Raw genomic sequence first — 57,671 nt, 5'->3', positions numbered from 1 at the left:
GATTATTCTAGAGCAATAAATGACAATATGGTATCGCCGGAAATATTTACAGCAGAAGTTTTCAACTCAGAAGTAATACAAACAAATTTTACGGAATCTGCCGCGATCGCGAGTGAGATTGCACCTCCAGAAACTATATTTCAACAATACAGTCCAGAAACAAACTCGGCAGATTTTTCACCTCAGAAACAAACCAAATCTAACTTAGCTCAAAATCAAAAGAATATCAATGCAGAAAATATAGAAATTGCCAATAAAAGTTATGGGTATTATCCTCGCCCCTACTATAGTCGCACGAAAATACCAGAAAATCTCAAGATTTCTCCCTTTAATTTAGTTTACCGCGCTTATAATGGCGGCTTTCAAGATTCCGGAATCCCCGGTTTTAAAAGTTTAATGACTTCTACTAAATCAGGAAAAATAGATGCAACAGATTTGATTCGTGCAGGTATTATTCAAGGACGATTAACAACTCAGGATTTATACGATCCAGGTTACGTGAATGCGGTTCGTGCTTATCTGAAAGATTTGCGGGGTTAACTTGCAGATAGGACTGCGATCGCGCCTCTGTTGGCAATCTTGCATTGGCAGGGTTATAATAGAACTATTCAGATTATCTCAGGCAGATTATGCTGTTAGAAGAACGGAAAAATACCCTTGGGGAACAAAAGAACGAAAGTTCGCTAAAGTCGTTTTCGATTTACGGCTTATTTGGCTATAAAAATATTAAAATTCCCCTTGACAAAAAAACTCTAATTATTATTGGCGAAAATGGTTCTGGCAAAACAACTATTCTAAGTATAATCTATTATTTTTTGCTTGGAAAATTTGATAAATTGTCAAATTTCGATTTTGAACGCATCATTTTTGAGTTCCAATCTGGAGAAAGTAGTGAAATCAAGAAAAAGGATTTAGCTAATTTATTAAGCCAGAATAAAGTAAGTTTGCGAATTAGTGCATTATTATCGGCATTATCGGCCTTATCAAAAAGAGATGGAATTAAAGAAGACGTTAAAGAAATTACTCATAAAAAAAACGACCTTGATCTTAAGGATATCTTCAATAATGATCCTGATGAACTAACACAAATAGAACAAACAAAAAAAATAATTGAAAAAAATATCAATAATGTACTTCTGTATTTTCCAACCTATCGAAGAATCGAAGAAGACCTAAAAAATTTAGGAAGTAACTCCTTAGATAATAAAGATTTTGATGTTAGTTTAATTCAATTTGGAATGGAAGATGTACAGGAAATATTTAACAAAATAAAATTAGAAATTACGAACTTTGCTCTAGGACTATATTCTAAGTTGACAGGTGATATATTAACACAAATTATTAAAAGCGATACAATTACACAAGATATGAGAGCTAAAATCAAACCTGATATTCTAGAAATTATTTTAAGTCGTGTAGGAGAGCAAAACATTTCAAAAGAAAGACAAGAAGAAATCAAATTGTTAATAAAATCAGGTGAAATTTACGAAAATAAAGAAAATAAATACGATCAACTTATTTATTTTTTATCCAAATTGGTCGATCTATATGAACCACAGAAAGTAAGAGATGAATCAATCAAGAACTTTGTTTCTATTTGTAACAAATATTTTGAATACTTTGGTTATTCAGATAGAAAACGATTGGTTTATGACGAAACTATTGCAGATATTTATATGCTACATATAGCAAAAAATAAAAAAATAGATCTGAAAGATTTATCCTCTGGAGAGAAACAAATTTTATCTTTATTTACCAAAGTTTATTTAGAATTAAATGATGACTTTATTTTTATCATTGACGAACCTGAATTATCTCTTTCTCTTGAATGGCAAAGATTGCTACTTCCTGATATTCTGAGATCGGGAAAATGTAAACTTCTCATCGCTGCAACTCACTCTCCATTCATTTTTGATAATGAACTAGATGCGTATGCAGATGATTTAGATACTTTTACAACACTAAAATAAACAATGGTAGAACAAGAATCGAGAACAAGAACACTCAGACAAGAACGTTGTAATCCTACAGTATTATTTACAGAATTTTCAAGATCATATCGTGATAATACATCGAAAATATTTTGCTTTTTTGAAGGTTACGATAGTCAGTATTATGGAATTCGAGTAAAAAATTTTACTCGAAAAGAGTCAAATTATTTTTATTGTGATGGAAAACAAGGTGTTCTTAAGATTCACAAAATGATTTCTCTGCGAGAGAAATATAATGATGCTATGGTTGCTTATTTTATCGATCGCGATTTCGATCCCTCCATACATACAGAAAATAATGTAGAAAAATACGCAAATATTTACGAAACTCCTTGTTATTCAATCGAGAATTTCTATACTTCTCTTGATTGTTTTCAAGAGATACTAAGATGCGAATTTAACCTATCCGATCTAGACGATGATTTTTCAAAATGCAGCCAACTTTACCAAAACCGACAGCAAGAATTTCATAATATTGCTGGAATACTCAATGCGTGGGTTGCTTTACAGAGAGCGAAAAAAGCAGAAGTAAATTTAAGTGATTTTAAATTGGATAAGTTTATACAAGTTAGTTTAGAAAGTATTGGAAGCACCTATAATGTAGAGATTCTAGCTGGCAAGTTTTCTGAATCTGCAACTTTAACAGAAGATGAAATCAATAATAAATTAAACGAATTATGTTCTCAAAACTGCCAGAAAAGTTTTCGAGGAAAATTTGAACTTTATTTTCTCTATAAATTCTTAGATGCTCTTGTTTCAGATGCCAATCAAAAATCACCAAAATATTTTTCTGAAAAGCTCAAGGTTTCCTTTCAATTTAGCCCTAAAACAATGATTTCTGACCTCTCTCAATATGCAGATACTCCAAATTGTCTTATTTACTATTTGGAAAGATATAAAAAACCAATATTTATTTGATTTTGTCAAGTATTTTTGTAAATCTTAATGATCTGCGATCGCCTCGGCCTCAACTTCCACCAACAGATAGCGATCGCCAAGATAAACACAAAATTAAAAGCGATCTTTCCAAATTGTTTCTAAACGTTGATCTCCTACTGTAATGCCATCACAATCAACGCTTTTTCTTCCCAATTGGGTTGGAAGACCTTGCCAAGTTGGATTTTTTCCTGTTGTTGTTTTTGATTGGCAAGAAGCTGCGATCGGAACAAGCTCACCATCAACTAAAGTTACACTAACAATCATAAGATAAGCAATTTTTCGCTTTACTCGTGGTGTGGCCAAAATATTAATAATAGTAGGTCTATCTTCTGGCGTTCCAATAATTTCATACTTGTAGCTTTCAGTTTGTGAGGGAATATCTGTATCTAATTGGACAAGATTAGTAGTAAAGTATTTGTTCTTTTTATAAAAATTTTGTTGGGCTTGATTAATAACTCCCGTACTCCATTGACCTTCAGGATAAACCCATTTATTAATAAAATTCAAAGGCTGATCTCCTATTGTAATACCATCACAGTTAAGAGTTTTTTCATCGATTTCAGTGGGAAGATTGCCCCAAGTTAGATTTTGATCCATTAGTTGTTGTGATTCACAAACAATACTAATAAAAACAATATCCCCATCTATTGCAGTCTTACCAACAATTCCTAGATTGGCTTTTAGTCCACGGTGTAATGGTGTAGCTAAATTATTAATAATTATCGGTCGATCTTCTGGTTTTCCAGCAATTTCATACTTGTAGTTCACAGTTTTTGGTAAAAGTCCTAAACCGATTAAACCTAGCTGAGTTATATCTGTGGCATAGTACTGATTCTCTAGATAAAAAGCCTGTTGAGCGCGATTCATTGCTCCTACATTATTACGAGATTCAGATATACGAGTACGAGAATGTCCCCTCCTTCCTAAAAATTGAGGAAGTATTAATACAATAAACAACCCACAAACGATCGCAATGACTAACAAAATAAACCAAACAGAACCATTTTCGCGATCGCACCGACTTTTGAGATATTGTAGAAATTTAATTGGAAACTCTGATTTCATCAAATTTTCTCCTCTTGCTCTCATTTATCTATTTTCAGCGAGAGAAAAACAAGACATTAAAAATATATTCCTAGGGAAAAGAAAGTTGCTCCTTTATTAAGTTTGTTTGTCTCTTGTGCTTAAAATTAACTTACCCAGATTTTCAATTTTCCTGTCATTTCTGCCAAAATTTATTGTATAATCTCTCTTAAAAGCAAAAAATTAAGACTCGATCGCGATCGCCTCGGCCTCAATTTCCACCAACATATTAGGATCAACCAAGCGACTCACCTCAACCATTGTAGAAGCGGGACGAATCTCTGCGAAAAACTCCCCATGCGCCCTTCCGATCGCCTCCCAGTTGTCAATATTTGTAACATATATTCGCGTTCTCACGACCTCCTGAAGACTAACTCCTGCTTGTTGCAAAGCTGTTTTGATATTGTTCAGCGTTTGCACGGTTTGCGCGTAGGGATCGCCAATACCTACGATAGTGCTATCTTCATCCGTCGCCGTTGTTCCAGAAACATACACCATATTTCCTACGCGAACCACCCGAGAATAACCCACAATTGATTCCCAAGGTCGTCCGCTACTAATATTTTGTCTTTTCATGTTCTTTGTTGTTGGTTTATCCGCTACCGATCATCCATTCCACTGTACCAATTGTACGAGTTTTTGGCGTAAAGTTTCCAAACCAATGCGATCGCTGGCGGCAATAAATAGGGCTTGAGGATGTTCTTCTTTTGCTCTTTCTAAAGCATGACTTTCAACCCGATCCAACTTATTAAAAACTAAGAGAATTGGACCCGGTGTTGAAGGCATTTCCGATAGAATTTTCATTACCGATCGAATCTGATTTTCCCATGCTGGATGAGAAAGATCGACTAAATGTAAGAGTGCATCTGCTTCCGTTACTTCCTCCAATGTCGCCCGAAACGCATTCACTAAAGCGGGAGGAAGTTCGTGAATAAATCCTACTGTATCAGTTAGCAATAAGTTAAACGGTTTTCCTGTTTCGGGATGGTTAACCGCTAAACGTCGTGTAGTAGGATCGAGGGTGGCAAATAAGCGATCTTCTGCATAGACCTCTGCATTAGTCATGGCATTCAATAAGGTCGATTTTCCTGCATTAGTGTAGCCGACGATCGCCACACTAGGAACGTCTTTATCTTGGCGTTTTTGGCGCAGGCGCGATCGGTGTGCTTGTAACTCATTTACCTCTTTTTGCAGGCGTGTCAAGCGTTGTTGAATGGTACGGCGTTCGGTTTCTAACTTAGTTTCACCGGGTCCTCTCGTACCTATTCCTCCTCCTAAACGAGACATGGCTAAACCTCGACCTGTTAAACGAGGTAACATATACTCTAACTGTGCTAACTCGACTTGCAATTTTCCGGCGCGAGATTGGGCGCGTTGAGCGAAAATATCTAAGATCACTTCTGTGCGATCGACGACCCTAACGCCGATTTGTCGTTCTAGGTTGCGGGTTTGGGCGGGGGAAAGATCGCGATCGAAGACGACTAAATTAGCCCCCATTGTCTGCGCGGCTAGGGCAATATCCTCAACTTTTCCCGCCCCGACAACGGTTTGGGGATGGGGTTGAGTGCGTTTTTGTGAGAGAACTTGCAGCACTTCTCCTCCTGCGGTATCCACTAAGCGCTCTAATTCTGCGATACCATCGGCAAAGGCGCGATCGCTCATTTTTTGCGTTTGTAGCCCGATAATGGCGACGCGATCGCGATCTGCGTCAACATCTAGGGCAATATACTCTCGGCGAAATTCTTCTTCAAGTCCCTCAACTAAATCGAGAAAATTTTGCTGGGTTAAAACATCAAGACTTAAAGGAGGAGAAAGCTGCCAGTAAATCGGCTCGCTGTCATTGCGATCGGGGCGATCGCTTTGAGGGATAAGATGGGCGTAATAGGTTTCTTTCACATACCCTGTAGCCCCGCCACCCCGTCGTTCAAACCCCGATCCTGTCAAGTTTATGACCACCAAAGCATCTAAACGCTGCATGGCCATGGCTGTCAAACTGGCAGTATGGGGAGATTCGGACTTTAAGTTAGTGGCAATACAGCGAATACCGCACAAACGTTCCGCACCATAACGAGGAAGTTCGAGTAGGGGAATTTGGGTTTCGCGGGGGGTTCCCACTCCCACTCGCATCACTTGTCCTCGACGGTTAACATAGGCACAGATATTTTCTTGAATTTCTGTACTAATTGCCGCGAGACGTTGGGCAAATTCGGGAGTTGTCAAGCAGTCTTGGGGTAAGCGTTGTTGATAAAGACGCTTAAGCTGCTTGGTTTGACTGGTTTTGAGTCCTTTTAGATTGCCGTAGATGGTTTCGATAAGCGCATTCTCCAATTGGTTTCTACTCTTTTAATTTTAACCAATTTCTGGAGAAAATTTCTGGATTGAATTTCTGCTATAGTTTAAGATAAAATTCTGCTCGATCTTCAGGTTATATCATGCCAGTTGCGATCGCCTCTCGCTTTGTTCGTTATATTGTTGTCGTCAGCACGATCGCTTTACCTTTCCATATTATGCTTAATCTTACGGTTAAAAAGGTAATGGCTGTAACTATTGTGCCAAAGAAAGAAATAGAATCATCTTGGCGATCGCGATCTTTCAATCTCCAAGAAGATAGAGAAAAAATAGCAGCGTTTTCTTCTATTTTTAATCGCGAAAATGTTTTACAATCTCAAATTATTTCTCCAGATGAACCCCCTTCTACAAACCCTTTACCCGAGCCAAAAATCCCTCGCCTTCCTCCTCCTTCAGAACTTCTTACTCCTCTAGAACCAACTTTAGAAAACCCCGAACTTACTCCAGAGGAAAATATTCCTGGAACGATCGAAGTTCAAAGTTTTGAAGTAATTGGCAGCACTATATTTAGCCAGGAAGAATTAGCGGAAATTACCAGAGAATACACTAATCGTCCTATTTCTTTTGCGGAACTATTACAAGTTCGTTCTAAGATTACTCAGTATTATCACGATCGCGCTTATATTACAACTGGTGCTTTTATTCCACCGCAAAATAGTCAGGATGGTGTTATTCAAATTCAAGTCATTGAAGGAGAAATTGAAGAAATCAACATTCAAGGAACAACACGACTCCATCCTAACTATATTCGCAGTCGTTTGGGAATTGCCGTCCAACCACCTCTCAATGTGAAACGCTTGCAAGAAGCCCTCCAACTCTTACAACTCGATCCTTTAATTGAGAACCTTTCTTCTGAGTTATCAACGGGGACAAAAATAGGCTCAAATATCTTAGAAGTTGAGGTTAGAGAAGCAGATAGTTTTAGCGTACAATTGCCTTTTAGTAACTCTCGTTCTCCAAGTGTGGGTAGCGATCGCCGAGGAATTAATATTATCGAAGGAAATGTATTGGGTTTGGGAGATAGTCTTGCTCTGGGGTATAGTAATACGACGGGCAGTAATGGGTTTGATTTTAGCTATACATTGCCTTTAAATCCTTATAATGGAACTGTGCGTCTTGCTTTGGGAAATACATCGAGTACCGTCATTGAAGAACCTTTTGATATTCTGAATATTCGCTCCAAATCTAGTTATTATGAAGTAACATTGAGGCAGCCGATTCGACAAACACCGTCAGAAGAGTTTGTTATGGGTTTGACATTTTCTCATCAAACTAGCGCGACAACACTATTAGATATTCCCTTTCCTTTATCTAATGGTGCGGACGATGATGGGGTAACAAAATTATCGGTTTTGCGGTTTTTTCAAGAGTGGACAAAACGCAGTGAACGAGAAGTTTTAGCTGCTCGTTCTCAGTTTAATTTAGGGGTTAATTGGTTTGATTCTACCCAAAATAATGAGGCTCCAGATAGTAATTTTTTCTCTTGGCAAGGACAATTTCAATGGGTAAGATTGTTGGCAGAAGATACTTTATTTGTCCTGCGAGCAGATTCGCAAATTAGCGATCGCCCTATGTTATCATTAGAACAATTTGCGATGGGGGGACAAGAAACTGTTCGAGGTTATCGTCAGGATGTTTTATTGGCAGATAATGGAGTGGTAGCAACAGCAGAACTAAGAATTCCCCTGGTGCGAGTTCCCGAAATTCAAGGCTTATTACAAATTGCTCCATTCATTGATTTTGGTCTGGGTTGGAACAATACAGAAGATAATACTCTTGACACCAATGTTATTAGTTCTGTTGGGTTAGGATTACGATGGCAGCAATGGGAGCGTTTACATATCCGTCTTGATTGGGGTATTCCTTTAACCAATCTCAATTCCACTCCAAATACTTTGCAGGAAAATGGGCTGTATTTTTCAATTAATTATCTATTCTAATTAACTCTCAACTAACCACTAACCACTAACCACTATACACTAACCATGAAACGACTATTTAAAAACTCAATTTGGAAGCAGATAAAATGGGGACTTTTAGCGATCGCCGTTCTAATTCTTTCCTTACTCCTCACCCCTCCTTCGATTGTAGCGAATCCTTTTCCCAGTAGCGCGATCGCCCTCGAACAGCAAGGAAAGACACTTTATCAAGCTGGACGTTATGCTGAAGCTGCTGCTATCCTGCAACAGTCCCTACAAGTCTATCAAAGCCAAGGAGATGAACTCGAGGAGGCCGCGATCTCGAGCAATCTGGCTTTAACTTATCGCCAAATGGGAGAGATCGCCACAGCAGAAGAAGCGATCGCCGACAGTTTAGAAATTCTGCAACGCATAGATGCAAAAGGACGCGATCGCATTTTGGCGCAAACATTAAATATTCAAGCCAGTTTAGAATTAAGCAAAGGACAGCCGGAAAAGGCGATCGCCTTATGGAAACAGGTTGCAGAGATATACCAAGTTTTAGGAGACAAGGAAGGGAAAATTCGCACCCAAATTCATCAAGCCACCGCGATGCAATCAGCCGGATTATTTCGCTTGGCTTTAAAAACTCTCGAAACCGTTAAAACTCAGTTAGAGACACAACCCGACTCTATTACCAAAGCCCTAGGATTGCGATCTTTAGGAGATACCCTGCGTTTAGTGGGAGATTTGGGCAAATCCCAAGACAGTTTAAATGAGAGTCTCTCCGTCGCCAAAAACCTGCAATCTCCCCAAGTTCTCAGCAATATTCTCCTGAGTTTGGGCAATCTTGCACGAGTACAAAGAAACACCGATGAAGCCCTCAATTTCTATCAACAAGTTGCCGATCTTTCCCCTTCACCCCTAACCAAAACCCAAGCACAACTCAATCAATTCAGTTTATTAATTGAACAAGAAAATACCCAAGCCGCCAGAAATTTACTCCCCCAGATCAATGCAGAGATAGAACAATTACCCCTCAGTCGCGCCGCCATTTATGCCAGAATCAATTTGTCCCATAGCTTAATGCAGCTTTCCCCCTCAGAATTCGCACCAACCAGCGCCCGAGAACTGGCGATCGCCACTCAACAGGCTCAAACATTGGGAGACGATCGCGCCCGCGCCTATGCTTTAGGATATCTCGGCCAAGTCTACGAACAAACCCAACAACTGGATGCAGCCCTAGACCTCACTCAACAAGCCTTAATCGTCGCTCAATCCATCGATGCACCCGATATTACCTATCGTTGGCAATGGCAGCTAGGAAGGCTTTTAAAAGCCACTGGAGGCGATCGCGCGGGGGCGATTTCTGCCTATCGCGAAGCCGTCAATACCCTGCAAACCCTACGAAGCGAACTAGCCGCGATTCAATCGGAAGTCACCCACTCAGATTTACAATTCTCCTTCCGAGAAAGCGTCGAACCCGTTTATCGGGAATTAGTGAGTTTATTATTAGAACCTAAAGAAGGAACAGCCAGTCCCGCAGACATCGAACAGGCACGTAAAACCATTGAATCCCTGCAATTGGCGGAACTTGATAACTTCTTCCGATCGGCGTGTTTGAATGCAAAACCCGTCAATGTCGATCGCATAGATCGCAAAGCCGCTATTTTCTATCCCATTATTCTCAGCGATCGCCTAGAAGTCATCCTCAGCTTACCGGGGCAATCTTTAACCCATTATGCCACCCAACTCCCCAAAAAAACAGTCAATCGCACCGTACAGAGCCTTCGCATTTCCCTCACTCAAGCGAATAGACTTTCCTTTCGGCACAATGCAAAAGAAGTCTATGAATGGTTAATTCGACCCATTGAGGAGCAATTGGCGCAAAGTCAAGTCGAAACCCTTGTTTTCATACCCGATGGCGTATTGCGAGGGATTCCGATGGGGGCGCTTTATGATGGCGAACAGTTTTTAATTGAAAAATACGCGATCGCCGTGGCTCCAGGGTTAGAATTGACCGACTCGGGGGCATTACAACGGGAAGAAATTCGCGTACTCAAAGCCGGAGTTTCCCTTGCCCGCCAAGGGTTTAACGCCCTGCCTGGGGTTGAAGTCGAACTAGCAGAAATTAGCGATCGTGTTGCGGGACAAGTGCTACTCAACGAGAATTTCACAGAAGCCACCGTTCAAAAGGCGATCGACTCTGCTCCCTTTCCTATTATCCATTTTGCCACTCACGGAAATTTTAGTTCTAGCGCAGCAGATACTTATATTCTCACATGGGACGATCGAATTAATGTTAACGAATTGAGCGAACTGTTACGCACGGCTGGATTGGGGGGATCGAAGGCGATCGAGCTTTTAGTGTTTAGTGCCTGCGAAACCGCAAGCGGCGATCGGCGTGCAGCCTTGGGAATTGCTGGGGTTGCAGTGAGGGCGGGCGCTCGCAGTACAATGGCAAGTTTATGGTTAGTGAATGATGAAGCAACTTCGGAATTAATGCAGCAGTTTTATTCAGAGTTACTGAAAGAAAAAGTGACTAAAGCAGAAGCATTGCGCCGCGCCCAAATCACGATTTTAAAGAATCCCAAATATAACGGACATCCCTATTTTTGGGCTCCATTTATTTTGGTGGGTAATTGGTTATAAAGATTTAAAACCAATGTTTAAACCCAATACAATTCTATCCCATCAATTGATTAATTTGCTCTATCCATCGCTGTCTTTCCGCGTGTTCTAATTGTAGAATATCCTCTAACGGCCAGTGAAAATTGAGAGCAATATAGGCTATCTCTTGGTATAAGCGATCCAAGGGATAGCCTATGACTCCCCCACTGCTAACATTTCCCCTCCCCAGCCGTTAATTTGATTATAAAAACTTTGTAAATAATCAGAATCTATTAAAAATAAATCTTCAAGAATCGCGATCGAAATAGTGGATAATTCCTCCAATTGAACGATCGTGCGGGACAAGACAACCAACATTCGATAAGCGGGATTTTCCAACACGAGAGGATGTTTCTGAATAATAATTTCATCGGCTCCCGTTGCCAAGCGCATACTCCCAGTACGATATAAGTTGCCCTCTTTGTCGATTAAACCCTTCGGGAGGGTAAAATTGTATTTTGTAGAAATCATAATTGGCGATCGGTGGTTTTCCTCGTTGTTGTAACACTTCTTATCGATCTTAGTCTTCATTATCCTGTTCTTCTGCCGATTTTTGTGGTTCTTCCTCCTCCTCTTCCAATTCGTTGATTTTCCGATAAAACTTTTGTAAATAATTCAAATCTGCTACAAAAAGTCCCTCAATAGTTGCAGGGGAAATATTATCTAAAGCACCAAGACGAGTAATCACGCGAGATAAAATAATTGCTGTTGCATAAGCAGGATTAGTTTTCACCCGAGGATCTCGCATGGGGACAATTTCATCGATCGCCCTTGCCAAACGCATGACCCCCGTGCGATGAAGATTACCCTCTGTATCTATGTATCCTTTAGGAAGGGAAAATTCAAACTCGGTTTGTATCATTAACTAAGATAATGGGATGAATTAAAATAAGGCGCGATCGCCCTTCTTGAGATTAGATTGAAATTACCTTTACAAACTAAAAAGTTGAGCCGATTTATAGTTCAGATCGCTTGCTTCTGCGGAGGATTTACTCGACAGTTCAGTGCGATAAAATTCATCAACCGCTAATTCAAGTTCCTCAATAATAAAATCATTACTATTGGCACTTAAAGAGCCAATAGTATAACTAATCGGCCAAGCACCCGTGAAACTATAACGAGCCATTTCAATCCCCCATTGATTATAAATGACAATATCACCATCGCGGTATTGTTCGCTCCATTGTCCTTCCTCTATGGTCTTAAACCAATCCCATAATGTTGTCGTTAATGTCAAACCTCGCTTGAGAGTAATGTTATCACTCTTAGTATTTCCAGGAATTTTGGTTCTCACGACTCGACCATAATTTGTTCCATTCGCTCCCCATTTTTGCGCGGTAACTTCGGCAATTTCAACAACATCATAACTGCGTTTAAATCCCGAACATTCCGTGAAAAAAGCATCCACAAGTCCTGAAGCATCTACAAGGAGATCGACGTAAAAACGATTGCTAGTTAGGACTTCTGGTAAAGCATAGAGTCCTGTTAGTAAAGAGCTTTCTTGAGAATTACTGAGTGTCATAATTGTATGATTTGTTATTTGTTGTTGCCTGTTGCTTGTTGCCTAGCGCTACGCGCTATATTTATGATTTTACGAAATTCGTTTCATTGTTTCATAAGAAAATTCTAGCGTTTCTTCATAGAGACTGGCACTATCAACGGAAAATTGAGAGCATTTGTAACTAATCGGAAAAAGCCCATTCAAATCCCAACGCGCACCTTCACCTCCTCCTTGATCGTAGACGATAATACTTGCAGTTTTCTTTGTTCCACCCAATAATGTTGCTCCTCCGATAAAGTTAGACGAATGCGAATTTTTGTACCAATTGTAGAGACTGCTATCCTCTGCCGATCCGACAAAGGCGATCGTAATATTGGTTGTATTGACACCCGTAACTGTAGCCTGCATAAAACTCATAGCATATTTACCTGCTCCATGAGCATTACTGTCCTCCGTTGCTTCTAAAGAAGAACCAAGACCGCTTACACTTTTAATATATAAATCTGAATAAATGCCATCAATATCGACATAAAATCGAGAATTGGCTAAAATTTCTCCCATTGTATCTTGCCTCGCATGAAAAATTTTTCAAGTAAAAATCCTCTGAAAATCATAGAAATTAAAAGAAAGAAGCAGGATTGACTCTTTCGATATCTTCACACACAATGTCATAAGTTTCTTTAACGAACTCATTACCATCTGCGGCAAGATCGGAGACAGAATAACTTTGCGGCCAAGCATTCTTAATATTCCATTGTAAAACCGCTTTATCAGAACTGTTATAAGCCGTTAATGAGCCGCTTTTGCGATACAGTCCCCAATAGCCAGAACCCCCTTCACTGATTGGCATACACCTTTTATACCATGTATACCAATCCATATCTCCTTTAACCAGATATACCTCAATTGAGATATTGGGGTTATTTTGACGGCCTGCTGTTGATTGCCAGTAATTCATCGTATACTTTGAGACAGAGAAAGGTTTATCTTGTCCCGATATTTCTCCTTCAAATGCAATTTCTCCCACGCTTGCCACCATTTTTTCCGTTAGTCCATCAAATTCAATATAGAATCGACTGGTGGGAATAGGTTTTAGTTCTGCCATATTTTCCTCCAAATGAGTATTGGCTACTCTTGCAATTTTAATGAATAGCCAATAATCCATAACCCGTTATGCTGTGCGAGACAAGTTTTCGTAGGCAAAATCCAATGTTTCTTCGTAAAGAGCCGCATCTTCTGCTGACAGTGAAGAACCTTTGTAACTCACGGGAAAAACTCCTGTAAGAACCCAAGTAGCAGCTTCCTCTCCCCCTTGATTATAGAGAGAAATTGTACCTGTTTTGCGTTCCCCTTTACTCTCACTTCCTCCCCCCACATATTCAGTAGAGTGAGAGGAATAGTACCAATCGTAAACGCGCTTATCTTCAGCAGTGCCGACAAAAGTAATGGTTAGGTTGGAATTACTAACGCCAGTTACTGTTGATTGTACGGCACTTTTACCGCCCTTGGTGACACCATAGGAAGCATCAGAGCCAGCTAACTCGATGGTGGCGCTAATGCCGCTAATGCTCTTAATAATTAGATCGTCGAGTCCGTCAATGCTAATGTAAAACTTGGAACACGCGAGAATCTCTCCGGCTGCCATTGTTTTGCTCCTTGTTAAAAGTGGAAAAAAAAGTAGAAAAATGCGATCGCCAACACGCAACAAGTTTCATCTGTGGGGGGATCTTAGGGAAAATCCCTCCCTATATAAATAGCGTTTAAGTTGTTCTTTTGACATCTTCACAAACGAGTTCAAAAGTTTCTTTTGCTAAGTCGCTGCCATCAGCAGAAAGGTCGGATAAGCTATAACTTTTCGGCCAAGCATTAGTAATCGTCCATTCTAGAACAACTTCATCGCTGGCATTGAAAGCGGTTAAAGTACCACCTTGGCGGCCTTTCAGTCCAACGCCATCACCTCCTTCACTTTTGGGAACTATAGATTTAAACCAGTTGTACCAGTCCATATCACCTTCAACCAAGTAGACTTCGATGGAGAAATCAGGGTTATCAGCAAATCCCGTAGAGGTACTTTGCCACAGGGTTTTTCCGTCTTTACCAGAGGCGATCGGTTTTTCGTGGCCTGCAGTTTTGCCCTCAAAGGACATTTCGCCAACACTGGCGACCATTTTTTCACTTAAGTTGTCAAAAGCGACATAGAATCGACTGGTGGGAATTGGAACTACTTCTGTCATTTCTGATGCTTCCTAGTCTTTTAATGAGTAATAAGTAATGGGCAAAGAGTGCGAAAAGAGAAAGGAGAGAAACTTATTATTAATCATCCTTCCTCTTTCCCACTATCAACTATCAACTATCAACTATCAACCTAGCCTCCAGGTGCCCACTGACTGATGCGGAAGATGACAAATTCAGCCGGACGGACGGGACATACACCCACTTCAACGTAAAGACGACCCATCATCATAGTTTCATTGGTGTTGAGTTCGCCATCACACTTAACATAGAAGGATTCTCCAGGGGAACCGCCTTGTAGGGCTCCCGCACGCCATAATCCTTCCAGGAAGTTATTAACCGTGCGTGTAACTCGCGCCCAAAGATCGCGATCGTTGGGTTCAAAGACGACCCACTGGGTACCGATTTCGATGGACTTCTCAATGTAGCTCATCAAGCGACGAACAGAGATATAACGCCATTGAATATCGGTGGGATCGACTAAGGTACGCGCACCCCAAATCAAATAACCACGATTGTAACTGGCGAAGTTACGGATGCAGTTAATCCCTTTGGGGTTGAGCAGTTCTTGCTCGCGCATATTGGTTTCGTAAGCCAAGCCTAAAACGCCTCTAGGGGTTTCATTTGCAGGGGCTTTGAAGATACCTCGGCTTTGGTCGGTGCGACACCAAACCCCCATCATGTGACCGCAGGGAGGGACGAAAATGGGGCGGCCTGCGTTGGCAGGGTTGGCGACTTTAATCCAAGGATAGTACAGTGCGCCAAACATAGAGCGGCGGTTGAAAGCTGTCAGCCAAGCGTCAATATCTTGGGGCTTCTGGTTTTCGGGGGGAACGGGATCGCTGCTTTTTCCTGGTTTAACTGGTGGTGGATCAAGGACGGCCATGCGATAGGGAGGTCCTGGGAAGGAGTTCTCGCACATACTGACCATCATTTCCATAACCCCGTGTACTTGGTCGAGGTCAAGAATTCCGGTTTGATAAAGGAGCATCAGGTCGGGGAAGGCAACCATCGCGACTTCATCGACTTCAAATAAGCCTTGCATCCCTTTGCGCTCGTTGCGACTGCCGGCAATATCGCGTGCGGCGTTGTCAACGGGAGAGATGTAAGGTGGAGGGGCGATTTCGTAGACACCATTACCGGGTCGTCGCGAGAGGGCTTGTCCGCTTACGGAGATATCGGCAAAGGTCAAATATTCTGATTCTGCTACGGCTGTAACGGCGTAATCGGCTACGGCTGTTTCGACTTCGGGGTTCATGGACAGGTTATCGTATTCCTCGAGAACCTCTTCGCCGAGAACAACTTTCAGATTAAAGTATTGTCCGTCATCAATGGCAGGCTCGGAGTCGTCTTCCGGTGCTTTGGGGGTACTTTCGGAAATAACTACGAGGATTCGTCCCGAATCACCTGGAGGAAGTGCGGGTGCATCATCACCTTCGGAAGGTTTAATGTTCGCACTCAAAGAAGGTTTGCCCCCTGCGGTGAGCAGTTTTGTCGCGACTTCCTCTGCTGGTGGGGGTTCGGAGCCAGGAAGTTTGGTGCCGATGCTAGTGACCCAACAGCGTCCGCCACCGTTAACAAACCAGCCTTGAACGGCAAAGGGGAGGTAAGGATAATAAGTTTGTTCGCTGCCGTCTTCGGCGACTTTTTTATATTCGGTAAATCCATCGGAGTTGGGTTTGCCGAAATATTCAAGATACTGTTCAAAGTTGGTAATCATGATGGGTTTGAACAGTTCGGCATCACCGCGCACGTCTTCGGTGAAGCCGATAAACCCGGCAATACTTAAGCTAATGCCCTCAATTGGGCGACTCCCTCGGTCTACTTCTTCGACGTAGACACCTGGAGCAAAATAATCTAAGGCCATAAGCGGCTGTCCTCCATTAGGATGTTTGAATTCTGAGTTAGATAATATAAGGTCTAGACCGTCTGCGCTCTAGCTTATCCTGGGACGGGCTTCGAGGTTATTAGACTTAAGTCTAAATTCAGTTTGGGGAACAGGGATAGAGCGCGATCGCATTTCTTAATCTACTGTCTGGGCGGGACTAGCCCACAATCTAAGGGAACAAAAGTTACATTTCTTCACTGTATAAAATTGGAACCCGAAAAATATCGAGCAAGTGCGAAAACCGATACGGACTTCGATCGCATTCGCGGCGAATTCCGTTAAACTAATTCCCCTGTTTCTTGCAATGCGTGAAGTCGCCGATAAATTCCTTTTTGATGTAACAATTCTGCATGACTTCCTACCTCTACAATTTTACCAGAATCGAGAACGACAATTTTATCTGCTTCTCTTACTGTACTCAATCGGTGAGCAATAATAATTGTGGTACGGGTGCCAAAAATCGATCGCATTGCTAATTGAATCAAGCGCTCTGACTCATAATCTAAGCTCGAAGTCGCTTCGTCAAAGATTAGCACATCTGGGTTCATAATTAACGCCCGTGCAATGCCAATTCGCTGCCTTTGTCCTCCCGACAAACGCACCCCGCGCTCCCCTACAATTGTATAATAACCATTGGCAAGGTCCCCCAGAAAATCATCGACGCGGGCAATTTTACACGCTTCCTCCACTTGAGAGAAAGAAGCAAGAGGATTGCCATAAACCAAATTATCCAAGAGGGTGCCGTTGAAAATATCGACCTCCTGATGCACGATCGCCAACCGCTTGCGATAGCGAGTAATATCCAAACTGCGAATATCGTCTCCATCCATGAGAATTGAGCCGCGATCGGGTTCAAAATAGCGAAAAAGTAGTTTCACCAAGGTCGATTTTCCTGACCCCGATCGCCCCACTAAGGCCACAGTTTGATAGGGTTCGACCAATAAACTAATATCCTGCAAAATTGGGCGATCGCGATCGTAACCAAAAGTTAACCCAGAAAGTTCAATTTTCCCTGTAAAATGATAAGAATTCTCCGCCGCAACTTCTGGTAATAAATTCGCGGCATCGCTTCCTTCCGGCTCTTGTAAAAACTCGTGAAAGCGAATCATCGAAGCATAACGACGGGAAAACATTTCGGCTAAATCGCTCAAGGGATCGAGTTCTGAATAAGCCATACTTGCCACGGTTAAACAAGTTATAAAATAGCCTAAAGAAATGCGTCCTTGTAGGGTTTCCCAAAGGGTAAAACTGAGAATCAAAAACTCGCAAGTGCGAATAAATATTTGCTGTTGGCTATATAGATAAGTATACCCTTTATGAATGCGATCGAGAATAAATCTAAGTTCGCGATCGAATCGCCTTTTTTGTCGATAAAACTCTCGGGATTCATTAGCAAACGCCTTCACCGTTTTAATATTGGTAATGATTTCCGAGGTACGACTGTCGGTATTTTCCATATATCGATCCAAAATTGCCTCTTTGCGAACCAACTTTCGCAATTTCCGCAAAGAAAAAGCAAGAATGAAGATAAAGGAGAAGAGAAAGGCGATCGCAATCCGGCGCTCAATAACTAAAATTACCCCAAAAATCCCCAAAATTCGTATCAATCTGGGAATTAATTGTCCGGCAATTTCCGGGTAGGTCCAGAGATGATTAGATATTCCTCGGGCTACCTTTCCAGCAACGCGACCGGGGTTATTTTCATCATAAAATCCTAACGGTAGGGTGAGAATTTTTTTTACTGTCTGATGGGAAGAATCTCGACGCACCTTCAATGCGATCGCCCAGTGATACCAAATCGCTGCCCACGCTTGGATTGGCGCTCTTACTACCATTACGATAAACATTAGTCCCAATAACGTCCCCAATGCTAAAAATTGACCTTCGGGTAGATTCGTTATTTTGGCAGTATTTGTTACAAGGAAGCTGGCGGTATTATCCAGGGGATGACCAGATAAAACATTCAAAATTTGTCCGATCGCATAAGGCACTGCTAAATCGACAATCTGAAAAAAACTCGATGCTGCAATACTGAAAATCGCGATCGTTCGGTACTCTCGGTAATGATTCAATAAATCTCGAAAAGATGCCACTGTCTTTAAAGTTGGTCGCGATTTCTGGATGATATTTTTGTAGTATTACACATAATACTACAAAATATAATACAGCACTCTTTTTTTTTGTGGCAGTCTTGCAAGCGCCAAAATTACGAGGATTAGGTTTTTAGGGCGTTGGCGCATCTTAGGAAAGCGATCGCGGTTTAATTCTCCATTCCCTGGAGAATCTTTTGGAAGGCATCAAGAGAGGGAATCGCGATCGCTTGTCGGAGTAAATTCGCGAGGATGGCATCATCTTGAATGCCATTGACGGTTTCAATCAGGACTTCGGGGACTATTTCAAAGCGCACTTGCAGCACGGCAATGATATCTTCTTGGCGACCTTGTTGCAGTCCTTGTTGCAGTCCTTTCTCAATGCCCAAACGCTCTACACTGGTAATGTACGGCATTTTGTTTTCCTCCTCATAATGATAGATTTCGCGGGTAAAATTTTCTTCTAGGGAACGAGGCAGAGTCATCATCCAGTCAATCAATCGGAATAGTTCTAGGATATCTCGTCTTTGATAACCCCGTCGATAAAGACTTTTGGCAATGGTGAGTTTCTCTTGATAGCGACTATCTGGGTTTTGGCGGGTTTTCTGGGTTTCTCGATGTGCCGCAACGATGACCGCAAAGGGATTATTGCTTTCGGCTAAAGTTTGGGCAGTGTAGTCGAGGAGTTTCACTGTGGGAAACTTTAAGAGAACTGCGCCTCCTAAAATCTTATAGCCGTATTTTCTGGGTCGCCAAGATTTTGTCTCGTCAGCTAAGACCGCTAAACTGAGGACTTTCTGACGATAGCGATCGTAGATGCGGCAATTATAAACATACATCCGTTCGGCAAATTCGGCTTCGGGTTGGCTTTGGACTTCAATGTGAATCAAAATCCAAGTTTCTTGCCCGTTTTTGAGCCAAACTTTAACCAATTTATCAGTGGTTTTGCGCCCAGTTTCTCCTTCTCTGACAATTTTCTGGAACTCTTTATCCAAGAACTCATAACCCCGAGTCCAATCAATGGCATCATGGACGCGAGGAAAGAAAAAAGCGAGAAAAGGTTGGAAATAGAAGGAAATGGCTTCTTTCCAAGGAGAGTCGTATTCGGCGCGGGTTTCGTTGTTGGTCATAGAACAATCGCATCAATTCTTCCCAACTTTAGACCTAAATTGAATATTTTATTATTTTAGTGTGGCCTACAATTTTTAACCTGCTGAAGTTAAAATAGCAAAGCATTTAACGCCAACGCGCACGAGTTGAATATGGGCAGCACCTTCGGACATTTATTTCGCATTACCACCTTTGGAGAATCCCACGGAGGGGGTGTTGGCGTGGTTATTGATGGCTGTCCACCTCAACTGGAAATTACCCCCGCAGAAATCCAATTTGAACTCGATCGCCGCCGTCCAGGACAGAGTAAAATCACAACACCCCGTAAAGAAGCCGATCGCTGCGAAATTCTCTCTGGAGTCTTTAACGGCAAAACATTAGGAACCCCCATCGCCATCCTCGTGCGGAACAAAGACCCCCGCCCCCAAGACTATCAAGAGATGGAACAAAAATACCGTCCCTCCCACGCCGATGCCACCTACGACGCAAAATATGGCATCCGTAACTGGCAGGGAGGAGGGCGATCCTCCGCTAGAGAAACCATTGGACGAGTCGCGGCCGGGGCGATCGCCAAAAAAATCCTTCGACAGGTGGCAGGAGTGGAAATTGTCGGTTATGTTAAACGAATTAAAGACCTAGAGGCGATCGTCAATGCCGATACCGTCACCCTCGAACAAGTGGAAAGTAATATTGTGCGCTGTCCTAACTCCGAATGCGCCGAACAAATGATAGAACTGATCGATCGCGTCAGACGCGAGAAAAATTCTTTGGGGGGTGTCGTCGAATGTGTCGCCAGAAATGTCCCGAAAGGACTCGGCGAGCCTGTATTTGATAAATTAGAAGCAGATTTAGCCAAAGCAATTATGTCCCTTCCTGCCAGTAAAGGCTTTGAAATTGGCTCCGGTTTTGCCGGCACCCTGCTGACAGGGAAAGAACATAACGACGAATTTTATACTGATGAAAGCGGCGAAATTCGTACCGCTACCAACCGTTCTGGTGGCGTACAAGGCGGCATCAGCAACGGCGAAAATATTATTTTGCGTGCAGCCTTTAAGCCAACTGCTACCATAGGCCAAGAGCAAAAAACGGTGACTCGCAGTGGCGAAGCAACCGTTTTAGCCGCCAAGGGGCGACATGACCCTTGCGTTTTGCCGAGAGCCGTGCCTATGGTAGAAGCAATGGTTGCCTTAGTTTTATGCGATCACCTGCTGCGCGATCGGGGTCAATGTACTGTGTTAACGCCTTAAGTGTCCCATGCAAACCATCTCTTCTTCTGAATTTCTAATCCGATTTTGGGGAGTCCGAGGCAGTGTTCCCTCTCCCGGTCCTCAAACTATCCGCTATGGCGGTAATACCTCTTGCGTTGAAATGGAAGTAGGAGGGAAAAGACTTATTTTTGATGGTGGAACGGGACTGCGAGGTTTGGGGAAATACTTGCTCAAATACTCTCCCGTAGAAGCCTTTGTCTTTTTTACCCACTATCATTGGGATCATATCCAAGGGGTGCCTTTCTTTTTCCCCGCCTTTAACGAAGAAGATTGTTTTCACATTCACGGACAGGTTCCCCCGGAAGGGGAGGAAATGAAGATGGAGACGCATTTTCACCATCGCGTTCTTCATGTTGACTCTCCTGTTCCCGTGTCCGATATTAAGGCAAAATTAAAATTTCACGATATTGTCTGCGGCGAAGTCTTTCACTTAGATGATATTGAAATTGAAACCACCCCCCTCAATCATCCTAATGGTGCAATGGGATATCGCATCAGTTGGGGCGGTTATACGGCGGTTTATTGTACCGATACGGAACATTTCCCCGATCGCCTTGACGAAAATGTTTTACATCTGGCCAGAGATGCGGATATTTTGATTTATGATGCCATGTACACTGATGAGGAATATCACAATCCTAAATCTCCGAAGGTAGGTTGGGGACATTCTACTTGGCAAGAAGGAGCAAAAGTTTGTGATGCAGCCGGAGTTAAACGCTTTGTTGTTTTCCATCACGAACCCAATCATAGCGACGATCAACTCGATAAAATCGGTGAAGAGGTGGAAGTTCTCAGACCAGGCAGTATTTTGGCAAAGGAAGGACTAGAGGTAATTATTAGTAGGGGTTTGGTCTCCAAACCCCCAGTGTAGGGGTTTGGTCTCCAAACCCCCTTTCTCCAAACCCCTCCAAACCCCCTTTCTCCAAACCCCTCCAAACCCCCAATATAGGAAAAATATCAAAAATGCGATCGCCGTGAAGAGAATGCTTTTCTGCGGCGATCGCACCACAATTATTTGATAATACAACCCCTCATCTATCCGAAGGATGATCAGAGGGCGCGTTCACTTAAATTGCAAGATGCAACAAACGACACCCCCAAAGTCAACTCCCTCAGATCTGAATTTCTGGCAAATTTGGAATATCACATTCGGTTTTTTCGGCACCCAATTCGGTTGGGCGTTACAAATGGGCAATACCAGCGCCATTTACGAATATTTGGGGGCAAACCCCGAACAAATCCCCCTTCTTTGGCTGGCGGGTCCCATTACTGGATTAATCATTCAACCTCTCATCGGCTATTGGAGCGATCGCGGTACTCCTTTGGGTCGCCGCAAGCCCTTTTTTCTCGCGGGAGCAATTCTCAGTTCCTTTGCTCTCATTATGATGCCCAATTCCGGAAATTTGTGGATGGCGGCGGGAATGCTATGGATTCTCGATACATCTTTTAATAGCACGGTTGAACCTTTGCGAGCTTTTACAGGCGATCGCATCTCTGGGGAACAGCGCACCCTCGGATTTACCATGCAGGCCTTTTTTATTGGCTTGGGGGCGGTGTTGGGGTCATTATGTCCCTGGATTTTCAGCCATCTGGGATTTATCAACGATGTTGGCACAAAAACAGCCATTCCCCTCAGCGTCAAGCTCTCGTTTTATTTTGGGGCGTTGGTTTATTTAAGTTGTGTATTGTGGACGGCATTAAGTACGGGAAAATCGCCTTTGGACTATAATCCCCCCTCAGAGGAAGAACAAGAACCCGCCGGAGCAGGGGATTTTTTCCGCAATATTTGGCAAATGCCAAAAACCATGCGCCAATTAGCCGTGGTGCAGTTTTTCACTTGGGTGGGGATGTTTTGCGTCTTTTTATATTTACCCCCCGCGATCGCCCGACAAGTTTTCGGCGCAACGGATCAAACTTCTCCACTCTATACCCAAGGGATTGAATGGGCGGGAATTTTTATCGCCGTTTACAATGGGGTTTGTTTTATTGTTTCTTTATTTCTGGCGCGTTTTGCTAAATTAACCAGTCGTAAATTCGTTCACGGTTTTTGTTTATTATGTGGCGGAATTGGTTTAATTTCTCTATTTTGGATTCGCGATCGCTATTTCATTTTCTTCTCTGCAATGGCCTTGGGAATGGCTTGGGCGAGCATTCTTTCCATGCCTTATTCTATCCTTGCTGATGCCCTACCAGAGGAAAAAATGGGGAGTTATATTGGCATCTTTAATATTTTCACTGTCGTACCGCAAATTTGCGTTGCTTTGGGGTTGGGTTGGGTGATGTCTGCTTTCTTAGATTCGAGTCATTTACTGGCGGTGGTTTTGGGGGGTTTCTTTTTAATTATTGCGGCTTTATTCGTGCCGAGGGTGACAGATGTTGTGGAAGATAGCTCTATCTCCTCTTCCGAATTAAGAGAGGAAGAAATAAGGCAATTGGCTGGCGATCGCGGTTAATGCAGTGCTTCTTTCTTTGGCGAAGTCAGTAACAAATACAAACAACGAAAGATCCTTGGGAATCCATTACGGTGCATCTATCTAGTTTTTTCTGTTAAAGTGAAGAATCAGATCGTTTTGATGCGTTAAGGAGTTGGATATGACAAATGAAACCAATGAAAATAATGTTGTTATCGAGGATATGATTGTGGCGATCGCGCAAATTCCTCAAGAACATTGGGGGAATTTACTGCAAATAATTAAATTGTTTCAGGATAGCGTAAATCCAAAGCCAGAAAAGGCGATCGATCCCCTAGAAGCGAGTCTGAATATGTCCAAAGAGGAACGTCATCGGAAAAATCAAGCAACACTTGCACTATTGCGACACTGGGAGGAACATGGAGACGAACAAGAACACACGGAAACATGGGAATATCTCCAGAAAGCACTAGAAGAAAACCCTGTTTCCATTTAATTTTATCTTGTTCGATATGAGTAGAGCCATTCTTTTAGATACTGGACCTCTGGGAATGATTGTTAATCCTAAAGCATCTTCTGCGATTGTTAGAGCTTGCAAACTCTGGTTTAATTCTCTGTTAGCACAAGATGAAAAGGTGATACTTCCAGAAATCTCTGATTATGAAGTTAGGCGCGAATTAATTCGCGCCAATAAAGTCGCCAGTTTGAGACGATTAGATACTTTTAAGAGAGCTTTGGAATATCATCCTCTGACTACAGAAATAATGCTAAAAGCAGCAGAACTTTGGGCAGATGTACGACGTAGAGGAAGACCCACCGCAGACCCGCAAGCGCTTGATGGTGATGTTATTTTAGCGGCTCAGGCTATGATGGTTAAGGAGATGGGATACGATGCGATCGTGGCAACTACAAATGTGAAACATTTATCTTTGTTTGTCGATGCTCGTGATTGGCAAGAAATTTAATCGGAGTGCAAAATGGATTGGCAAACTGTTCGAGGAACTTTTCAGAAGATTTGGGGTTATGACGATTTTAGACCCCCTCAAGGAGAAATCGTTCGCTGTTTGCTGTCGGGACAAGATGCGCTAATTGTATTACCAACGGGGGGAGGAAAGTCGATTTGCTTTCAACTTCCGGCTTTGTTACAAACGGGATTAACTTTGGTGGTTTCCCCTTTGGTTGCATTGATGGAAAATCAAGTACAGGAGTTGCGCGATCGCAATCTTCCGGCTGCTTCTCTCCACAGTCAAATCCCTGCTTCCCAACGCAAACAAATATTTAAAAAACTGGAACGACAAACCCTACGTTTGCTTTATCTTTCTCCAGAAACTTTATTAAGTTCTCCGGTTTGGCAATGTTTAATTCAACCGGATTTAAAGATTAATGGTTTAATTCTTGATGAGGCTCACTGCTTGGTACAATGGGGAGAGGTATTTCGTCCGGCTTATCGGCGTTTGGGGGCAGTTCGTCTGGCTTTACTTCAGTCTAAACCTTCTGGGTCGAAAATGGCGATCGCCGCTTTTACGGCTACAGCAGATCCTCATGCAAGAGAAACAATTACTCGCTGTTTGCAATTAAAACAGCCTCAACCTTTTCTCCTCAGTCCCTATCGCAAAAATCTTAAGTTAACCGTGCAAATTGTTTGGACTCCGCGAGGGCGCAAACAAAAGATGTTAAAGTTTATTGAAAGCAAGAGAAAACAAGCAGGATTGGTTTATGTGCGATCGCGCTCTGAAGGGGAAGAGTTGGCGCAATGGTTTGCCAGTTTAAAATACAATGTTGAGGCATATCATGCGGGGTTAAGTGCGGAACAGAGACGAGAAATTGAGGATAATTGGTTACGAGGAAAGACGCAATTTGTTGTCTGTACCAGTGCTTTTGGGATGGGGATTAATAAGCCGAATGTGCGTTGGGTGGTACACTTTCAAGCACCACAATTAATATCGGAATATATCCAAGAAGTTGGACGAGGAGGGCGAGATGGAAAGATAGCTGAGGCGTTAACTTTAATGAGCGAACCGACGGGGTTATTAAATCCAGAAGATAAACAGCGTAACACATTTTTTGCCCAAAAGCAAGAAAAACAGTACAGAAAAGCACAAAAACTCGCTCAAAGTCTTCCCGATCGCGGACAAATCGAAGCAATAAGCAAACAATTTCCTGGGGGTGCGATCGCCTTATCTCTACTCCATAGCGCAGAACAATTAGAATGGCAAGACCCTTTTAATTATCGTCTTGTAGGGAAGTTAAATGCAACGTCTCTACAACGATCTTTGCAGCATTTAAGTGCAAAACAAACACAAATTCTCAAACAAATGCAGCAATATTTAATAACTCGCGGCTGTCGCTGGCAATTTTTATTAAACGCTTTTGGTTTTGCAGAAGAGGCGATCGCCTTTCGCTGCGGTCATTGTGATAATTGTCAAAAGTGATAAACAAATAATTCCCCCTTAAACAAGGGGGAGTTAGAGAGGAGTGAAAATCACAATCAATTTATTCTTTTATCATCCGATGCACGACGGCGATCGCGCCACTCTAATACAGATAAATACAGAATTCCGATACTGATAACCCCAAGAAGTAAAACGGCAACCAGAAACAGAATACTGAGCAAAGGCATACGGGTTGAGATTTCCATGCTTTTGAGACTCCTAAATCTTTAAAATCCGTTACGACCCCAAATTACCATCGCGATCGACCAAGTAAAGAGTGCCAGCAAACCAACCCAACCTAATGTCAAAATATCCATAACGCTTGAATCCTAACCCGTTTTGTTAAAGAACAACATCAACCATAATAGCAGAGGGGGAATTTTTTCGGGAGTGGGGAGTGGGTAATTCACTGGCGAATGTTGTTCTCTGTTTCGGGATCGAACAAGTGAATTTTGTCGGTTAGACATGATAAATATAGTGAGTCTTGGAGGCTCACTTTTTCTTCGGGGGAGATACGGACTTGCATTTGAGATTTGGAGTTGCTGGCAAGATGTACTGCTAAATAAGTATCATTTCCTAATGCTTCGACGAGATCGACGCAGACTAATAAATGATAGTTAGTAGCAGAACTTAATTCTAGGTGTTCTGGACGAACTCCTAACCATAACGATCGCCCTTGATAAGGTACAAGATAATCTTCCCATTCTGTTCCCAAGGTTAAGGAAAAGCCATCACCACTTAAACTAAGAGAAGAATCGACTTTAACGGTTAAAAAATTCATGGGAGGGGAACCAATAAACTGTGCGACAAAACGATTAGCAGGATTATTGTACAGTTCGAGGGGTTTGGCAATTTGTTGGAGTTCCCCTTTATTCATCACTGCAATGCGATCGCCCATCGTCATCGCTTCGGTTTGGTCGTGGGTGACGTAAATGGTGGTAATGTCTAATTCTCGCTGTAATTGGACGATTTGACTGCGAGTTTCTGCCCGTAGTTTAGCATCTAAATTGGAGAGGGGTTCATCCATTAAAAATACTTGGGGATTGCGAGAAATCGCCCTTCCTAAAGCAACGCGCTGTTTTTGTCCCCCGGAAAGTTGTCTCGGTAAACGATTTAATAACTCCTCAATTTGCAATAATTCCGCGACTCCTTGTACTCTTTGCAAGATGGCCTTTTCTCGTTGGGAACGATAGCGCCATACTGAGGGTAGCGATCGCGTTATCCCACCCCAAAAGTTTTCTCCCCATTGTCCCAAGCGATCGGGTAATGTTTTCCCTTTCTCTTCTTTACCCATGCGACGCAGGCCAAAGGCGATATTATCGTAAACCGATAGATGGGGATAAAGGGCATAACTTTGAAACACCATCGCAATATCGCGCTGTTTGGGGGGCAAATTATTGACGAGGCGATCGCCTACATAAATATTACCGGCTGTGAGTTCTTCCAATCCGGCGATCGTTCGCAATAAGGTACTTTTACCGCATCCCGATGGTCCCACCAAGACCATAAATTCTCCATCTTCTATGGTTAAATCAATTTCTTGCAGCACATTAACACTGCGATCGCCTGTTTGTTCTTTTGCGACTGAATTAGGCGATCGCGAGGTATTATCGAGGCGATGCTGATGCAAGGAACTGGCAAAACTTTTATAAATCTTTTCTAAAACAACTCGCGCCATGTTAATGATTAGAGATCGACGATCGACGATTCAGTTATAGGACTTCCGCAGCTAGGGAGCGAGACGCTCCCACTCCCGTATTCTATTGTTATGGTAGTGCGGGCATCTTGCTCGCTAGTGGGTAAATGCGTAAATCCTAAGTTATTAATTTGAGTAACTAATTTACCCTTTCTCCAATGGTTAAGCGAGTACCATTGACAAAATCCCAACCCGACTGAGGACGTTTGCCCGATAATTGTACTTCTTGCAGGAGCAATAATCCTGCACCTGTTTGCACGATCGCGCCTAATTTTTTGACAAAACCGACTATTTCCCCTGGTTGTCCTGTCATCGAGGATAAATTGGCGATAGATTGTAATCTTTGTTGAATCTCTGGGGGTAATTGCGATCGCCATTCTTCTCCTACGGGAATTGTGGCCAGAATTTTCAAGGGTTTTTCGCGAAATTGGGCGACGCAATAGGGATAAAATGCCCGAATCTGATTGTGCAACGCGATCGCGGGACGATTCCAATCCAAAATGTAATCGGATTTTTGAATTAAAGGGGCATAAGTTGCCAAATTATTATCTTGGGGAATGGGTTGAATTTCTCCAGTTTTGAGCTTAAATAGAGTTTCAACCAATAAATCGGCACAATTTTCCGAGAGAGTAATTGCCAGTTGTAGGGCATTATCGAGAAGGGCGATCGCCACAGAAGATTGTAATAACATCGCCCCCGTATCCATGCCAATATCCATCAGCATAGTGGTCATTCCTGTTTTAGTTTCCCCATTATACAAGCACCATTGTAGAGGAGCCGCCCCTCGATATTGCGGTAAAAGGGAACCGTGACCATTAATACAACCCAAACGCGGCAGATCGAGGATTTCTTGGGAAAGAATTTGACCATAAGCAACGACAACAAACGCATCTGCACCCGCTTCTCGCAAGAGATTAAGGGTTTTCTTGGCCTTCTTAAGGTTTTTAGGTTGCCAAACCGGAATTTGCTCTTCTAGGGCGACTTTTTTAATCGCAGAAGGCAGCAATTTTTTGCCCCTTCCTCGGGGGCGATCGGGCTGCGTCACCACTCCTAAAACCTCAATCTCCGGCTCTTGTAACAACAGTTGTAAACTGGGAACAGCAAATTGTGGTGTACCAAAAAAAACAATTTTCATGGGCGCATCTCAGTTTTGTAAAAACAGCGAGCAAGATGCTCGCACTACCTCAATCATCAGGTATTGTAGTGATTGGCAGAGTGGGCAAGGTATATGAAGAGAACTTGAAAAATATCGAGAATTACCCCTGCCCACCCTACTGAAACTAATCTACAGCAATTTCAATGCGGCGATTGCGCTGGCGGTTGTTGTCAGTATTATTCGCCACAAGGGGGCGAGATTGACCGTAACCAATAGACACCCAACGATAATTTCCCCGTAGAGAACTGGCGAGATATTGCTCCACTATACGGGCAAGTTGAAAAGATAATTCTCGACTTTCAGAAGGAGAATTACTCGGATCTGTATGTGCTGCAATGCGAATTGTTGCCCCTTTATGCTTGGCCAAATCCGTGACGATCGCATCTAAAAGTACGCTGCCATCGGGGGATAACTCGCTATTATTAGCAAAAAGTAAATCGCTGGGCAATGTCACTTTCAGTTTATCTCCAGGTAGCGACGCTTTGCTAGAAGAAATCGCGTTAGAAGTTGCCGATGTAGCAGAAGGAATAGGAGGGAGTGACTGCACTTTCTCTTGGAGTGCCTGTAAGCGGTCATTTAACGGGTCTTCAGAGACTACAGGTAATTCTAGCTGTTGTTCCAATTGTGTTGTAGTCGTCTGTAGGGTTTGCCATTGTTTTTCTAAATTGGCAATTTCCGCTTGCAGTTGTTCCCTCTGTTGCAGTGCTTGGGTTGCCGTATCGGGAGGAGATTCTGGGGCGATCGCTTCTCTTGTTGCTTCCTTCTGACTTCCCCAAGGCAGTTTTTCCCAGACCCAAACCAAAGGCGGTTTTTGTCCTGTTGCTTGAGGATTGTTAATCGCGACAACAATGCCCAAAATTCCAGCAACACTGCTACCAAAAATTAAGAGAAAGAGACTCCCGACACATCCCCCCAACCCCGATCGCGGTTTAGATGAGGGAGGATCGGGAGGATCGGCGATCGGTTTTTCGAGGAAATCTTCTGAAGGCGATTGCATTAGGTTCCACTTTATTTGATTAGGACTGACGCAATGAGGAAGCGTGACGCTCTTATTCTATCATCATCGTAGTGGGGGAATCTTGCTCGTTATACGTCCGAGAGAGAGCTAATGCGTAAGTCTTAGAGAGAAAAATCGTTCCCCTGATAAGCTAGAGAGACAACAAATTGCGATCGCCGAAGTTATGGAAGCCTTCGATCCCATCTCCCCTCAATGGACGCAAAGTGCCACCCACGCTTTGCAATTTTTCTGTCCTCATTGTGGTGCGTCCTCTCACCAGGCAAACCGCGTTTGGATCAATCGCCGCGCCCCGGTAATTAGTGAAAATTATCAGCGCAAATGGCAAGAATTCTACCAATGCGAGTGCGATCGGGTCTGGTGGGCCTGGAGTAGCGATCGCCCTCCGACGGAATTATCCAAGCGTCACCAAGATAGCCCAGATAATCCCGAATCCGAACCCGAACTATAAATTACGACCCATTTACCCATTACCGATATTTATTACCCATAATGCAGTTTTCAAAGATACTGATTGCCAATCGAGGGGAAATTGCCTTGCGAATCCTCCGCAGTTGTAAAGAATTAGGGATTGCTACCGTTGCCGTTCATTCAACCATCGATCGCAATGCGCTTCACGTCCAATTGGCGGATGAAAGCGTTTGTATTGGTCTTCCTCCCAGTAATAAAAGTTATCTTAATATTCCTAATATTATTTCCGCCGCATTGACTCGCAATGCCACAGCAATTCATCCTGGTTATGGTTTCTTGGCGGAAAATGCCAGGTTTGCGGAAATCTGTGCGGATCACAAAATTGTTTTTATCGGACCGACTCCCGCAGCAATGATGGCCATGGGGGACAAATCCACAGCCAAGAAAACCATGAAAGCGGCAAAAGTCCCCACCTTACCGGGGAGTGAGGGTTTATTGTCCAACGAACAAGAAGCCCTCACTTTGGCGAATAAAATTGGTTATCCCGTCATTCTCAAAGCTACGGCGGGGGGAGGGGGACGAGGGATGCGCTTGGTACGGGATGAAAAAGACCTAGTGCGCCTCTTCCAAGCCGCCCAGGGGGAAGCAGAGGCAGCATTTGGCAATGGGGGGATTTACTTGGAGAAGTTTCTCGATTGTCCTCGTCACATCGAAATTCAAATTCTGGCGGATTCTCATGGTAATGTTGTTCACTTAGGAGAGCGAGACTGTTCGATTCAGCGCCGCCACCAAAAACTCTTGGAAGAGGCTCCAAGTCCCGCACTTACGCCCAAGTTACGCAAAAAGATGGGAGATGCGGCGGTTAATGCGGCAAAATCGATCGATTATGTTGGTGCGGGGACGGTAGAATTTTTGATGGATCGAGGGGGAAATTTCTATTTTATGGAGATGAATACCCGCATCCAAGTAGAACATCCGGTTACAGAAATGATTACGGGATTAGATTTAATTACGGAACAGATTCGCATTGCTCAAGGGGAGAAATTGCAGGTTAAACAAGACGATATTGAACTCAGGGGACACGCGATCGAATGTCGTATTAATGCGGAAGATCCCAAGCATAATTTTCGCCCTCATCCAGGACGAATTAGCGCGTATTTACCCCCTGGTGGTCCCGGTGTCCGGATTGATTCTCATGTTTATACAGATTATGAAATCCCCCCTTATTATGATTCTTTAATCGGCAAGTTAATTGTTTGGGGACCGAATCGAGATATGGCAATTCGTCGCATGAAACGCGCTTTACAGGAATGTGCAATTACGGGAATTCCGACAACGATTGATTTTCATGCCAAAATATTAAATTCTCCTGCTTTTTTAGCGGGGGAAGTGTACACGAATTTCATTGAGAAACATATAGATTTGAGTAATTAGTGATGGAGATTGGCGATCGCCTTAGATAGGAACAGTAATTTGCGATCGCTATCAAATATACAAGGAGTCAGAGAAAGAGTTAACACCCTAAATGCGATCGCAGTATATTTTACTAAAATACAGTTAAACTAGCAAAGAGTTACAACCCTAAACAATAGCGAACAGTCTCCTCAACTACCAACATTTTCTCATGGGATAAGCGACCTGCTGGCTGTTCGGGAAAGCGATCGCGATCGAGGGAACGAATCTGAAAACAGAGAAAAACTGTTTCTAAAGGTAATCCGCTTTCTTCTGAGGAAATTCTGACATTGGTGGGAAAATCACGGTTAATATTCGCAGCTTTTGTCCCGACAACACAAGTTACTACTAGAGGTAATCTATTGATATCATCGACAGAAAGAATTAAAACAGGTCTTGTTCCGGCCTGTTCTTTTCCTTGTATGGGGTTTAAGTTGACAAAATAAATTTCTCCTCTTTGAATAGTCATATATCTGTTAGTCCGTCCATCTCAGCAATTGCAAATTCGCACCCGATCTCCTTGATTTCTTTTTGGATTTGTGGATCGCTGGCCATCTCTTCGAGTTGTTTGCCTAGAGAACTTAAAGCTGTTTTAAATAATATTTCCTCAGCTTCAGGAACTGGGAGGGTTGTTGTCTCTCGTGTTGCAGATTTCAAAATAATGATTTCGACTTCACCGGGAGTTAAATTAATAGGTTCGGAAATAATTAAATGACCAGACTCATCAATTTTTCCTTTGAGTTTTAAGGCTTGCATAGATTGTTTTTGAGTAAACTATAGATAGACAAATTATACCGCGATCGCATTCAAAAAGGGCAGGCATGATTGTTGCTCGATCGCGATCGCCTCATCTTTTATGATTCCTGAACTATAGTGATGCGATCGCAAGTTCGCGATCGCCCTTACATAAACAAGATAATTATGAATTTGAATGTTAGGATCATTTGAGATCGATTTTCCCAACAATTTTTTGCTCTTTTTCCGTAAAAAAAGATCTTGTAAAAGAGAAAAAATTTATTGCATATCTATAAAATGTGTATTATGATGGCAACGTAGTGAATCAAATTTGTGATTACCTTCTTATGAAACTCAAAACTGTCGCGCATCTTCTCACAGCAGGAGTGATGACTCTAGGAGCAGTGAGTATTGCTCAAGCTCCCAGCCACGCTGCTGACGTGAACTTCCAGTGCAAAGTTAATGTGAATACAGGATTACCGACAACTTACGCCGTTTTCCCCGACAATTCACACAAACCCGTTGTTCGTTGGTACTCCGATTACTTTAGCGGTTCAGGCTATACTCCCATGAGGCGCTGTCAAGAAGTATCAGCAAGATTTCAGAACTTTTACAATAGCGGTCGATTAGACTACATCACAACAGGTTATATTAACGGTCAAGCGGTGGTTTGTGTTGCCAGCGCTCATGGTCGTCCCTGTGCTGGAGATACGGTATTATTTACCCTCAAACCTGGCTCTAATGCGACAAGTACAATTCAACGTCTCTTTAATATCTCTACGGGAGCAAGTGATGTTCTCTATGAAAGTGAAGACGATCTCGGTCCTTATATCGACTTTAACCAATTTCTGAGTTCTGTCCAACCTGAAGCAGTCAACTCAGCGAGTGACTCACCATCTTCCTCACCAACTTCTAACACAACAGAACAACCCGCAAATCAATCCGGAGGTTCTGGGGGTTGGCGATAGTTAAATGTGTTTGGTGCATGATATCCTCGAGTTTCTTTCCTTAAAAGAAACTCGAGTCTCCCTGTTTTTTCCTTATTGTCCTTTTAGCTTCAATTGAATTTCACATAATGTGTAAACTATGTATAAACTTTTGCCAACAATAGGTTATTGCAGTGGGCTATTGTTATTGGGTTTGCAAGTTAGTAATTTCAATCAACCCGCTTATTCTCTTCCAGAAACGTACTTAGAGCCTGATTTTTCTCCAGAACGAGAATTTCAGCGACCCACTTTTAATCCATCTGGAATCAAACGAGAATCGTCTTCTCTTCAACTAGGAGGGTCAGAATTTTTCAACCCTCCTAACTCTGGTGAAAATGAATCTTTTGCAGTTCCTCAGTATTCCGTTTCCCCTGCTAACGTTTTTAGTCCTACAGAAAACCAAACAGAAAACCGTATTGTAGAAGCAAAGATTCAATCAATTGCTCGAGATATTACGGTTAAGGTTTTAGCAGGAAGAGTATGGGGTTCGGGAGTTCTCATTAAGAAACAAGGGAATCTCTATACTGTTATTACAAACGATCATGTTCTAGAAGCTGGAAATCGTCAAAATTACCAAATCCAAACCTCTGATGGTCAAATACATTTTGCTACGGTGGGGAATATCCCTGGTAGCAATGGAGACGATTTAGGTGAATTACAATTCCAAAGTTCCCGCAATTATCAGATTGCATTAACACGAAATACAACCAATCTAAATATTGGAGAATCTGTTTTTGCATCAGGATTTCCCCTAGAGACTAATTCACCAAACTCTCAAGACTTTACCATTACCACAGGACACATTACTCTATTAATGGATCGAGCTTTGTTAGGTGGCTATCAACTGGGTTATACCAATAATGTTTATCAGGGAATGAGTGGTGGTCCACTTCTGGATAGTCAAGGTCAACTAATTGGTATTAATGGTCGCAGCAAATATCCGCTTTGGGGAAATCCCTACGTTTTTAAAGATGGTTCTTTTCCAACTGGAGTCACGCGATCGCAGTTAAGAAGTTCGAGTTGGGCGATTCCTATTCAAACCGTAATGCGTTTAACAGGAATCACAACAAATCCAGCACCAACCGAGTTCAATATTCCTAGATTGAGCTTACCCTCTCAGCCATCTTTATTTGAGCCACATCAAACGCGATCGTGGTAGTAAAATTTGTTTGAGAATTTGTTCTATTTCTCCTGTAATTCTAGATCGGAATATGTTGTTTACTAAGCCTATTGCATTACAAGTTTTTGCTGGAATTTGTCTTGGATTTTTACCCGTTTTACCCGTCCAAGCTAACGTTTCTTTAGAGGAAATCAATTCTATTGCCAAGCAGACAACGGTATTAATTGCCCCTAGTTTAACTCAGGAGTTACTCGACGATCTCGAAGAAAATCGCAATAATCCCAATCGTCCAGATGATAGCCTAAAAAATCGTCGAGGAGTTTGGAATCCGGGATCGGGAGTTCTCATTGCAAAAAACGGCAATACTTACTATGTTTTGACGGTCACTCATAACTTTAAACAACGAGATTTGGAAGCGAATATTGCTTATGGGATTCGTACTAGCGATCGCAAGATTCATCTCGTTCAACAAATTAACGATCGTCGAAACTGTCCCTTAAACAAATCTCCTTCAACTCAGCAAACAATCATGCGATTTGGCTGTTACTCAAGTAAACTCGCAAGTCAAAATAATAATCCGATTGATGGCATAGATTTGGCAATTGTGAGCTTTGAAAGCACAAATGATTATCCCATTGCAACAATGGGAAATACTGAAGAAATTGAAGTTGGAGAAACAGTTTATGTATCGGGTTGGCCAGATCCAGAAAAAGAGAAAGACCCAATTTCGCAATTATGTTGGACTCGTGCGGAAAGAAGGGTGCGTCGTTTAGCATGGGCTTCTCTTGCCTCTAAAATCAATCCTCAAATTAGTCAAAATGGCTATAGCATTTTTTATTTAGACCAAACTCGTCCCGGAATGAGTGGTGGTCCTGTCTTCGATCAAAATGGTCGCGTAATTGGGGTTCACGGACGAGGTTCAGGACAAAAATCTAATCGCGATTGTTCGACTGTTGCCCCAACAAATTCCCATCTTTCTAACCTTTCTGCAACTGACAGTCCTGATATGTTACATCAAAATTATAGTAGCGCTCAAAGTTTTAGCTTTTTTCAGAGTTTAGCCGATCGCATAGGAATGAATATTCCCTTTAATCGACAAAGTTTGAGTTTAGAAATGATTCAATCTGCTTTAACACCAATTCCCAAAGAAAAGTTTACTTCCCAAGGAATATATGATGATGAAAATGATGCGATCGATAATATTTATGACTCCTTCACCGATCTCGAAACTCGGCTTCGAGATCGTCCGACATCGGGATGTCAATGGTTATTACTCGGTCAATATTATTGCGATTAAAAAGAGCAATAATTGATATTTCTATTGTGATTCTTTTTTGATTCAGGTGTGAGTGAAAATGAAATTCAAAATTAAACCTCTATTGCTATTCTTCTCAGCTTGTGTTCTGGCTGAGACTCCAGTGCAAGCAAAGCCAATACAAAAGCAGATTATTCAATCAAGTATTGCTTCCAATCTCAGTTTTGTAGAAGAATCTAATCTCTCATCAATGGTTTTTTTGCCGTCCACTACTCTCCCTATTCCCTTAGTTTTTCCGGAATGGTCTGAGTTGATGGTTGAGGATAATGAAGAGAGCTTAAAATCAAGAAATTTATCGCAACCCTTCAGTGTTAGCAAAGATAGTAAAAATCAAGAATTTTTAGAAGAACTCGATCGCCCCATAACAGAATCTATCTCTTTAGAAGAACTCGATCGCCCCATAACAGAATCTATCTCTTTAGAAGATTTTATCAAAAATTCAGGCAGTGGAAATAGCGCGATTGAATTGCAAACAGAAAGACCGATGGTTCCTGAAATTTTATCCCCACCAGTTTCTCCCGAATGGAATAATACAATTGCAGCCACCGAATATTTGGCAATTGATGGGACTCGCGTTGACCAATTACGGGATATTTATCCGACAGATTGGGCATTTTCTGCCCTCCAATCCCTCATTGATCGCTATAATTGCGTTGCAGGGTATCCTGACGGAACTTTTCGCGGCGATCGCGTACTCAACCGCTATGAATTTGCTGCGGGTTTAAATGCTTGCTTACAACAAATGGAACTCCTCTTTGGAGAAACTCTTAGTGATGCAGTGACTCAAGAAGAATTTGAAATTCTGCAACGATTGCAACAAGAATTTGAGCAAGAGATCGCAATTATTTCAACTCGTCTCGATAATCTTGAATCCCGTCTTCACTTTTTAGAAGATAATCAATTTTCTACCACTGTGATTTTTGGAGGAGAAGCGATTCTGGCTTTAGCAGTGGGTGCAGGAGGAGATCCACCTGGAACGGGAGTAGCCGAACCCATATTCGGTTATAGCTCCAAGATAGGGATTGTTTCGACTTTTACTGGTCGCGATCGCTTTCGTCTGAGTTTCTCTGCTGGAAATTATAATGATATTGCTTTTGCAGGTCCAAATTCTCTCAATACTAGAACGGCTTTACTTTCGTTTCAAAACGGGACGAATAACGAAATTGTTCTCGACTCCATTGAATACAGAACAGCCATTTTTGGCGATCGACTTGTTTTAACGGTCAAACCCATTGGTTTTAAACTCAGTGACGTTTTAACAGCCAATTCTGCCTATTTTGATTCGGGACGAGGTGCAATTTCTCGATTTGCAGAAGCCAGTCCCGTTTTTAAAATTGGCTCTCCTGAAGCGGGAATTGGTATTGATTGGTTAATGAGCAACAAAATTCGGTTGCAAGCTGCCTATGGGGTGCGAGGAGGCAATACAGAGGGCTGGTTAGGTGCCGATCATGGCGTTTTTGGGGTACAGTTATTAGCTCAACCAACATCGGATGTAATTACGGGGATTACTTATGTCAATGGATACTCTCGAGATGGTCGATTAGACACTTTTACGGGGAGTTTTAATGCTGATACATCTGGACAGTTTTTTTCCGCAACACCTGTCCAAATTCATGCTATCAATGGCAGCGTACAATGGCGGGTTTCTCCAAAGGTGACATTAGGGGCCTGGGGAGGACTGATTTACAGCAGAGGAATTGGTTTAGATGAAACGGCTGCAGCTTTGACCAAAACCTATTTATTTTCTGTAGGAATTGCCGATCCTTTCGGTCGAGAAGGTGATTTACTCGCTTTTCTAGCAGGTCAGCCTCCTAAACTGTTTCTCGGAACAGGTCCGGTTCCTGAAGATCCGGGATCGTCTCTCCATTTCGAGATGTTCTATAATTTTAGGGTGAATGATAATATTTCCATCACTCCTGGATTTTTTATTGTCACCAATCCGGGAAATATATCGGATAACAATACGATCTTTGTTGGCACAATCCGGACAACTTTAAGATTTTAAGATTTTAAAACTATCAATCAAAATTTAGCGAGGAAAAAATCATGAAAAGATCAAAAAAATCTCGGTTTTTGTGGAGTTTTTTATTAGCAAATCTTTCTTTGTGGGGTTTTAGTTTACTTTTTGTTAAAACTGTTTCTTCTCAAGAAATCCAATCTAGCCTCTCTGAAATCACTCTGGAAATCGCTCAGATTATTTTCTTTGGGGAAGATAGTATAGAACTTAGAGAACAATACCAACGTATAGAACAACCTCCTCAACAATCACCACCAGAGACAGAAACTCCAACAGAACAAGATTCTCCCGATCGCCCAACAGACTCGGAAACACCTACTCCAAATCCTCAACCAGTGGGAGATACTGATTCAGAGAATACCGATTCAGAGGATACTGATTCAGAAAATACTGATTCAGAGGATACTGATTCAGAAAATACTGATTCAGAAAATACTGATTCAGAGAATACCGATTCAGAGAATACCGATTCAGAAAATACTGATTCAGAAAATACCGATTCAGAGAATACTGATTCAGAGAATACTGATTCAGAGAATACTGATTCAGAGAATACTGATTCAGAGAATACTGATTCAGAGGATAACAGTAGAGGGGAAGTAGAAGAGGAAGGATTTAAGCGATACTTTTTAGCAGATGCTCTTAATGGTGTTGCCGATCCTTTTAGTGGGAGAGGTTCATCAGCCGTTCGTATTCAAGCATTGGAAGGGCAAATTTTAAACTTTATTGCCCTGAATCGAGCTTCTGGTGTTGGTGGAACAGAAACATTAGAAGGAACATTCAGTCTCAATATTGCTCCTGGATTGCAAACCGCGATCGATGATGGTAGTTTTGTTAATTTTTTGGGTAGTGGAGGAAGTATAAGACTAACAGGAAATAACGGTACGATAGCAGATATTTCTGTAAATCGTACAAGTTTCAATTCAGCGACAATTTCTATTGCTGGAACAACAATCGGTATTACTGTTAATAACTTCACTGGACAAGGTGCTTCTATTAGTGGCGATCCTTTAACAGGTTTAGCGCAGTTGAATGCGGGAACTGCTGGAAGGATTACACTGAATGGTCAACCCGCAACAATCCGGGCTGGTTTGACTGGGAATGATGGCGTTATACAGTTTGTTGGTGCAAATGGAGAAACTTTTCAAATCCGAGTTAATAATGTTACTGGTGTTACCCAAGAACAGTTAGATAATTTAACATTAGACAGTACAACATTCGGAGGAATAACATTTGGGTCAATTCCCGATCGCTAGAAACCTAGAAAATAGTTTACTCTGTTTTCCAAAAACATCAAGAGAGGGAGCATTTTGCTCCCTTTGTTATAGGCTACTCGACGACGCGAACTCCAATCACGCTACCGTTAAAATTGTAACTTTGCCCATCAAGCTCGATCGCCGTGCCGATTTTAATTTGATTTTTACCCAAAACAGCCCCATTATCAGTAATTTGTGCTTTCCCTGCCAAAACAATCAGCATATCAGTGCTGAAAGTATCCGCAGCAGTACGGGGATCGGCGATCGTTTTCACTGATCCATCCGGTTGAGTAACAATAATTTGTCTTTCCAGCAATTCAATACTTTTAATTTCTACTGAACCACTGGGTTGATTGCGAATCACGAGATTTGTTTGTCCCTTTGTTTGCATTTCTTGCACAAGTTCGCCGGCGTTTTTAACACTTAATCCCCGCACAACTACATCCACTTCGATAGGCTTTGTTGAAGTAACCTGTGCTAAAGAACCCGATGTTCCAGGGACAAAAAAGATACCGATAATGACTAAAAGAATAACTAAAGCCGCACCCAAATCGAGAATGCTAAGTTTGCCAAATAAGCGCCCTTTGGAATCGAGAATTTTCATTGACTGTTTTTAAAACTGTGAGACGATATGGACTAAAAGATATTATCCCCGATCGTTGGAATCGCGATCGCGCTAACCCCAGACTCAGAATTTTTGGCTCTTAAGTAAAACTCAGCAAAATGCGGAATGTTTATATATATGATTTGATAATCAATAAATATTAATGGAGCTATGCGGATTCGAACCGCAGACCCCCTCAATGCCATTGAGGTGCTCTACCAACTGAGCTATAACCCCCGGAGCTTAATTTAAAGCGCGTTTATCATTATGCCATAAAAAACTGAGTCTTGTCAACCCTTCTACAAAAAATTAATATTTAACTTAATATCAAGGCGATCGCCTATCCCATCTGGGACAAAGAACTCATACAATGATTCATCAAAAAGTAAACGACCATTAAAGCCCCAGCAGACACGGAAACGAGAAGCCCCGCTAATAGTAGGGAAAACTCTTGCTGCTGAAAAGACTCCTGCATCAAATGTAACGACCATGCCACCAGAGCAATATCAAATATTAAAATAGGTATCAGCATAATCTTAAATTTTGTAAACTTTTCTCCATTCTAATACACAATTTTCTCAGAGACGCAGGAAAAATCCCCAAAAAATGTAGGGAATATTACGGATTGCGGACAGGAACGCGCTGTTGTTGTAAATATTCTTTAATCTCCGCGATCGTCAATTGCCCGTAATGCAGTAGGGAAGCCAATAATGCCGCTTCTGCTTTCCCCTCACTAAAGGCTTCATAAATATCGCGAACCGTCCCCGCACCCCCAGAAGCAATGACCGGAATTTCCACAGCATCGGCGATCGCGCGAGTGAGAGCTAAATCATACCCAGCTTGAGTTCCATCGGCATCCATACTGGTCACTAATAACTCTCCTGCACCCCGTTGTACGACTTCCTTTGCCCATTTAATCGCATCGAGTCCCGTATTTTCCCGACCCCCCCGCACGTAAACATCCCAACCCAGGTCGGGAGAATCCTTTTTGCGTCTAGCATCGATCGCCACAACAATGCACTGATTGCCAAAGCGATCGCTGGCTGCATTAATAAAATCTGGATTCTTTACGGCTGCGGAATTAATGCTGATTTTATCGGCACCGGCTCTTAATAATTGTTTAATATTTTCTAAAGAATGAATACCGCCCCCAACGGTTAAAGGAATAAACACCTGTTCCGCCGTGCGATAAACGACATCCAAAATAATTCCCCGCTCTTCGTGGGTGGCGGTAATATCGAGAAAGACTAATTCATCGGCTCCTGCTTCATTGTAGGCGCGTGCCAATGCGACGGGATCTCCTGCATCTTGCAGATCGACAAAATTAACCCCCTTAACGACCCGCCCAGCTTTAACATCTAAACAAGGTAAAATTCTTTTCGCAAGCATTTTTTCAGTTATCAATTATCAACAGGTCGATTAGGTAGAGCGAATCGCATTCCTCAACCCCAGTTATTAGTTAAGCACTTACAGGAATCATGGCGATTAAACGATCCGAAAACTCGCAAAATCCGCAACCGGACCCCCAAAAACGCAAAAAGCGACGCAAGAAAGCAGAAAACGCCGATCTTGAGGAAAATCTGCTGATCGCTACGGCAGGGGTTGAAGAAACATCTAATAATGAGGATAGCATTCGTCCCCGCTCTCTTCAGGATTATATCGGTCAAAAAGACCTTAAAGATGTTTTGCAAATTTCGATTCAAGCAGCAAAATCCCGAGGGGAGACTCTCGATCATATTCTCCTTTATGGTCCTCCTGGTTTGGGGAAAACAACCATGTCTTTAATTTTGGCATCGGAAATGGGGGTTAATTGCAAGATTACCGCCGCCCCAGCTTTAGAGCGTCCCCGAGATATTACCGGATTATTGGTGAATCTCAAACCTGGAGATGTTCTTTTTATTGATGAAATTCACCGTCTTAACCGGGTGACTGAGGAGTTGCTTTATCCTGCAATGGAGGACAGTCGTTTGGATGTCACTATCGGTAAAGGACAAACTGCACGCACCCGTAGCATTCCCCTACCTCAATTTACTTTGATTGGGGCGACGACGAATGTTGGCTCTTTAACTTCTCCTTTACGCGATCGCTTTGGTCTCATTCAGCGACTGCGTTTTTATGAAATAGATGAACTCACAGAAATTGTTCGACGTACTGCCAATTTATTACAAATGTCCCTGATCTTGGAAGGTGCGGAGGAAATTGCGAGGCGATCGCGCGGAACCCCCCGCATTGCCAATCGTCTCTTGCGTCGCGTGCGAGATTATGCTCACGTGCAGGGAAAATCGGAAATCGATCGCGACTTAGCTGCCGAAGCAATGGAGCGCTACAATGTCGATCCACGCGGTTTAGATTGGACCGATCGCCTCGTTTTAAGTGCCATTATCGAACAATTTCGCGGCGGTCCTGTGGGCTTAGAAGCGGTGGCCTCGGCGACGGGAGAAGATGCTAAAACTATTGAAGAAGTTTACGAACCCTATCTCTTACAAATTGGCTTTATCAACCGCACGTCGCGGGGTAGAATTGCTACGGAAGAGGCTTATAAGCATTTGGGATTTTCATTCAGATGAAAAATTTGAGACGTAACAATTAACAAAAAATATCTTCTCGTCAGTATTTAATACTTTCTTTCAAAGAAAATCCATTCAAGCTGTAATCAAACGCCATCAAATTAACTTTATTGTTTTTAATAATAAACAGGAGAAAATTACTTCATGGATAAAATCATCCAATATCGAGAGTTAATCAAGAGAATTTTAACCGAATACGATCGCTTAGTCCATCAATCACCTGACTATCATTCTGAAACTTGTTTGGTATTTGATGAAACTCACGATCATTATCTTTGGTTAACGGTTGATTGGCAGGAAGATAAACGCCTAAAATCAACTCATGTTCATATTCGCATTAAAAATGATAAAATTTATATTGAGGAGGATTGGACTGAGGAAGGTATTGCGACTGAGTTATTAAGGGAAGGTGTACCGAAAGAAGATATTGTGTTGGCTTTCCACGATCCGGAAACTCGTAAGCTAACTGAGTTTGCTGTAGCTTAAATTATTAGCAATTTACTATCATGACAATTACTCTAGAATTATCTCAAGAATTAGAACAAGAATTATCTCTTGAAGCTGAAAAGATCGATTTATCTTTATCTGAATATATTTTGCATCTTCTCTCGGCTAGACAAGTTTTAACAAATCCTCCAAAAACAGGATCAGAACTGGTAAAATATTGGCAAAATGAAGGATTAATTAATTAGGGACTTACACAGCTAGGGAGCGAGACGCTCCCACTACTGTATTTGTATTCTCTTGCTATGGTAGTGCGGGCATCTTGCCCGTTAATGCGTAAATCCTATTAATAATTGACCTAGCAAATCTCTTGACTATCGTACCTCTTGTAAGATATTGTTTAATCACGCATTAGAGTCTGTTAGATTTCATAATTTGTAGGTACTATTGTTCTCTGTTTAAATGGATTCTAACGCTAATTTTTCAATACTAGGAGCATACATAATATTATGGAAGAAACTGCTTTAAATCGTACCGAGAGTGCTGTCGTCTGGTTTCAAAAATTTATTGATAAAATTCCTTTTTCGAGTAATTTACAAGAAAGTATTGAGAATATCCGTTCTAGTATGCAAGCACTTCGTCCACCTCGCATCATGGTTATTGGGCGATCTCGATCGGGTAAATCTTCTTTAATCAATGCTATTTGTGGATTAAAGATAGCTCCAATAAGTGATACAAGACCAGAAACGGGTAAGGCAGAATGGAAAACTTATGAACACGATGGTGTTGAGTTAGTGCGTATTTTGGACACAAGAGGATTACAAGAAGCAGAAGCTCCACGTCAAGCAGATAGTGCAAAAACACCTTTGGAGAGTATAAAAAATGCTATAAAAAAAGAATATCCTGATATTATTTTGTTGGTTTGCAAAGCCACTGAAGTTCATGCAGCCATTCAAGAAGATTTAAGCATTTGCACATCTATTGTCAGAAGTATAAAAGAAATTCATGCTCACGAGAAATTATCTATAGTTGGGGTTTTAACGCAGTGCGATCAAGTTGCTCCACCGACAGCTAATTTATCTGGAAGCAATAACAAAGATGCAAGAAAACGAAGAAATGTTGAGGATTGCACTCGGAGCTTTTTCACATATATTCAACAAAAAATAGAATTACAGTCCTGTCTTAAAGAGGCTATTCCCACTTGTGCTTATGCCGAATATGAAGAAGGAAATTCTGGTTTGATATTACCTGATGAAGACTATCGATGGAATATTGATAAGTTGATTGAAACAATGATGAAATATACACCCAAAGAAAGACGGGGAAGTTTAGCAAGAATGGCACAGATAAAAGGAACTCAACTCACTGTTGCCAGGACAATACAAAGTGCTTGTGTAGTTATTGCTGGTGTAGTCTCAACAAATCCCATTCCTGGTACTTCAATTGCTCCTGTTTTGGCTATTCAGACTTTCATGGTAATGTATATTGGTTGGCTAAGTGGCCGTGATTTTTCTCAAGAAACTGTCAAAGATTTTTTAGTAACCAGTGGGGTAGCTGTTAGTGCAAATGCAGCAACAATAGGACTGGCAGATTTCGCGCTTAAGTTTTTGCCTGTAGCAGGTAGCATAACTTCTGCGGCTGCGGCTATTACTGCAACTCAAGGGTTAGGAGATGCAGCAGTTAATTATTTTTTAAAAGAAGGATAAAATATAAAAAAATCGAACAAGAGTTTCAATTTTTATCTTACCATAGCAACTAAACGATGTTCGCGATCGCTTGCAAATTCTAAACAGGCTTTAATATCTTCTTCTGTCAATTCTGGAAAATCATCTAAAATTTCAGCAAAAGACATTCCTGCTGCCAACCATCCCAAAACATCATAAACGGTAATCCGCATTTTTCTAACGCAAGGTTTGCCGCCGCGTTTATCAGGTTCAATGGTAATAATATTATGATAAGTCATGGATAAGTTGGCATATTGCTCAATAGTTTTATTTTAACACGCGATCGCCAAATTCCTTTTTTAGACGTTGATTTCATCTAGAAATCTCCGCTATTCCATGACATTTCTCAATTTGAGTTAATAATTGCTCCCAACTATGTGCCGTTGGCAAACAAGCCAACCCTTTACAAATCAAACCGATCGCATCTTCAGGAACTTTCTCTTCCACCTGATAGACACTCTTGGGAAAATACCGTACAGCCAATTGAGAAACGCGATCGCCTGTCGTCCGAATTAGAGTAGAATGCAAATACCAATCTAACCCCAAAAACAAACTGGGACAGGCTTGGGGAGACTGTTCCATAATAGGACTAAAGGCTTGCAAAATTGCCTCAGCCTGCTCTAAATAATGGGTATTATCTGTTAATAACCCCAAGCGTACCAAATTGGCCGCCGCGATACCATTAGCCGCAGGGGTAGCATTATCAATATAACTGCGTTCTCGAATTAACAAATCTTCGCTGGCATCCATCGGTGCATTGTAATAGCCTCCCATTTCTAGACTCCAGAGAAACTCATCAAACTCCTCCTGTACTCGTATCGCTTCTTCTCGCCAAATTCCCCCAGTTTCCCCCATTACCGCACTAGCGCGATCGCAGTCCAATAAGGCTTTAATAAATAGTGCATAATCCTCAGACTGTGCCAAAACTCGCGCTTTTCCCTCATAATTCAAGCGATGAAAGCGTCCCTCGATCCACTGATGCTTTAGAATGAATTGAGTCGCATTTTTAGCCAATTCCCAGGCGATCGGGTTTTTAAAAACCTGATACACCCGTGCCAGCCCTGAAATCATTAAACTATTCCACGCTACAATCATTTTAGTATCTGTAACCGCAGGGATGCGCCCTTTCCATTGCTTGGTTTTCGCTTCTTGATTATCTCGTGCGGGAGGGAAGGTGTCGATCGCCCCAAGGGATTCCCCATAACGCGCCAAAAATAGCCGAGAAAGTGCCTTCTCGCTCATTTCCGATAGTTTACCCGCACTCCGGCGTTGCAGTACGTTATTGCCCTCAAAATTGCCCGTAGAACTAACCGTAAAGTCAGCCTGTAGCGCGGCCAATTCGGCAGGATCGAGGAGTTGTTCTAACTCTGCATATTTCCAGACACAAAATGCCCCTTCCTCGGGTTCAATTTCTTCAGGAGTCGCGAAACTATCTGCATCTTGCGCTGCGTAAAAATAACCTTGCGGGGAAACCATTTCTCGTTGCAACCATGCGATCGTCCCCTCCACTGCACGCAAGTATGCAGGTTCTTCCATCCCTGCATTCCACAACGAAGCCAAATAGTCCAAAATTTGCCCATTATCGTAGAGCATCTTCTCAAAATGCGGTACAGTCCAAGTTGCATCCACGGTATAGCGGTGAAATCCTCCTGCAACATGGTCGTAAATTCCGCCCGAGGCAAGATCGTCTCCGCGTTGTTTGGCGGCTATTTTCGCCTCCTCTTGCGAAGGAAAACGGCTTCCTTGCACCACTAAATCTGCATAGGGAATCATGGGAAAACTAGGGGATCCCATATCCTTGCGATCGATAATCTGAGAACTGGTTTCAATACCTGTTTGCAAAAGAGCATCCGTGAGGATATTTTTTGGAGCTTGGGGAAGTAAGGTCGATCGCTGCAATAAACCAAACATTTCCTGTGTAACCCCTTGTAACTTCTCCTTTTCAACCTGATAAAAATTCTGAATTCCTTGTAGCACTTCAATAAAACCAGGACGACCAAAACGGGGTTCAACCGGAAAATACGTCCCCCCATAAAAAGGAATGCGATCGCCTGGTGTTAAGAAAATATTAAGCGGCCAGCCTCCTTGTCCTGTCATGGCCTGTAGCGCCTGCATATAAATACTATCAATATCCGGACGTTCTTCGCGATCGACCTTAATGGGGACAAAATTGGCATTCATATAGTGCGCGATCGCCTCATTAGAAAATGCTTCCCCTTCCATCACCGTACACCAGTGACAACTTGAATAACCGATAGACAAAAAAATCGGTTTATCCTCGGTTTTTGCCTTATTCAGGGCTTCCTCGCACCACGGCCACCAGTCAATCGGATTTTCTGCGTGTTTGCGAAGATAGAGGCTTTCGGATTGAGAAAGGCGATTAGTCACGGCGATCTGAAGATGAATTGTTACGTTCAGTTTATCGCGAGGTTAGTGGGAACGGAAAAGAATATAAAGTTTTTCTACCCTAGGGTATAACTGGCTACAAAACTTGCTACAACTATATGGAGGAGGGTGACTACCATAATTTTCTCCAACGAAACAAAAGCAGTAGAGGTACTGTTCATCGTTCACTGTTCACTGAAATGACGGGTTAAATATTTAAGCGAGTCATGAGTCACACAACATTTTCCCAAAAATTTACTGAAGCCTACGAAGCCCTGCAAAAAATTCCCCCCAATCATCTCAATATTATGGGATGTGTGGATGAATCTCAAGTCAATGGTCCCGGCTCTCGGGCGGTGGTTTGGGTGCAAGGATGCTTTCAAGAATGCCAAGGCTGTTTTAATCCCGAGTCTTGGTCTTTTGACATCAATCAATTAATTTCTGTCGATACCCTCGCAGAAAAAATCCTCAGCAACCCTAACAATGAGGGTGTAACCTTTTCTGGAGGAGAACCTTTTTGGCAAGCGCGATCGCTGGCAAAATTAGCGGGGAAATTGCGAGAAAATGGCTTAAATGTGATGTCTTTTACGGGGTTTACCCTCGAAAAATTGCGATCTAAAACTGCCCCTTTAGGTGCAAAAGAACTTCTCGAACAACTCGATATTTTAATCGATGGTCCTTATATGGAGTCTCTAGCGATTCATTCTCCAGATTCTCCTGTTGCTTCTCGCAATCAACGGGTTAATATTTTTAATCCTGCTTTTCAGGATAAAATTACTTGGGGTAGCGACCAAATGGAGATTCACATTCTCAAGGATGGGACACGCATTTGTACAGGATATCGCGGGCAAATGGGGCTTGATGAATAAAGATGAGGGAAAATTGCAGGGAGGCGATCGCCATTCTCGATTATAGTAAGAAAGGCAAACTTTCCCTACTTTCTCATGGAAAACAATATCATTGTCCAAACTCACAATCTTAGAAAAAATTATCGAAAATTAACCGCCGTTGAAAATGTCAATATTACGGTTCGTAAAGGGGATGTGTTTGGTTTTTTAGGACCGAATGGGGCAGGAAAAACCACTACAATTGCTATGCTCTTAGGGCTGATCCGTCCCACAGGAGGCGAAGTCAAAGTTTTGGGAGAAAAAGTTACTCCCAATCACAATAAAGTTTTACGTCATGTGGGGGCATTAGTGGGAGCAATTCCCGCTTTAATTCCCCATTTGTCGGCGAGAAAAAACTTACAACTAATGGCAACTCTATACCCGGATTTGCCTAAAAATCGCGTCCAAACTGTTTTAGAATTAGTGGGTTTAGCTGATGTAGCCCGACGCAAACCCGATAAGTTTTCTACGGGAATGAAACAGCGTTTGGGGATGGCTTTGGCTATTCTACATCAACCTCAGCTTTTAATCTTAGATGAGCCAACAAATGGCATGGATCCAGCAGGAATGCAGGAGATGCGTCAAATTATTCAAACTTTATCTAAGGAAGGAGTAACGGTATTTTTATCCAGTCATCTACTCTATGAAATCGAACAAGTATGTAATCGTATTGCTGTCTTAAATCACGGTGCTTTAATTGCTCAAGGGACAATGGCAGAAATGCGAGGAGAAGAAAAGAATATTCGCATTAAGGTCAAGAATTTAGATGCTGCTTTTCAGGTTTTAGAAACACTAGACAATGTTACTTATATTAACAAAAATAACGATTCGATTGACCTTCGTGGTATTGATAGCGAATTGGCGATAAAATCTTTGTGCGATCGTGAAATTTATCCCCAAGAAGTCTTTTATACAGGCAACGATCTAGAAAAGTTATTCCTAGAACTAACCAAACAAGAGGAAAAATGAGCGAGAATATTGCTAAATATTATGTTATTTACGATGGAAACTGCAATCTCTGTGTCACCTTTACGCAACTCCTCGAACAGTTCGATCGCGGGCAATTATTTAATTATATTCCCATGCAGGATCGAGAGAATTTGGAATCTTTTAATATTACCCCACAAGATTGCGAAATGGGCATGATTTTAATCGATCGCAACACTCCTGAAAAATGCTGGCAAGGAAGTGTTGCAGCCGAAGAAATTACCCGCTTATTGCCAATGGGAGAATTATTTGTTAATACTTATCGTGCTATTCCTGGCATGAAATGGTTTGGCGATCGCACTTACGAACAAATTCGCGATAATCGTTATCAATGGTTTGGTAAACGCGACTCTACTTATCACTTTGAAATTGATTCTATCCCCCCCAGCCCCCCTTGATAAGGGGGGAGAATCTAAGATAAGGGGGGAGAATCTAAGATAAGGGGGGAGAATCTAAGATAAGGGGGGAGAATCTAAGATAAGGGGGGGAGAATCTAAAAGCCACCCTTGAGGTTTTTAAAAACCGATCGGAACCCCTAAAATGTCTGGGAAGTGGCAACTTCAGGAACAATAAACGTATTAGCAGAAAGTCTGCTGAAACTTTCTAAACCCGCAGCTTGGAGCAGTTTTTTCCAATCCTGTGCGATCGCGGCATCATCGGGATTTTCCTGATAAGCCTGTGCTAACTTATTTAAAGCACCATACCAAATCGACTTATCCGCTAAAAGGCGAGCTTGTTCGTGAGAAGACTTACCGGACAATTCAGCCGTCATTTCCCCAGACAGGGGAACTCGTCGAATCGAACTATAAACTTCACTCACCACTTCATTAGTCTCATCGTAGGCATTCACAGACCAAGAATAATCTTGTTCCTCAGCTAAAAGATTTTCTCCCTTTTCATTCGTTTCAGGAATCACAATGCGGAGAATACCTTCAGCCCCAGAAATTTGATATTCAGCTTCATACACGAGGCGATCGCTTGCATCCGTCAATTGAAAATAAATATCTCGCGTTGCGTTGGTATTGGCCATCGCAGGCACATAAATAAATACTGACGTACTATCTGTTACTGTTACGCCAAAATTAGAAGCCGGTACCAAAGCCGCCAATCCAAGAGGGTTGCGATCGCCGCTACGAGTTCCCCCCGATTGGGTGCGTTCGGGAGCCCCCAAACCCGCAGGAGGCGTAAAATTAGCATTATCCCACTGACTGGGAATACCTTGAGCCAAAAGCGCTCCAGAAGGGGCGATCGCACCGGAAAATCCAGTCAATAACGTCGTCCCCACAGCCAAAGCCAAGAATTGAAAAAGATGAGATTTTGATAAACGCATAATCCGTTAATCCAGTAAGACGTAAAGATAAGTTGATATTTGCCAGCTACACCCTGATATAGAACAGATCGGATGAAATAAGATAGTCCCGTTCTTTTAGTAGATGCCCTCCCTAAATAATCGAGAGTCGTTTTCTGGTTAAAACGCTTAAAAGTTCATCCCGAGCATTGAGATCGGTCTTGATTCTGTTAAGTTAATCGATTGTAGGACTGTCCGATCGGAGACGAGACTTCAGTAAAAACCTCAATAGTGACTCTTTGAACTTCACCGAAATCCAAAATGATTCCAGATCCCCCTCTCTCTGTTTTACCTCATTTACCTAAAAAGTCGAGAACCATTCGCCCGATCGCAGCGGCCATTATTCGTGGCATCACCTTCCAAGGAGATAAACTCTACGCTCTAGATTCCACCAATGGCTATCTACTCCAGATCGATCCCATCACCGACAATACTACAATTCTCAATCATCATTGCTGGCAAGATTTTGTGGGAGCAACAGGATTGGCGATCGCCGGGGATACCCTTTGGTTTACCCGCAATGAAGATGTTTATTTCTGTACCTTAAACGAAGAGATTAAACCTCAGCGTTTTATTAGTCTCCATCATCCCGCCAATGGCATTGCCGTCTTAGACTCTACGGTTTATATTACCTCCATGCGAGATGGTTGTATTTTCATCTTTAGTCGCGAAACTCGGCGAGAAATTACCCGTTTGTACCTACCTGGAATCGGAATCGAAAATATTACCGTTAAAGGAGAAGAATTATGGCTGTGCGATGATGATGAACAAAGTGTTTATTGTCTCGATCGCGCCACGGGAGAATTAAAATTTAGCGTTTTAACTCCTTTTGAAAATCCCACCGGACTGGCCTTTCATCAGGATAAAACCACGGGAGAAGAAATTCTTTACGTTGCTTATGCTTACGAAGAACCCTACATTCGCGATAATCCTAACGCTAATCCCAATTACGAATTACAGTACCGCGATCGCACTTTCATTCATCCCCTTTATTTTCATTACAATCCCGCCGAAAAATACGCCCGTTCTAATGGCTTTTTATTGGAGATGTCCTACACCGAAGAATTATCTCCCCTCGATCCCGTAGAACTGGAAGATTTGGAATGGCGCATTGCCCTCCCAGCAGAAACCCAGCGTCAGAAAGTGCGACAAGTCGAACCCATTGGTTTGCCCTTTGAAGAAAGAATCATCGACGGTCAGCACATCGCCGTTTTTAAATTCGAGAAATTGAACTCAGAACAGCGCTATATTTTCGGCTGGAAGGCAGTGTTAGAAGTATGGGGCATCAAATATCAATTCGGACCCCAAGACGGGGAAAACGTGCCGGAAATGCCCTCAGAATATTGCGATCGCTATCTCGTGGATAATGATAATTTAGCGATGGATAAGGAAAACATTCAGCGTGCCGCCAAAGATGCGATCGCCGATGAAACTAATGTTTTACGAAAAATGTATAACATTCGCAATTACGTTTACGATCGCCTTTCTTACGGCATCAAACCCCATATTGATACCCCCGATGTTGCCCTAGCAAGGGGGATAGGCTCTTGCGGCGAATATTTAGGAGTTTTACTCGCTTTAGCGCGTCTAAATGGCATTGCTTCTCGTACCGTCGGACGCTATAAATGCCCCCCTAAACCTTTAGAAAAATTTATCCCTCTCGAACCGGATTTTAATCATGTTTGGATGGAGTTTTTCTTACCAGGTTTTGGTTGGTTGCCAATGGAATCTAACCCCGATGATATTAATGAAGGGGGTCCTTATCCCACTCGCTTTTTTATGGGATTAGCTTGGTATCATGCGGAAATGGCCAAGGGTGTACCTTTTGAAAAACTTTATATTCAAGATGCCCCCATTCCTAAAGAAAAAGTTTCTATTGGAGAACTAGCCATCAATCATGTCCGCTTTACCATTTTAGATGAATTAGATCCCAATGATTTTACTAAAAAATGATGAACAATAATTTGGCAATAGATAAAGAGAACATTACCATTTTGGATGAGTTGGATTCCAATGAGTAATGGGCATTTAGAGTCGCCAGTCAGGGATTTAACTCCCTGTCTCTAACCATTCCTTTACTTCTGCATCGGTTAAACCTTGTCCTAATTTGAGATATTCAGCTTGGGCAGCTTGTAAAATATGTTTCATCATCACGGGTTTTTCCTCATGCACCGCTAAAAACGCCGCATTAAGGGCGATCGCATAAATATTTCCCCCAGACACATTCAACTGACCCAAACGCTCATATTTCAGTCCATTGGTAGGAGTTTTCTCTGGGAAAATACGTCGCCAAATTTCACTTCTGGCTGCTACGTTAGGAAAAGGAAAATTGACAATAAAACGCAAACGACGGATAAATGCCCGATCTAGGGAGTCTTTGAGATTGGTGGTGAGAATAGCCAAACCCTGATAAGCCTCCATGCGTTGGAGTAAATAACTCACCTCCAGATTGGCATGGCGATCGCGGCTATCTTGCACTTGAGTTCGTTTCCCAAACAGGGCATCGGCTTCATCAAACAATAATACGGCTCCCCCCGCTTCTGCCCCATCAAAAATTTCTCGTAAATTCTTCTCCGTCTCCCCAATATACTTGCTGGTCACAGCACTGAGATCGATCCGAAATAAATCTAAGTTTAATGCCCCAGCAATCATCTCAGCCGCCATCGTTTTCCCTGTCCCACTGGCCCCCGCAAACAGCGCACTAATCCCTAAACCTCGTTTTCCCCTACCCCCAAACCCCCATTCCTCATACACTTTAGCCAAGTGCTGCACTTGAATAATAATACTTTCGAGACTTGCTTTTTCTCGCTCGGGTAAAACCAAATCCTCCCAACTGGCCTGGGTTTCAATGCGTTGAGTCAAATGCTCTAAACGGGGGCGGGCCTGGCGACGACAATAATCCCAAAGATGCTGATGGATAATGGGTGTAGAACTTTGAGGAAGAATCGATAAACTAGCGGATTGAATCGCGAGAGGAGAGAGATTGAACTGTGCCACAATGTGGTGTAAATGACCGTTTAATTCCAAGGCTGTTTCCCCTAAAGAATGTTCCCACAATGTCAATTGTTCCTGATGGGTTAAAGGGGGAACATCTAAGGGAATTATGCCTTGACGAGGGAGATAAACTCGCTCTGGGGCAGAAAAAATCAGGGGTGTATTGATATTCTGTAAAAAGGTTTCAGTAGAAGAAGTTTGCCTTTGAGAGGGTTTCTGGTCATCTTCTAATTGTAAAAGACTGGGTGTTAATTTTACCCATCGTTGCCAACGCAAACTTAAACGTTTCATTTCCTCTCGATCGGTGGATAAGGACTGAGTAGAGAGGGTATAAAGAGGGAGGTTGAGGTGTTGAGAAATAGTGTAGGCGATCGCACTTTTGGTCTCCTGATCTGACCCGCACAACTGAACAATTGGGTTGTCCTCCTCGTGAGTACGAAAAATCTCTGTTACCTGTTCGACAACCGCTTGATGAGAGGCAGGTAAAATCGGGGCAGCCCAACGGGGTAAAAATGGCTCGATCGCTCCAGATAAGAGCAGATCTTGATAGGTTTCCCCCAATAGATAATGTAAAATAGCTTCATCAATCTGCAAATTTGCATGGGTAATATCTTCTTGGGCATCCCATTTTAACAGTTGCCAACGACGGAGGGGAGCGTTGGGATGAAATGCAGTCCAATGGCTATCGGGAAAGAGTTTTAGGGCAAGGTGAAATGTGGGATAATGAGTATCGGCTTTTTGGTTCGCTAAGGCACATAAATCGCGAAAATTGGGATGTATAGCTCTGCCAACACAAAGTAGTAGAATATCGCGCTCAAACGAGGATAAATTGAAACATTGACACAAATGGAGTAAAGCAGGAGATTGAGTCATTTGTGCCGCGATCGCTTCTGGATCTGGAGGTTCAATTTGAGTAAGTTTCTCCTTTGAGTTATGTAAACGAGAAATGTAGCGATCTAGAACAAAATGAACCTTAGTTAGCGATCGCATCAGGTATTGATAATTTTCTTGATGCCAATCAGTCATTGTTGGGAGCCTATCGGAAACCATGTTGGATGTGATATAGGAAGAAACACACACTATATTTGGATTATAAGAGGTAGGAAAGTAATTTTAATAAAAATTGTCTTCAAAGGGAGAAATCTAGTTTAGAATTGGGGGATTAAGATTTCTTTGCTTCCAAGCTATGAGTTCCTCAAGCAAGTCCTACGCCCCAAAACTAAATCACTCTACCCCAAACCGGAAAACAGCCCGTTTTTCCCCCTCCCCTGTGGTACAGACTAAAAAAGAGACTAAAAAAGACTCAAAAGACTCAAAAGACTCAGCGTTACCCCAGTGGCAACCCAGTGCAGAGAATTGGCAAGCTGGTAATTCTACTTCCCCCGCAGCATTATACGGACATCAAGCCCCTGTTCAAGCCAAACTCACCATTGGGGAAGTGGGGGACAAATACGAACAGGAAGCAGAGCAGGTGTCCAAAAATGTAGTAGAACAAATTAACTCGCCTCAAACTGACCCTAACAATACAACAGTCCAACGGGAAACAGAGAAAGATGAGTTACAAATGAAACCCCTTCTCCAACGCCGAGAAGCCCTAGGAGGGGGTGCAGCCTCCCCAGAGTTAGAAAGTTCCATTAATCAAGCGAGAGGGGATGGACAGCCCTTAGAGGCAGGCTTGCAGCAACAAATGGGGCAAGCGATGGGAGCAGATTTTTCGGGGGTGAAGGTACATACAGATAGTCAGGCTGACCAGTTAAATGAGTCCATACAAGCCAAGGCATTTACTACTGGCAAAGATATCTTTTTTAAACAAGGAGCATATCAGCCTAACAATAAAGGAGGACAAGAGTTAATTGCCCATGAGTTGACCCATGTAGTACAGCAGGGAGGAAGTAACATTCAAGCAAAACCCACCATTTCGGTGCAAGAAGATACTCTCCAAACTATGGGAATACAGCGCACTCCAGAAGATGTATGGAATAATGTGGGAACTTTACCTCAAGTGAATGAAAAAGATGCAAAATTAATATTACATCAGGATTTTTATTCTAACTGGTTCCTAGCACAAGAATATTTGTTAAATCCTAAAAAATGGACTGAAAGAAACAAACAAGAAAGTGAAGCACAACAGCACTCAGAAGTTTTTAAAGGACTGATGAAAATACTTCTCAAACTGCGGGAATCTGAAACAAACGAACTTTTGACAATAGTTAGAGATGAATTAAAACAACAAAAGCAGTTTCAAAATTTGTCCAAAGATGAAGTGTTGAAGTGGAGTGCCGCAGGTAGCCAATCTTTAACTTCGGATATTGATGTTAATCTGAAAGGGGCGGGTTCAATTCCAGCAGTTGGTTTATTTAATAAATATTTCAAAACTAAGTTAGGTTGGTCATTAGATCCTGGAACCGTTTATGATGTCAATGTTTATGCTCAAGACTTTATGACCCCTAAAGCAGGAAAAGGAGCGCCTTTTGAGAAAGGAGAAAATGAACAACAACCAACAATTACCCCTATTCAAGAAGTTGAAGAATTAAATACAGGAGATCAAAGTAGTTCACTCAGTTTTGATGCTTTTGCCATAAACCAAGATGTTTGGTCAATGGTAAAAATGCGAATTTATATGACTGAAAGTGAGTGGAATGCTTATAAAAACGAAATGTTAGTCAATGCGAAAGAAGATAGTTCTCCTGATGGTCTTGCCCGTGAGTTGCAAGTACAAGCTCAAATTGAAGATGCGGAAGGATATTACCAAGAGTATAAAAGCAATTTAGAGACAAAAATTCACGAAATTGAAAATAGTGGCGACCAAATTTACACAAATATGCGTTCTGTTTTAACTCAAGGACAAAATTATCTTTCTGAACATCAGCAAGAAGCTTCTAAAAAAATGATTGCTGCAAATTTAATTTATGAAGAAAAACTAAAAGAAGTCACTCAATTGCGTCAAGAACTACAATCATTAAAACAGAATAGCCCTCAAGCAGTGGCCAAAATCAAGGAAATAGGCATTCAACTGAAAAATGTACTCTCTGAAGCAATTTTGTATTCTAATGAAGCCTATTTCACCCAAGGTGCTGTTCATTTTGCTGTGATTGGACAACAAATTGGTAAAGGGGAATCTAAATTAATTATGTCTGAGGATGAGCATCTTCATTCTTTCCGAGAACAAGTAGGAGATACCTTGAAAGTTCTGGGGGAATATCAAGATTCTACCATTGATAAAGCAATCATGAAAGCAGGGAAATATATTGACCGTATGGCAAAATCTGCTATCCCTCTCTTTGAAGGAATCGACCCATCAAACGATTATAACAAATTAGCTCAAGTTGGGGCTGCGGCTGCTAAATTGAAAGCAGATAAAACCAAGCGAGAAGAATTAAAAGATCAATCATCATTAAATGAGAACGAAACACAAAAATTGTCAACTTTAGAGGAGACAGTTCCTCAACAAGAACAGCAATTTACAGAATTAGCTGGTAAATTTAGTTCTGTTCAAGAACTTCGTGCAACTGTTATTGCAGTGGGTAAACAAATTGAAAAAGATTTCCGTCAGAAACAACGAGAGAAAAATTCACAGAATCAGGTAGCCACAGTCCCAGTTGAGCAACCCGAAAACCAAGATCATCAACTGAACCAAATTCAAGAAAATATTGAAGAGGCGGATCAAGGACTGGGAACTTTTGATAAAATTCTGCTAGGGTTGGGGTCACTTACTCTTGCTGCTTTACTATTTTTATGATAAATTGAAGGAATTATAGTAAACAACAATTAAAGAATAAAGTGGTTTATTTTTAACAAAATTAGGTTTACCAATACTGGTTAATGAGTTATATTATTTTGCGCGATATTCCTAAGCAGTCTGTTCAACTTGACCTGCTGCTGCATCAAATTCAAGGCGGTTTCCGAGGGTTTCGAGATATTCCAGGGGGTTTCCATTATGGCGCGGTTTTGTCCCAAGGAAAATGGCGAGAATTTTGGTGCTATCTCCAAGCGGAAACGGTGTTGGTGAAAAGATTTGATGCTGAACTGCAAAAATTGGTTGAGGATCCCCCTGAACAAATAGAGCAGTATTCCCAATTAGCTGGTCAAAATGCTATGGACCAGGTGTTAATGCCTTATCCTGTCAATCAATGGGAGAATTGGCAATCTTTGACCCAGTATATTAAAACGGATTCCCCGAAATTATATTTAGAGCAATCTTCTTTTGGGGAAGTCAATAGTGAGTCTCGATCGCGTTTTGAAAAGGCGTTTATTGTGGCACATCAGGGGAATATTGAGGCGTTTTTAGCAGAGTTTCAATTTGCGTTTTTGCGTTGGTGGATGACAACGAAGGGAGAAATGGATCGGGGCGTGCAAGAATATTGGTCTTCTTTACTGGATGGGATGTATAATGCAGGAGAAAGGGCGATCGCCTCTCATCCAGAATTATTCAGTCAATTCATTGATGTACTGTTGCCCCAACTAGCACAACTTCCCCCAGAAGCCTTTACTCCCAAAAGTGTCGTTTGCACTCATTTAGATTATTTAATTGAGGATATTAATGATACAGAAATTGGTGAGTTACGACAAAAAGGACGAATTTTATCCGCTTATATTCAAAAAAGACAAGCATCTTGACATACTCTCACCGCTAAACGCTTGAGCGTTCTAGCGGGAGATTCTTGAACTCGCATTCAAGATTTCCTGCTTCACAGATTTTTGACTAGGCAA

58 protein-coding genes, 1 tRNA gene and 1 pseudogene (1 of these 60 running past the window's edge) are annotated in these 57,671 nt (G+C 42.1%); 30 read left to right on the top strand and 30 right to left on the bottom strand.

Features of this window, described 5'->3' with window-relative positions; genetic code table 11:
* The 3 genes from JUI58_RS20885 to JUI58_RS20875 form a co-directional block, all read left to right on the top strand.
* Positions 1 to 540 carry the 3' portion of a hypothetical protein gene (locus JUI58_RS20885; protein ID WP_204105749.1) on the top strand. 231 nt of this gene lie to the left of the window's left edge, so 540 of the gene's 771 nt are visible here — the last part of the coding sequence; its start codon lies off the left edge, out of view; the stop codon is at positions 538 to 540.
* 89 nt (positions 541 to 629) lie between these two features.
* Entirely contained in the window at positions 630 to 1,970 is a 1,341-nt protein-coding gene (locus JUI58_RS20880; protein WP_204105748.1) for an AAA family ATPase, read from the top strand.
* Between the two features lie 3 nt (positions 1,971 to 1,973).
* Positions 1,974 to 2,909: a DUF4435 domain-containing protein gene (locus JUI58_RS20875; protein WP_204105747.1), complete on the top strand. Its 936-nt coding sequence runs from the start codon at positions 1,974 to 1,976 to the stop codon at positions 2,907 to 2,909.
* Between the two features lie 93 nt (positions 2,910 to 3,002).
* Here the strand turns inward: JUI58_RS20875 and JUI58_RS20870 are convergent, their stop codons facing one another.
* From JUI58_RS20870 to hflX, 3 genes are all read right to left on the bottom strand, one after another.
* Positions 3,003 to 3,995 (bottom strand): type IV pilin-like G/H family protein, encoded by a 993-nt coding sequence (locus tag JUI58_RS20870; protein WP_204105746.1) that lies wholly within the window; start codon positions 3,993 to 3,995, stop codon positions 3,003 to 3,005.
* 201 nt (positions 3,996 to 4,196) lie between these two features.
* Positions 4,197 to 4,589, bottom strand: coding sequence for a RidA family protein (locus JUI58_RS20865; RefSeq protein ID WP_204105745.1), 393 nt, complete (start codon positions 4,587 to 4,589; stop codon positions 4,197 to 4,199).
* Between the two features lie 30 nt (positions 4,590 to 4,619).
* Positions 4,620 to 6,341: a GTPase HflX gene (gene hflX, locus JUI58_RS20860; RefSeq protein ID WP_239121617.1), complete on the bottom strand. Its 1,722-nt coding sequence runs from the start codon at positions 6,339 to 6,341 to the stop codon at positions 4,620 to 4,622.
* 104 nt (positions 6,342 to 6,445) lie between these two features.
* Between hflX and JUI58_RS20855 the strand changes: the two genes are divergently transcribed.
* Positions 6,446 to 8,302 (top strand): ShlB/FhaC/HecB family hemolysin secretion/activation protein, encoded by a 1,857-nt coding sequence (locus tag JUI58_RS20855; RefSeq protein ID WP_204105744.1) that lies wholly within the window; start codon positions 6,446 to 6,448, stop codon positions 8,300 to 8,302.
* Between the two features lie 45 nt (positions 8,303 to 8,347).
* Positions 8,348 to 10,912 carry a CHAT domain-containing protein gene (locus JUI58_RS20850; protein ID WP_204105743.1) on the top strand — a complete coding sequence of 855 codons (2,565 nt, stop codon included), beginning with the start codon at positions 8,348 to 8,350 and terminating at the stop codon, positions 10,910 to 10,912.
* A gap of 34 nt (positions 10,913 to 10,946) precedes the next feature.
* Here JUI58_RS20850 and JUI58_RS27135 read toward each other — a convergent pair whose 3' ends face one another.
* The 11 genes from JUI58_RS27135 to JUI58_RS20800 all read right to left on the bottom strand — a co-directional run bounded on the left by JUI58_RS27135 (position 10,947) and on the right by JUI58_RS20800 (position 19,771).
* Positions 10,947 to 11,075 (bottom strand): DUF6760 family protein, encoded by a 129-nt coding sequence (locus JUI58_RS27135; protein ID WP_275414384.1) that lies wholly within the window; start codon positions 11,073 to 11,075, stop codon positions 10,947 to 10,949.
* 8 nt (positions 11,076 to 11,083) lie between these two features.
* On the bottom strand, positions 11,084 to 11,461 hold the full coding sequence (locus JUI58_RS20845) for a phage tail assembly protein (protein ID WP_204105742.1): 378 nt from the start codon (positions 11,459 to 11,461) through the stop codon (positions 11,084 to 11,086).
* Complete coding sequence (locus tag JUI58_RS20840; protein WP_204105741.1) at positions 11,451 to 11,792, bottom strand: phage tail assembly protein; 342 nt, start codon at positions 11,790 to 11,792, stop codon at positions 11,451 to 11,453. The genes JUI58_RS20845 and JUI58_RS20840 overlap by 11 nt, the downstream gene beginning before the upstream one ends.
* A 69-nt stretch (positions 11,793 to 11,861) precedes the next feature.
* Positions 11,862 to 12,452 carry a phage tail protein gene (locus JUI58_RS20835; protein WP_204105740.1) on the bottom strand — a complete coding sequence of 197 codons (591 nt, stop codon included), beginning with the start codon at positions 12,450 to 12,452 and terminating at the stop codon, positions 11,862 to 11,864.
* 69 nt (positions 12,453 to 12,521) lie between these two features.
* Entirely contained in the window at positions 12,522 to 12,992 is a 471-nt protein-coding gene (locus tag JUI58_RS20830; RefSeq protein ID WP_204105739.1) for a phage tail protein, read from the bottom strand.
* 58 nt (positions 12,993 to 13,050) lie between these two features.
* Positions 13,051 to 13,536 carry a phage tail protein gene (locus tag JUI58_RS20825; RefSeq protein ID WP_204105738.1) on the bottom strand — a complete coding sequence of 162 codons (486 nt, stop codon included), beginning with the start codon at positions 13,534 to 13,536 and terminating at the stop codon, positions 13,051 to 13,053.
* 66 nt (positions 13,537 to 13,602) lie between these two features.
* Positions 13,603 to 14,076, bottom strand: coding sequence for a phage tail protein (locus JUI58_RS20820; RefSeq protein WP_204105737.1), 474 nt, complete (start codon positions 14,074 to 14,076; stop codon positions 13,603 to 13,605).
* A gap of 115 nt (positions 14,077 to 14,191) precedes the next feature.
* Positions 14,192 to 14,665, bottom strand: coding sequence for a phage tail protein (locus JUI58_RS20815; RefSeq protein ID WP_204105736.1), 474 nt, complete (start codon positions 14,663 to 14,665; stop codon positions 14,192 to 14,194).
* 131 nt (positions 14,666 to 14,796) lie between these two features.
* A complete protein-coding gene (locus JUI58_RS20810; RefSeq protein WP_204105735.1) occupies positions 14,797 to 16,530 on the bottom strand; it encodes a phage tail sheath C-terminal domain-containing protein in 1,734 nt (577 codons plus the stop codon).
* Positions 16,531 to 16,829: 299 nt separating this feature from the next.
* Complete coding sequence (locus JUI58_RS20805; RefSeq protein WP_204105734.1) at positions 16,830 to 18,644, bottom strand: ABC transporter ATP-binding protein; 1,815 nt, start codon at positions 18,642 to 18,644, stop codon at positions 16,830 to 16,832.
* 167 nt (positions 18,645 to 18,811) lie between these two features.
* Positions 18,812 to 19,771, bottom strand: coding sequence for an Rpn family recombination-promoting nuclease/putative transposase (locus JUI58_RS20800; protein WP_204105733.1), 960 nt, complete (start codon positions 19,769 to 19,771; stop codon positions 18,812 to 18,814).
* 132 nt (positions 19,772 to 19,903) lie between these two features.
* Here JUI58_RS20800 and aroC point away from each other — a divergent pair, with 132 nt between their 5' ends.
* The 7 genes from aroC to JUI58_RS20765 all read left to right on the top strand — a co-directional run bounded on the left by aroC (position 19,904) and on the right by JUI58_RS20765 (position 25,862).
* Entirely contained in the window at positions 19,904 to 20,998 is a 1,095-nt protein-coding gene (gene aroC / locus JUI58_RS20795) for a chorismate synthase (RefSeq protein ID WP_204105732.1), read from the top strand.
* Between the two features lie 7 nt (positions 20,999 to 21,005).
* Entirely contained in the window at positions 21,006 to 21,890 is an 885-nt protein-coding gene (locus JUI58_RS20790; protein WP_204105731.1) for an MBL fold metallo-hydrolase, read from the top strand.
* A 4-nt stretch (positions 21,891 to 21,894) separates the two neighbouring features.
* Positions 21,895 to 22,038, top strand: a complete 144-nt coding sequence (locus tag JUI58_RS20785; protein WP_204105730.1) for a hypothetical protein — start codon at positions 21,895 to 21,897, stop codon at positions 22,036 to 22,038.
* A 60-nt stretch (positions 22,039 to 22,098) separates the two neighbouring features.
* On the top strand, positions 22,099 to 23,472 hold the full coding sequence (locus JUI58_RS20780) for an MFS transporter (protein ID WP_204105729.1): 1,374 nt from the start codon (positions 22,099 to 22,101) through the stop codon (positions 23,470 to 23,472).
* Positions 23,473 to 23,611: 139 nt separating this feature from the next.
* The gene (locus JUI58_RS20775; RefSeq protein WP_204105728.1) at positions 23,612 to 23,926 is read left to right on the top strand and encodes a hypothetical protein; all 315 of its coding nucleotides are present in this window, start codon (positions 23,612 to 23,614) and stop codon (positions 23,924 to 23,926) included.
* A 16-nt stretch (positions 23,927 to 23,942) separates the two neighbouring features.
* Positions 23,943 to 24,395: a nucleic acid-binding protein gene (locus JUI58_RS20770; RefSeq protein WP_204105727.1), complete on the top strand. Its 453-nt coding sequence runs from the start codon at positions 23,943 to 23,945 to the stop codon at positions 24,393 to 24,395.
* Positions 24,396 to 24,407: 12 nt separating this feature from the next.
* Positions 24,408 to 25,862 (top strand): ATP-dependent DNA helicase RecQ, encoded by a 1,455-nt coding sequence (locus JUI58_RS20765; RefSeq protein ID WP_204105726.1) that lies wholly within the window; start codon positions 24,408 to 24,410, stop codon positions 25,860 to 25,862.
* Between the two features lie 56 nt (positions 25,863 to 25,918).
* Here JUI58_RS20765 and JUI58_RS20760 read toward each other — a convergent pair whose 3' ends face one another.
* From JUI58_RS20760 to JUI58_RS20740, 5 genes are all read right to left on the bottom strand, one after another.
* Entirely contained in the window at positions 25,919 to 26,068 is a 150-nt protein-coding gene (locus JUI58_RS20760) for a hypothetical protein (protein ID WP_204105759.1), read from the bottom strand.
* A 21-nt stretch (positions 26,069 to 26,089) separates the two neighbouring features.
* Positions 26,090 to 26,179 carry a cytochrome b6-f complex subunit PetN gene (gene petN / locus JUI58_RS20755; protein ID WP_204105725.1) on the bottom strand — a complete coding sequence of 30 codons (90 nt, stop codon included), beginning with the start codon at positions 26,177 to 26,179 and terminating at the stop codon, positions 26,090 to 26,092.
* Positions 26,180 to 26,268: 89 nt separating this feature from the next.
* A complete protein-coding gene (locus JUI58_RS20750; RefSeq protein ID WP_204105724.1) occupies positions 26,269 to 27,540 on the bottom strand; it encodes an ATP-binding cassette domain-containing protein in 1,272 nt (423 codons plus the stop codon).
* Between the two features lie 157 nt (positions 27,541 to 27,697).
* Positions 27,698 to 28,693: a methionyl-tRNA formyltransferase gene (fmt, locus tag JUI58_RS20745; RefSeq protein WP_204105723.1), complete on the bottom strand. Its 996-nt coding sequence runs from the start codon at positions 28,691 to 28,693 to the stop codon at positions 27,698 to 27,700.
* 145 nt (positions 28,694 to 28,838) lie between these two features.
* Entirely contained in the window at positions 28,839 to 29,711 is an 873-nt protein-coding gene (locus JUI58_RS20740; RefSeq protein WP_204105722.1) for an OmpA family protein, read from the bottom strand.
* Positions 29,712 to 29,895: 184 nt separating this feature from the next.
* Here JUI58_RS20740 and JUI58_RS20735 point away from each other — a divergent pair, with 184 nt between their 5' ends.
* Both JUI58_RS20735 and accC read left to right on the top strand, forming a co-directional pair.
* Positions 29,896 to 30,180: a hypothetical protein gene (locus tag JUI58_RS20735; protein ID WP_204105721.1), complete on the top strand. Its 285-nt coding sequence runs from the start codon at positions 29,896 to 29,898 to the stop codon at positions 30,178 to 30,180.
* Positions 30,181 to 30,221: 41 nt separating this feature from the next.
* Positions 30,222 to 31,574, top strand: a complete 1,353-nt coding sequence (gene accC, locus JUI58_RS20730; RefSeq protein WP_204105720.1) for an acetyl-CoA carboxylase biotin carboxylase subunit — start codon at positions 30,222 to 30,224, stop codon at positions 31,572 to 31,574.
* Between the two features lie 139 nt (positions 31,575 to 31,713).
* On the opposite strand, the gene JUI58_RS20725 is transcribed toward accC, so the two are convergent.
* The 3 genes from JUI58_RS20725 to JUI58_RS20715 are packed head-to-tail and all read right to left on the bottom strand — an operon-like array spanning position 31,714 to position 32,555.
* Positions 31,714 to 32,061, bottom strand: coding sequence for a type II toxin-antitoxin system PemK/MazF family toxin (locus tag JUI58_RS20725; protein ID WP_204105719.1), 348 nt, complete (start codon positions 32,059 to 32,061; stop codon positions 31,714 to 31,716).
* Positions 32,058 to 32,348 (bottom strand): hypothetical protein, encoded by a 291-nt coding sequence (locus JUI58_RS20720; RefSeq protein ID WP_204105718.1) that lies wholly within the window; start codon positions 32,346 to 32,348, stop codon positions 32,058 to 32,060. Before JUI58_RS20720 ends, JUI58_RS20725 begins: the two co-directional genes overlap by 4 nt.
* Positions 32,349 to 32,381: 33 nt before the next feature.
* A complete protein-coding gene (locus tag JUI58_RS20715) occupies positions 32,382 to 32,555 on the bottom strand; it encodes a hypothetical protein (protein ID WP_204105717.1) in 174 nt (57 codons plus the stop codon).
* Between the two features lie 119 nt (positions 32,556 to 32,674).
* Here JUI58_RS20715 and JUI58_RS20710 point away from each other — a divergent pair, with 119 nt between their 5' ends.
* From JUI58_RS20710 to JUI58_RS26725, 5 genes are all read left to right on the top strand, one after another.
* Complete coding sequence (locus tag JUI58_RS20710) at positions 32,675 to 33,295, top strand: COP23 domain-containing protein (protein WP_204105716.1); 621 nt, start codon at positions 32,675 to 32,677, stop codon at positions 33,293 to 33,295.
* 118 nt (positions 33,296 to 33,413) lie between these two features.
* Positions 33,414 to 34,472 carry a serine protease gene (locus JUI58_RS20705; protein WP_204105715.1) on the top strand — a complete coding sequence of 353 codons (1,059 nt, stop codon included), beginning with the start codon at positions 33,414 to 33,416 and terminating at the stop codon, positions 34,470 to 34,472.
* A 52-nt stretch (positions 34,473 to 34,524) separates the two neighbouring features.
* Positions 34,525 to 35,730 carry a serine protease gene (locus JUI58_RS20700; protein ID WP_204105714.1) on the top strand — a complete coding sequence of 402 codons (1,206 nt, stop codon included), beginning with the start codon at positions 34,525 to 34,527 and terminating at the stop codon, positions 35,728 to 35,730.
* A gap of 58 nt (positions 35,731 to 35,788) precedes the next feature.
* Positions 35,789 to 37,753, top strand: a complete 1,965-nt coding sequence (locus tag JUI58_RS20695) for an iron uptake porin (RefSeq protein ID WP_204105713.1) — start codon at positions 35,789 to 35,791, stop codon at positions 37,751 to 37,753.
* Between the two features lie 41 nt (positions 37,754 to 37,794).
* Positions 37,795 to 39,021: a hypothetical protein gene (locus tag JUI58_RS26725; protein WP_239121616.1), complete on the top strand. Its 1,227-nt coding sequence runs from the start codon at positions 37,795 to 37,797 to the stop codon at positions 39,019 to 39,021.
* Positions 39,022 to 39,094: 73 nt separating this feature from the next.
* Here the strand turns inward: JUI58_RS26725 and JUI58_RS20685 are convergent, their stop codons facing one another.
* The 4 genes from JUI58_RS20685 to hisF form a co-directional block, all read right to left on the bottom strand.
* Positions 39,095 to 39,625 (bottom strand): DUF4330 domain-containing protein, encoded by a 531-nt coding sequence (locus JUI58_RS20685; RefSeq protein WP_204105712.1) that lies wholly within the window; start codon positions 39,623 to 39,625, stop codon positions 39,095 to 39,097.
* Positions 39,626 to 39,789: 164 nt separating this feature from the next.
* Positions 39,790 to 39,862: transfer RNA gene (locus JUI58_RS20680), tRNA-Ala, on the bottom strand.
* A 103-nt stretch (positions 39,863 to 39,965) separates the two neighbouring features.
* A complete protein-coding gene (locus JUI58_RS20675) occupies positions 39,966 to 40,157 on the bottom strand; it encodes a hypothetical protein (RefSeq protein WP_204105711.1) in 192 nt (63 codons plus the stop codon).
* 86 nt (positions 40,158 to 40,243) lie between these two features.
* A complete protein-coding gene (hisF, locus tag JUI58_RS20670; protein WP_204105710.1) occupies positions 40,244 to 41,014 on the bottom strand; it encodes an imidazole glycerol phosphate synthase subunit HisF in 771 nt (256 codons plus the stop codon).
* Between the two features lie 89 nt (positions 41,015 to 41,103).
* Between hisF and ruvB the strand changes: the two genes are divergently transcribed.
* The 5 genes and pseudogenes from ruvB (at position 41,104) to JUI58_RS20645 (ending at position 44,342) form a co-directional block, all read left to right on the top strand.
* Positions 41,104 to 42,192: a Holliday junction branch migration DNA helicase RuvB gene (ruvB, locus tag JUI58_RS20665; RefSeq protein ID WP_204105709.1), complete on the top strand. Its 1,089-nt coding sequence runs from the start codon at positions 41,104 to 41,106 to the stop codon at positions 42,190 to 42,192.
* 31 nt (positions 42,193 to 42,223) lie between these two features.
* Positions 42,224 to 42,367, top strand: a complete 144-nt coding sequence (locus tag JUI58_RS27885; protein ID WP_204105755.1) for an element excision factor XisH family protein — start codon at positions 42,224 to 42,226, stop codon at positions 42,365 to 42,367.
* Positions 42,337 to 42,678, top strand: coding sequence for a XisI protein (locus JUI58_RS20655; RefSeq protein WP_204105708.1), 342 nt, complete (start codon positions 42,337 to 42,339; stop codon positions 42,676 to 42,678). Before JUI58_RS27885 ends, JUI58_RS20655 begins: the two co-directional genes overlap by 31 nt.
* Positions 42,679 to 42,698: 20 nt before the next feature.
* Positions 42,699 to 42,881: pseudogene (locus JUI58_RS20650) on the top strand (hypothetical protein); the annotation flags it as partial.
* Positions 42,882 to 43,145: 264 nt separating this feature from the next.
* Positions 43,146 to 44,342: a GTPase gene (locus tag JUI58_RS20645; protein ID WP_204105706.1), complete on the top strand. Its 1,197-nt coding sequence runs from the start codon at positions 43,146 to 43,148 to the stop codon at positions 44,340 to 44,342.
* A 32-nt stretch (positions 44,343 to 44,374) separates the two neighbouring features.
* Here the strand turns inward: JUI58_RS20645 and JUI58_RS20640 are convergent, their stop codons facing one another.
* A complete protein-coding gene (locus JUI58_RS20640) occupies positions 44,375 to 44,599 on the bottom strand; it encodes a DUF433 domain-containing protein (protein ID WP_204105705.1) in 225 nt (74 codons plus the stop codon).
* A gap of 73 nt (positions 44,600 to 44,672) precedes the next feature.
* Entirely contained in the window at positions 44,673 to 46,748 is a 2,076-nt protein-coding gene (locus tag JUI58_RS20635) for a thioredoxin domain-containing protein (RefSeq protein WP_204105704.1), read from the bottom strand.
* Between the two features lie 224 nt (positions 46,749 to 46,972).
* Here JUI58_RS20635 and JUI58_RS20630 point away from each other — a divergent pair, with 224 nt between their 5' ends.
* The 3 genes from JUI58_RS20630 (at position 46,973) to JUI58_RS20620 (ending at position 49,017) form a co-directional block, all read left to right on the top strand.
* Positions 46,973 to 47,614: a 4Fe-4S single cluster domain-containing protein gene (locus JUI58_RS20630; RefSeq protein ID WP_204105703.1), complete on the top strand. Its 642-nt coding sequence runs from the start codon at positions 46,973 to 46,975 to the stop codon at positions 47,612 to 47,614.
* Positions 47,615 to 47,689: 75 nt separating this feature from the next.
* A complete protein-coding gene (locus JUI58_RS20625; protein WP_204105702.1) occupies positions 47,690 to 48,601 on the top strand; it encodes an ATP-binding cassette domain-containing protein in 912 nt (303 codons plus the stop codon).
* Positions 48,598 to 49,017, top strand: a complete 420-nt coding sequence (locus JUI58_RS20620) for a DCC1-like thiol-disulfide oxidoreductase family protein (RefSeq protein ID WP_204105701.1) — start codon at positions 48,598 to 48,600, stop codon at positions 49,015 to 49,017. The genes JUI58_RS20625 and JUI58_RS20620 overlap by 4 nt, the downstream gene beginning before the upstream one ends.
* A gap of 137 nt (positions 49,018 to 49,154) precedes the next feature.
* Here JUI58_RS20620 and JUI58_RS20615 read toward each other — a convergent pair whose 3' ends face one another.
* Positions 49,155 to 49,949, bottom strand: coding sequence for a DUF928 domain-containing protein (locus tag JUI58_RS20615; RefSeq protein ID WP_204105700.1), 795 nt, complete (start codon positions 49,947 to 49,949; stop codon positions 49,155 to 49,157).
* 279 nt (positions 49,950 to 50,228) lie between these two features.
* On the opposite strand from JUI58_RS20615, the gene JUI58_RS20610 reads away from it, so the two are divergent.
* Entirely contained in the window at positions 50,229 to 51,920 is a 1,692-nt protein-coding gene (locus JUI58_RS20610) for a transglutaminase family protein (protein WP_204105699.1), read from the top strand.
* 96 nt (positions 51,921 to 52,016) lie between these two features.
* On the opposite strand, the gene JUI58_RS20605 is transcribed toward JUI58_RS20610, so the two are convergent.
* On the bottom strand, positions 52,017 to 53,987 hold the full coding sequence (locus tag JUI58_RS20605) for an ATP-binding protein (RefSeq protein WP_204105698.1): 1,971 nt from the start codon (positions 53,985 to 53,987) through the stop codon (positions 52,017 to 52,019).
* Positions 53,988 to 54,147: 160 nt separating this feature from the next.
* On the opposite strand from JUI58_RS20605, the gene JUI58_RS20600 reads away from it, so the two are divergent.
* A complete protein-coding gene (locus JUI58_RS20600; protein WP_204105697.1) occupies positions 54,148 to 56,700 on the top strand; it encodes a DUF4157 domain-containing protein in 2,553 nt (850 codons plus the stop codon).
* A gap of 83 nt (positions 56,701 to 56,783) precedes the next feature.
* On the top strand, positions 56,784 to 57,578 hold the full coding sequence (locus tag JUI58_RS20595) for a hypothetical protein (protein ID WP_204105696.1): 795 nt from the start codon (positions 56,784 to 56,786) through the stop codon (positions 57,576 to 57,578).
* The last annotated feature ends 93 nt before the right edge of the window (positions 57,579 to 57,671 follow it).

This window comes from Spirulina sp. CCY15215, assembly GCF_016888125.1.
Classification (GTDB): Bacteria; Cyanobacteriota; Cyanobacteriia; order Cyanobacteriales; family Spirulinaceae; genus CCY15215.
This window is presented reverse-complemented; position numbering and strand designations above follow the sequence as displayed.

Excerpts from the sequence above, each read along its gene's own strand:
- JUI58_RS20600 (WP_204105697.1), top strand. The coding sequence starts at position 54,148 with ATGAGTTCCTCAAGCAAGTCCTACGCCCCAAAACTAAATCACTCTACC.
- JUI58_RS20825 (WP_204105738.1), bottom strand. The coding sequence starts at position 13,536 with ATGGCAGAACTAAAACCTATTCCCACCAGTCGATTCTATATTGAATTT.
- JUI58_RS20625 (WP_204105702.1), top strand. The coding sequence starts at position 47,690 with ATGGAAAACAATATCATTGTCCAAACTCACAATCTTAGAAAAAATTAT.
- JUI58_RS20710 (WP_204105716.1), top strand. The coding sequence starts at position 32,675 with ATGAAACTCAAAACTGTCGCGCATCTTCTCACAGCAGGAGTGATGACT.
- JUI58_RS20815 (WP_204105736.1), bottom strand. The coding sequence starts at position 14,665 with ATGACAGAAGTAGTTCCAATTCCCACCAGTCGATTCTATGTCGCTTTT.
- JUI58_RS20675 (WP_204105711.1), bottom strand. The coding sequence starts at position 40,157 with ATGCTGATACCTATTTTAATATTTGATATTGCTCTGGTGGCATGGTCG.
- JUI58_RS20735 (WP_204105721.1), top strand. The coding sequence starts at position 29,896 with ATGGAAGCCTTCGATCCCATCTCCCCTCAATGGACGCAAAGTGCCACC.
- JUI58_RS20640 (WP_204105705.1), bottom strand. The coding sequence starts at position 44,599 with ATGACTTATCATAATATTATTACCATTGAACCTGATAAACGCGGCGGC.
- ruvB (WP_204105709.1), top strand. The coding sequence starts at position 41,104 with ATGGCGATTAAACGATCCGAAAACTCGCAAAATCCGCAACCGGACCCC.
- JUI58_RS20740 (WP_204105722.1), bottom strand. The coding sequence starts at position 29,711 with ATGCAATCGCCTTCAGAAGATTTCCTCGAAAAACCGATCGCCGATCCT.
- JUI58_RS20705 (WP_204105715.1), top strand. The coding sequence starts at position 33,414 with ATGTATAAACTTTTGCCAACAATAGGTTATTGCAGTGGGCTATTGTTA.
- JUI58_RS20780 (WP_204105729.1), top strand. The coding sequence starts at position 22,099 with ATGCAACAAACGACACCCCCAAAGTCAACTCCCTCAGATCTGAATTTC.
- JUI58_RS20765 (WP_204105726.1), top strand. The coding sequence starts at position 24,408 with ATGGATTGGCAAACTGTTCGAGGAACTTTTCAGAAGATTTGGGGTTAT.
- JUI58_RS20865 (WP_204105745.1), bottom strand. The coding sequence starts at position 4,589 with ATGAAAAGACAAAATATTAGTAGCGGACGACCTTGGGAATCAATTGTG.
- JUI58_RS20645 (WP_204105706.1), top strand. The coding sequence starts at position 43,146 with ATGGAAGAAACTGCTTTAAATCGTACCGAGAGTGCTGTCGTCTGGTTT.
- JUI58_RS20875 (WP_204105747.1), top strand. The coding sequence starts at position 1,974 with ATGGTAGAACAAGAATCGAGAACAAGAACACTCAGACAAGAACGTTGT.
- JUI58_RS20655 (WP_204105708.1), top strand. The coding sequence starts at position 42,337 with ATGGATAAAATCATCCAATATCGAGAGTTAATCAAGAGAATTTTAACC.
- JUI58_RS26725 (WP_239121616.1), top strand. The coding sequence starts at position 37,795 with ATGAAAAGATCAAAAAAATCTCGGTTTTTGTGGAGTTTTTTATTAGCA.
- aroC (WP_204105732.1), top strand. The coding sequence starts at position 19,904 with ATGGGCAGCACCTTCGGACATTTATTTCGCATTACCACCTTTGGAGAA.
- accC (WP_204105720.1), top strand. The coding sequence starts at position 30,222 with ATGCAGTTTTCAAAGATACTGATTGCCAATCGAGGGGAAATTGCCTTG.
- JUI58_RS20630 (WP_204105703.1), top strand. The coding sequence starts at position 46,973 with ATGAGTCACACAACATTTTCCCAAAAATTTACTGAAGCCTACGAAGCC.
- JUI58_RS20845 (WP_204105742.1), bottom strand. The coding sequence starts at position 11,461 with ATGAAGACTAAGATCGATAAGAAGTGTTACAACAACGAGGAAAACCAC.
- JUI58_RS20800 (WP_204105733.1), bottom strand. The coding sequence starts at position 19,771 with ATGACCAACAACGAAACCCGCGCCGAATACGACTCTCCTTGGAAAGAA.
- JUI58_RS20725 (WP_204105719.1), bottom strand. The coding sequence starts at position 32,061 with ATGACTATTCAAAGAGGAGAAATTTATTTTGTCAACTTAAACCCCATA.
- petN (WP_204105725.1), bottom strand. The coding sequence starts at position 26,179 with ATGGATATTTTGACATTAGGTTGGGTTGGTTTGCTGGCACTCTTTACT.
- JUI58_RS20830 (WP_204105739.1), bottom strand. The coding sequence starts at position 12,992 with ATGGGAGAAATTTTAGCCAATTCTCGATTTTATGTCGATATTGATGGC.
- JUI58_RS20775 (WP_204105728.1), top strand. The coding sequence starts at position 23,612 with ATGACAAATGAAACCAATGAAAATAATGTTGTTATCGAGGATATGATT.
- JUI58_RS20610 (WP_204105699.1), top strand. The coding sequence starts at position 50,229 with ATGATTCCAGATCCCCCTCTCTCTGTTTTACCTCATTTACCTAAAAAG.
- JUI58_RS20750 (WP_204105724.1), bottom strand. The coding sequence starts at position 27,540 with ATGGCGCGAGTTGTTTTAGAAAAGATTTATAAAAGTTTTGCCAGTTCC.
- JUI58_RS20760 (WP_204105759.1), bottom strand. The coding sequence starts at position 26,068 with ATGGAAATCTCAACCCGTATGCCTTTGCTCAGTATTCTGTTTCTGGTT.
- JUI58_RS20695 (WP_204105713.1), top strand. The coding sequence starts at position 35,789 with ATGAAATTCAAAATTAAACCTCTATTGCTATTCTTCTCAGCTTGTGTT.
- JUI58_RS20850 (WP_204105743.1), top strand. The coding sequence starts at position 8,348 with ATGAAACGACTATTTAAAAACTCAATTTGGAAGCAGATAAAATGGGGA.
- JUI58_RS20700 (WP_204105714.1), top strand. The coding sequence starts at position 34,525 with ATGTTGTTTACTAAGCCTATTGCATTACAAGTTTTTGCTGGAATTTGT.
- JUI58_RS20605 (WP_204105698.1), bottom strand. The coding sequence starts at position 53,987 with ATGACTGATTGGCATCAAGAAAATTATCAATACCTGATGCGATCGCTA.
- JUI58_RS20880 (WP_204105748.1), top strand. The coding sequence starts at position 630 with ATGCTGTTAGAAGAACGGAAAAATACCCTTGGGGAACAAAAGAACGAA.
- JUI58_RS20855 (WP_204105744.1), top strand. The coding sequence starts at position 6,446 with ATGCCAGTTGCGATCGCCTCTCGCTTTGTTCGTTATATTGTTGTCGTC.
- fmt (WP_204105723.1), bottom strand. The coding sequence starts at position 28,693 with ATGAAAATTGTTTTTTTTGGTACACCACAATTTGCTGTTCCCAGTTTA.
- JUI58_RS20620 (WP_204105701.1), top strand. The coding sequence starts at position 48,598 with ATGAGCGAGAATATTGCTAAATATTATGTTATTTACGATGGAAACTGC.
- JUI58_RS20770 (WP_204105727.1), top strand. The coding sequence starts at position 23,943 with ATGAGTAGAGCCATTCTTTTAGATACTGGACCTCTGGGAATGATTGTT.
- JUI58_RS20685 (WP_204105712.1), bottom strand. The coding sequence starts at position 39,625 with ATGAAAATTCTCGATTCCAAAGGGCGCTTATTTGGCAAACTTAGCATT.
- JUI58_RS20615 (WP_204105700.1), bottom strand. The coding sequence starts at position 49,949 with ATGCGTTTATCAAAATCTCATCTTTTTCAATTCTTGGCTTTGGCTGTG.
- JUI58_RS20820 (WP_204105737.1), bottom strand. The coding sequence starts at position 14,076 with ATGGCAGCCGGAGAGATTCTCGCGTGTTCCAAGTTTTACATTAGCATT.
- JUI58_RS20840 (WP_204105741.1), bottom strand. The coding sequence starts at position 11,792 with ATGATACAAACCGAGTTTGAATTTTCCCTTCCTAAAGGATACATAGAT.
- JUI58_RS20810 (WP_204105735.1), bottom strand. The coding sequence starts at position 16,530 with ATGGCCTTAGATTATTTTGCTCCAGGTGTCTACGTCGAAGAAGTAGAC.
- hisF (WP_204105710.1), bottom strand. The coding sequence starts at position 41,014 with ATGCTTGCGAAAAGAATTTTACCTTGTTTAGATGTTAAAGCTGGGCGG.
- JUI58_RS20720 (WP_204105718.1), bottom strand. The coding sequence starts at position 32,348 with ATGCAAGCCTTAAAACTCAAAGGAAAAATTGATGAGTCTGGTCATTTA.
- JUI58_RS20790 (WP_204105731.1), top strand. The coding sequence starts at position 21,006 with ATGCAAACCATCTCTTCTTCTGAATTTCTAATCCGATTTTGGGGAGTC.
- JUI58_RS20835 (WP_204105740.1), bottom strand. The coding sequence starts at position 12,452 with ATGACACTCAGTAATTCTCAAGAAAGCTCTTTACTAACAGGACTCTAT.
- JUI58_RS20595 (WP_204105696.1), top strand. The coding sequence starts at position 56,784 with ATGAGTTATATTATTTTGCGCGATATTCCTAAGCAGTCTGTTCAACTT.
- JUI58_RS20870 (WP_204105746.1), bottom strand. The coding sequence starts at position 3,995 with ATGAAATCAGAGTTTCCAATTAAATTTCTACAATATCTCAAAAGTCGG.